Here is a 57,671-nt window from a genome sequence, read left to right as displayed (position 1 = left end):
GGCACAGAAAATGCTTGTAAGAAAACGACTGAATATTGTTTTAGAAAAGCCAATGAAGATGATATCGATTTATTGATGGCAACGGCTTCAGAGGCTTTTGTACAAAGTCGTTTTAGAACACCTTGGTATCAGGAAGGTGATAGCAGTCGTTTTTATGCATTATGGGTTAAAAAAGCGGTGTTAGGCACATTCGATGATATCTGCTTACTGACTTATGATGCTGAAAATAATGTAAGTGGTTTTGTCACTTTACGCCGTCTATCTGAAAATGAAGCAAGAGTGGGATTACTAGCGGTAATGCCCAACAGAATAGGACAAGGCATTGGTAAACAACTGATGTCGGCCGCGAAGTTTTGGTGTCAACAACAAGGTGTTTCGACCTTATATGTTGCAACACAGATCAGCAATATTGCAGCTTCGCGTTTATACACACACAGTGGGGGCTTAATAGAGAGCACCACTTATTGGTTATACAGGGGATAATATGATTCCGTTTAATAAACCACCGGTTGTCGGCACAGAATTAGAATATATGAAACAAGCTATGGAAAGTGGCAAGCTCTGTGGTGATGGCAATTTCACAAAGAAATGTGAAAAGTGGTTAGAAGAACAATTTCATTGTCATAAAACGCTGTTAACACCATCTTGTACAGCATCGCTTGAAATGGCTGCTATCTTATTAGATATCAAGCCTGGCGATGAAGTCATTATGCCAAGTTTTACCTTTGTTTCGACCTCTAATGCGTTTGTATTACGTGGCGCAACGATTGTTTTCGTTGATATTCGTCCAGATACTATGAATATTGATGAAACAAAAATTGAAGCGGCAATTACAGAGAAAACCCGCGCTATTATTCCCGTTCATTACGCAGGTGTTGCGTGTGAAATGGATACGATTATGGCGATTGCGAAAAAATATAATCTGTTTGTTATTGAAGATGCTGCACAAGGTGTCATGTCAACTTACAAGGGCAAGGCTCTTGGCACAATTGGTCATATTGGTTGCTATAGCTTCCATGAAACTAAAAACTACTCATCAGGCGGTGAGGGTGGCGCAACGCTGATTAACGATCCTGATTTAATCAATCGCGCAGAAGTTATCCGTGAAAAAGGTACCAATCGTAGCCAATTTTTCCGTGGTCAGGTAGATAAATATACTTGGCGTGATATTGGTTCTAGCTACTTAATGTCAGATTTACAAGCGGCTTATTTATGGGCTCAACTTGAAGAAGCTGAAAAAATTAATGAACGTCGTTTAGCATTTTGGCAGATTTACTATGATGCATTGACGCCATTAGCGAAAAAAGGCCTATTAGCGCTTCCAATCGTTCCTGAAGGTTTAGAGCACAATGCGCACATGTTCTATATCAAACTGAAAGATATCGAGCAACGTACCGCATTTAATGACTACATGAAAGAACACGGCGTTTTAACCGTGTTCCATTATGTGTCATTACATACCAGCCCAGCAGGTATGAAGTTTGGCCGCTTTGATGGTGAAGATATTTTCACAACGCGAGAAAGTGAGCGTTTAGTCCGTTTACCTATGTTCTACAACATGACAGAAGAAGAACAGCAGACTGTTATTGGCCATATCCGCGACTTCTTTGCTTAATTATGTCGTTAGCCAAAGCATCAATTTGGACAGCTGGATCAACCCTGATAAAAATCGGGGCTGGTCTGCTTGTCGTCAAGTTACTTGCAGTCTCTTTTGGGCCAACAGGGGTCGGGTTAGCAAGTAATTTTCGTCAATTAATCACCGTACTAGGTGTCTTATCTGGTGCGGGTATTTTTAATGGTGTGACGAAATTAATCGCACAATATCAGGATGATGACATTCAACGCAAAAAAGTGTTGGGTACTTCATCATCCATGATTTTGCTGTTTTCCACACTACTAGCTATTTTATTTCTTCTTTTTTCTGCTCCCATTAGTCAAGTGTTATTTGGTGATGATTATCATCAATATCAGGATATTGTAAGAGCCGTTGCTTTTATTCAAATGGGGATAGCATATAGCAACTATTTTCTTGCCATCTTAAAAGGTTACCGTGATGCGGCAGGTAATGCCTTATCAGTGATTGCTGGTAGTATTATTGGTGTTATTGCTTATTATTTGTGCTATTTGTTTGCGGGTTATCACGGTGCATTAATTGGGCTTGCATTAGTACCAGCACTTATTTTATTTCCTGCTACATTTTTAGTAGTAAAGCGTAAGCGCTTCGCTTTAAGCGAGCTTAAACCTCATTGGGATAAGGCGATAGCAAGTCATCTTGGTAAGTTTACCATTATGGCGATACTAACATCGATTACATTACCCGTTGCTTATATCATGATGCGTAACTTACTTGCTGAACACTATAGCTGGGAAGACGTAGGAATTTGGCAGGGGGTGACCAGTATTTCAGATGCTTATTTGCAATTTATTACCGCATCTTTTTCTGTTTATTTATTGCCAACACTCTCTCGATTAACGCAAAAAAGTGATATTACCAAAGAGATCGTTAAATCACTGAAGTTTGTATTACCTGCAGTAGCTACAGCGAGTTTTATGGTGTGGTTATTACGTGATTTTGCGATTTGGTTACTGTTTTCAGATAAATTTGTCGCTATGCGTGATTTATTTGCATGGCAACTCGTTGGCGATATTTTAAAAGTAGGCGCTTATGTCTTTGGTTATCTGGTCATCGCAAAAGCGGCACTACGTTTTTATATCCTTACAGAAGTAAGCCAGTTTGCCCTATTGACGCTATTTTCGCGTTGGCTTATTCCTGAGCATGGCGCATTAGGTGCCGCTCAAGCCTATATGGCAACGTATATTATTTACTTCCTTCTCTGTAGTTCTGTTTTCGTGATTTATTGCAGGCGCAAATGACAACTTTGATTTACGTACTAGGTTCAGACATTGTGCATCATAACAATACAATGTTACGGTTTTTTAACGACCACCTCGTGACTGAGGCGGGGTTAACGTATAAACCTCGTTTTATCGTTGCCAGTAAAAATACTTCACTGCAAGAAAGCTACCCAGCTTTAGATATTGAGTGTTTAGCTGATAAAAAGCAGGTTGCACAGAGAGTGGTCACATTGGCCAAAGCCGATACCCATCAACGATTCCTTTTTTTAGGTCAGTTTAATGCGCCTATTTGGTTGGCATTATTAACTGGCAAGATCAAACGTCATCAATTTTGGTGGCATATTTGGGGTGCTGATTTATATCAGGATTCTAAACAGCTAAAATTTAAACTCTTCTATCTTCTTCGTAAACTCGCCCAAAAACGTGTGGGCCGAGTATTTGGTACACGAGGTGATCTGAATTACTTCGCACAATTTAACGTTAATATTCCAGCCAGTTTGCTCTATTTCCCAACAAGAATGGATCCTGCGCTTACGGTGACAGAAAAAGCGCCTATTGATGAGAAACAGCTCACCATTATTGTGGGTAATTCAGGGGATAGATCGAATCGCCATATTGAAGCTTTACAGGCAATTGCCGAGCAATATGGAACGCGAGCAAAAGTGATTATTCCAATGGGATATCCTGAAAATAATCACGTTTATATTAATGAAGTAGCCCAAGCAGCTAGCCAATTGCTTCCCTATAATCAGGTTGAAATATTACGTGACAAATTGGCATTTGATGATTATCTCGCGTTATTAAAAACATGCGATTTAGGCTATTTTATTTTCCACCGTCAACAAGGTATTGGCACGCTTTGTCTGCTTATTCAATTTGCGATCCCTTTTGTTATTAGTCGTCAAAATCCATTTTGGCAGGACTTAACTGAGCAAAGTGTTCCTGTTTTTTTCTCTGGGGACAAATTAGATATTGCGCTGATTGAAGAGGCTAAACGTCAATTGCTGATGCTTGATCGCCAAAATATTGCCTTCTTTGCGCCTAATTTCACGGATGGTTGGAAAGAGTTAATTGAGATGAGCACAGGAGAGCCGCAATGACATTGGCGGAACTGGGTGGCTTAACACTTGTTTATTTTATCTCTTTGAGTTTTATTTTATTGCTGACTTATCAAGAGTTTCGTCGAGTTCGCTTTAATTTTAATGTTTTTTTCTCAATGCTCTATCTGCTGACCTTTTATTTTGGTTTCCCACTGACTTGTATGTTGGTATTCCAATTTGATGTCGCAGTTGTACCCGTTGATTCATTATTATACGCGCTATTAGCCTCTACAAGCTTCTATGCCATTTATTATGTAACCTATAAGGTAAGGCTGAGAAAATCGGTTGACGGCCCTTCTAGGTCGCTATTTACGATGAATAGAGTAGAAACCAACCTTACTTGGATTTTATTGGCATTAATAGCGTTTGTAACTGTGGGAATTTTCTTTCTACAAAATGGCTTTTTACTCTTTAAGCTCAAAACGTATAGCCAAATTTTTTCAAGTCAAGTATCAGGTGTTGCGCTTAAGCGCTTTTTCTATTTTTTTATCCCCGCAATGCTGGTGGTTTATTTCTTAAAACCCACTCAACAACGGTGGATTTTCTTCCTCTGTGCAACGGTGGGTTTTGGGATCTTAACCTACATTATCGTGGGCGGAACCCGCGCTAATATCATCATCGCTTTTGCGCTGTTTTTGTTTATCGGTATTGTTCGAGGCTGGATTACCTTATGGATGCTGGTTGCCGCTGGGGTTATGAGTATTATTGGAATGTTCTGGTTGGCGTTAAAACGCTATGGCCTTGATGTGAGTGGTGCAGAGGCATTCTATACTTTCTTATACCTCACTCGTGATACGTTCTCTCCTTGGGAAAATCTAGCTTTATTACTTAATAATTATGACAAGATTGAGTTCCAAGGACTTGCACCGATTATTCGTGATTTTTATGTCTTTATTCCTTCTTGGGTATGGCCAGAACGCCCAGATGTAGTGCTGAATTCAGCAAACTATTTTACATGGGAAGTACTTAATTACCATGCGGGTCTTGCTATTTCACCGACCTTAATTGGCTCTCTGGTTGTTATGGGGGGCATTGCCTTCATCCCATTGGGTGCGATTGTTGTAGGACTGATTATTAAGTGGTTTGATTGGCTATATCAGCAAGGGCTCAATGAAAGCAACCGTTATAAATCGGCTATTCTGCAAGCTTTCTGCTTTGGGGCTATTTTTAATATGATTGTTTTGGCACGAGAAGGTGTTGATTCTTTTGTTTCTCGCGTTGTGTTTTTCTGTTTAATTTTTGGTTTATGTTTGGTGGTTGCCAAACTGCTTTATTGGTTATTTGAAAGCGCGGGGTTAGTGCGTAATTACGTGACTCGTCAAATACAAAGTGAACCTCGTTGTTTAGAGAAAAAGGAAAAGTAATGGGATCCAATTCAATTCCGAAGTATTCAATCCGCGGACATAATATCTGGGGATTTCGCGATATGGCTCATTTTCTGGATTATCTCTATGAAGGAGCACAAATAAAAAGTGGCTCTCTGATTGCCATTAATGCAGAAAAAATTCTCACAGCAGAAACAGACTCAGCACTTAATGAGCTACTCAATGAAGCTGATTATCTTTATGCGGATGGTATTAGTGTAGTGCGAGGTATTCGTCGTAAATATCCTGATGCAAATGTTTCTCGTATCGCAGGTGCGGATTTATGGGAAGCGTTAATGGAAAGAGCGGGCAAAGAGGGAACACCTGTTTTTCTTGTTGGTGGTAAACCTGAAATTCTTTCTCAAACCGAAGATAAGCTTAAAGCGCAATGGAACGTAAATATTGTGGGTAGCCAGAATGGTTACTTCACACCACAAGATAGAGAGGCGTTATTTGAGCGTATAAAGGCCTCAGGTGCGAAGATAGTAACTATTGCGATGGGATCACCTAAGCAAGAGTTATTTATTCGTGCATGTCGTGAAATTTACCCTGATGCTTTATACATGGGTGTTGGCGGAACTTATGACGTGTTTACAGGCCATGTTAAAAGAGCACCAAAAGCATGGCAAAACCTTGGATTAGAGTGGTTATATCGTTTGTTATCACAACCAAGCCGAATTAAGCGTCAATTTAAGCTGTTAAAATTCGTTGGGTACTACTATTTCAATAAATTGTAACAGGGATTGCGTCTTTTTTGTTAGGTATGACTGAGTAAATGATTTATTCACGCTTCTATCTAGCATCTTGATTGTTTAATTATTATACTAACGGGGCGTTTAGTGTGTAAAAACGCTCCATTTATCGACGAAATGCACAAACTATCGTCAAACAAACTTTTTTTTTCAAAAAGCACTAGACAGACAGAGCGTAAATCCGTACTATCCTCTCCCGCAACGGCGTGAAGCGCCCGTAGCTCAGCTGGATAGAGCGCTGCCCTCCGGAGGCAGAGGTCTCAGGTTCGAATCCTGTCGGGCGCGCCATTAAAGCGTGCTAAGAGTTACGGTGAAGAACGTTGTTGTAAGAAGTAATAAGATAGCTGTTATGGTGGCTATAGCTCAGTTGGTAGAGCCCTGGATTGTGATTCCAGTTGTCGTGGGTTCGAGTCCCATTAGCCACCCCATCTTATCTTAGTTATTGTTTATGCGAGGGTGGCGGAATTGGTAGACGCGCTAGCTTCAGGTGTTAGTGTCCTAACGGACGTGGGGGTTCAAGTCCCCCCCTTCGCACCAATAAACAAGATAAGAACAGTGATACAGACGGCGAGTAGCGCAGCCTGGTAGCGCAACTGGTTTGGGACCAGTGGGTCGGAGGTTCGAATCCTCTCTCGCCGACCAATAAGAAAAAGCCTCGATTATATCGAGGCTTTTTCGTATCTACGATTTGCCTTTTTAAAAGCCGTGACACCATTTCTACTTCTACTTCTACTTCTACTTCTACTTCTACTTCTACTTCTACTTCTACTTCTACTTCTACTTCTACTTCTATAATTCGTTACTCTTTTCATCTTTTTTATTTATTGTTATGTGTTCCAGATAAGAAAGCCCAAATGACGTTTTTAACAAAAATGCCACCCTTGTCACTTAAGGATTATTAAGAATTTAATTTATTGCTGAATTTTAATCTTTATAAAAAGATAGGTAAAATACGTAAAATAATTGGTTATAATCATATGAAATATAAGTCTTTTATTTTATCTGTCGGTAAATGCCAACACTTGTCATTTTTAATGTCTCCAATAGGAGACATCTAACCTATTGATTCTATGTGATTAAATAGTTGGTGTGTTTTTCTTGTCGTGAAAAAGAGACGTATATCAGACCCTATATTTTCTTTTCTATTTAGCAATAGCATGATGAAAGCACAGGACATAGCTTTTTTATCATTGAAAATGAGTGAAGCCGGAAAGGAAAACTAAAATTCAATAAGTTACCTTATGCTTTTTTAGAGAGAGAATATTTTTAATAAAAAATGAAAAATTGGCACGCTTAATGCAATATTTATCTTGTAGATGCTCATTCCACTCCTTATGACAGTGTATGGCTTCATAAACCTAGGAATGATGCAGAGCCGATTATTCGGTGCCTACGTCCACGTTAACGATGAACATCATTCATCATCAACAGGACGAAACGTTGAGTGAGGCACCATCCGTCTGTAGACCTGATTGTATATTTATGCGCCTGTATAGTTTTATACAGGCGTTTTTTTATATAGCAATCACACATCCATTTTGTATTCATCGCATTATCACGCTATTATCCAGCGCAAGGGTAGATTGGAGATAGCATCATTATGATAAATAAACAAAAAGCATATCTTGCACAAGAAAAACTCTTTCTTATAGAGAAGTTTGGCCCATTATTATTCTTTTTGATCCCTCTTATCATGCTCATTATTGGTGGCAAATCATGGGCTAAATATATGGCTTTTCTTTGTCAGGGGATCGCTCTGATTTATATTGTTGTGTTTTATCATGCGAGAAAACATTACCTGTCATTTAAGCAAGAAAATGGGAAGGGAATACCCACTCGTTTTTATCGAATTGCTTGGGTGTATGTATTTTTGACTTTATGTGTAGAAGTGGTGTTACTATTTCAACATGGCTTTTAAATCAAATAAAAAACCCTCAAAAAAGAGGGTTTTTTAATCAGTCGATCAAACAATTTATGATCACGTTCTTATCGAATGAGTTTATTTACTTTTTTTCGGCTCTTCAAAAATGACTGAATCTTTTTTCAGTGTCATTAATAAAGCATCTTTACGCACTTTCGCCGACTCTTCAGATTTTTTCTGTTTATCTAATGCATCAGCAAGCCACGCAAAGTCATGGACATCAGGACGTTGCTTTAACGCATTACGGAAGGCCTCTTCAGCTTGAGCCCATTGTCCTTGTTGCATTGCAATCTGACCTAATGTGCTATTGAGTAATGGCGTTGGCCCATGTTGTTTAATTAATGAATTGAGTACTTTCAAAATAACATTGGCATCTGTATTTTTTAAACGAGGTAATAGTAAGATCAATCGTTCATCATACTGACGTTTAACTCCGTCTAAGATGATCGTTTGAGCAGTCTCTGGATCGTTGCACTCAATAAGGTGTTCAGCTAAAACGACACGTAATGCATTATCGTGATGTACTTTACGCGGTTGCGCTTTCCACCAATTCTTCAGCCCATCACAGCCATTTTCGGACATTTTCTGTCCCATAATACCGATATAGGCTTTTTGGCGTAATTGCTCAAGTTCATCATCCGTATGTAATGCAATTTTTTGCATAGAAGGAATGATATCAAGCAATGCTTGCCAAGCCGCTGTTCGTGTATAAGCGACTTCTGCAAGACGTAACACCTCTGGATGGCGTGGTGCTTGATTTAATAATTCATCAACCCCAGTACGTGCTGCATGATTTTCGTTTTGTGCTAATAAAATACGCACTCGTGTGATATCAACAGGAAGCTGATTGGTATCGGCAAGTTCTGCAGCACGTTCAAGATGTTGCTGAACTCGGAATTCATCACCACGTTGTTGTGCGGCTTCAGCGGCTAACAGGTAGTTTACAACGGGCTGTTCTGCATAATCTGCATTACGGCTCATCAGTTTTTCAACTTCTTTAAAATCACCTTCCGCTAATTTCATTAATGCCATGCTGGTTTGTTTACGTGCACGATTACGTTTACGGAAAGAAAACCAACTATATGCTTTTGAGCCTGTACCAATAAAACGGCGATAACTCCAACCAATGAGTAACAGTGCTAATTGCAGTAAAACAAACATAATGACAAGGCTGGTTACACTGGTTTCAATATCCCAATCATCAGTTTGTATAAGCACATAACCTTGGTGGCCTGCCAAGAGTGGGCCAAAAATGATGCCGGCAATAAGCACCACAAAAAGGAGCAGTATTTTTAACATAAGCTTATTCTCCTTGTTGTGTTACTGGCGTATCAGCCGTTGCGCTATCAGCCGCAGCATCTTGCTCGTTCTCTGATGCATTATGCTCAGCCTCTACGGGTTGGGCATCTTGAGCTTCAACAGCTTGCGCTTCAGCCACTTGTGGCTCTGCATACTCATTTTGTGCCAGTAAATTGCGAATTTGCTTTTCTACACGTTTCTCTAGCAGTGTCGGGCTTTTCAATTCTGATGGCATTGCAAGCGTAATAGGTTGTTTCTCTAATTCAGATACCATATCTAAAAATGAGGTTGTACTTGGATCAGAGGTATCAAAATAAGCTCGTACCCAAGTGGATACCGCTTCCAGAGATTGCTGATAAGTTTCAGTTTGGTGACGAGGCACGGCTTGAGAAGCAATTAATAAACGTGAACGGATATTCTCACGTAAATAGACATCTTGATTAGGTGCTAATAAAGGAACTGCTGCGGTATCACGGCGACGAATGGTAATAAAATCATCCATAAAGCTTTTCCAGCTCTTACTTAGATTTTGTTTCCAATCAGAAAGTGAACCTGAAATGGTTTCGTCGTTTTTATCCATTGGTGAGCCGTTACGCTCCAAGCCCGCTAAACGAAGATTATCAATCTGATTCGCTAACTGGTTTAATTGTAAGATGATCCCATCATTATCTATTTTGGTGAGCGCGGCTAAACTGCTGATATCTTCATTAATAGCACGGCGGATCTCAAGTAAACTTGGATCGTTCATTTCCGCTAAGCTACTGTCGGCACCTTTTAGTAGACTTACAGCGGTTACGACATCTTGATCATTCCATAACTTACGACCAGCCATTTTCACCATAAAATCGGCTTGAGCTAATAACCAGCTTTTGACGTCCGCACTGGAAATAGCGGCAAATCGTGTTTGTAGATCTTGAATTTGACGCTCTGTTGTTTGGCGCTCATTTTGTAATTTATCGATAGTCTGTTTTTGTGAGTTAAACATGCTATCAATATTGTCAAAGCGTTGTTGATAAGTGTTTTGGAGTTGTTGTAATTGGGCAAGCTCAGATTTGAGTGATTGATTTTCTACACTCAGCTTTGATGCTTGTTGATTGGTGTAATAGTAAAGGCTACCACCGATTGCCAAAATAACCAGGATAGCAACAGCACTTCCAATTAGACCTGAGCGCTTGTTATTAACAGGTTTGACTTCCTGATAGCGGACATTCTCATCAGCTTTAGCTGCACCTTTTGGCAAGTCATTATCATTCGTATTTTTCTGTTCCGTCATATCGGCGTCTCATTTAGGTTCTATATTAATGCATGAAATAAAGCATCATTATTGGCACTTTCAGCAACGGTGACTGTTTCCCACCCTAATGTTTTTGCTATTGTTGCTAATCGTTCACTGACCACAAGTAAATGGCAGTTTAACAGCCATGCTTTTTTAGATTCAGCGACCAGATCAAAGAGTTGTTGTAACATTTCACCGCTAGTGACAACAAGCGTATCAACCTGTGCTTTTTCCCATTGAAGCGCAAAGTCTTCAGGGGAATAATTAATAAATAGGCGTTGGTAACATTCACATTCATCTACGATCGCACCTCGTTGACTCAATGTTGTTGCGAGTAAGTCACGACCACCGTTACCTCTAAGCAGTAATATTCGTTTGTTTTTCACCTGATTAAGTGCAGGAAGTTGGAGAAGATCTTCACTGGTTTCTCCTTGCTCAGGGTAGCAAATTGGAAGACTGCTTAAATGTTGGAAATCTTTCGCTGTGCTTTGGCCTATTCCATAATAGGATAGCGTATCTGGCCATGATTGTTGTAATTGATTTAGCTGCCAGTTTGCGTATGACACCGCATTTTTGGAAAGTAAAAATATACAATCACCCGCCCTTAATCCTTTTAGTTTAGCATCTAATAAAGGGAGTTCACGACCCGCGGTGATCTCGATTAAAGGCGCTTGAAAGGCTGTTTTCCCCGCATCAATTAAGCGCTGAGTTAATGCCTCTCCTGCTGGATTGGGGCGAGTGACTAAAATACTCATGCAGGCGTGTTGCCTTGATACACTGCGGTTAAAATAGCTCGAGCACCTTTATCTAAAAGCTCTTCAGCCAATGAGATACCCGCCGTTTCAGCCTCTTCTGGAGTAACTAAACGCTCGCCACGTAAAATTGTTTCGCCATCAGGAGAACCGACTAAAGCACGTAACCAAATTTTATCATCTTGCCAAATGGCATAGCTTCCAATGGGAACTTGGCAACCGCCTTCAAGACGTGTATTCATTGCACGCTCCGCTTTAACGCAAACAGCGGTGCGTGTGTGATTGAGAGCACTTAATAGCTGGCGAGTTTCATTGTCATTTAAGCGGCACTCAATTCCAACAGCTCCTTGTCCAACCGCGGGTAAGGATTGCTCTGCGGATAATGGTGTGCGAATACGTTCGTTAAGATCTAGGCGCTTTAAGCCAGCAACAGCAAGAATAATGGCATCGTAATCGCCATTATCTAATTTTCCTAAGCGAGTACCTACATTGCCCCGCAAATCACGAATAATTAGATCCGGGCGCTGTGCTTTTAATTGGCATTGGCGGCGTAAACTGGATGTACCTACAATGCTGCCTGCTGGCAGTTCTTCTAAAGAATCATAATGATTAGAGACAAAAGCATCACGGGGATCTTCGCGTTCACAAATAGTAACTAATCCTAAACCTTCTGGGAAATCAATTGGAACATCTTTCATAGAGTGAACGGCAATATCTGCCCGTGATTCAAGTAGAGCAAGTTCTAATTCTTTTACGAATAGCCCTTTGCCACCTACTTTAGCTAAAGGTGTATCTAGAATGATGTCACCTTTAGTGACCATCGGTACTAATTCGACGACTAAACCTGGATGAGTAAGTTGTAGTTGTTCTTTCACATAAAGTGCCTGCCACATAGCAAGAGGGCTTTGGCGGGTAGCAATACGGATGGTACTTTTTGACATAATAGTATTATCTCTTCCGAGCGATTAGCGATATTTTTGTTTAGAAATAAGGCATTGTTTTAACACTTTAAGCCCCAATTTTCCAGTTAAGGTGCTTTGTGTCATGATCATAACGAAAGAAATGAGGTCATCATCGAAAAAGAAAAAAAGAAAAAGGAAATAGAAAATAAGTAAATTATTAATGAACACTATTGAGTTTAGTTATTTTTAGAAATTTATTCTTCTTATAGCTATATAAAAAGTGTGGTTATTTACAAAAAAGAAACATCAAGCTAATTTATTTAACATTCAGCAAATGGAAGATGATGTAAATATCATATTTAATCTGAACATATTGATAAAACAACCATTATTTTAAATTCGCTTATCTTCCTTATTATTTTTTAATATATAAAAATACGATAAATTTTAACAAAATTATTATTAAATAAAAGAAGGAGAAATAATTAAAATAAAGGAAAGAATTTAATCTTAAATTAAATAAATAATTAATAAAAATTAAATATTATTTTAAATATTATTATCTAAATATTAAAAATAGAATTCTTATTTTAATTGGAAATATAGAAAATAATCAAAAAATAGGAATAATCCATTACTATCAATAAGTTATTTCTATTTTTTGTTTTTTTATCTATTTTTTATGTTTTGTCAAAATTTATTTTTAGTTTCATCCTCAAGTAAACAGGGGTTTTTGTGGGGTAAAGGGAGGATTGAGAGATTTTTTTTATCATTTTTTTTATAAGTGAAATAGCTTATCTTTATGATTATAAAGGTGTTTACTCAATAGCTTTACACGATTAAGCGCTTAAATATCACTTTTAGATCTTGGTGCTATATTTTGAGTTCCTCTTTACGCCTTGCGCTCAAGGTGTTAAATTGATCACGTTTCCGAGATTTTGTTAGTAAAGTTTTATCTATTAATATACCTAACTCAACCTTGGTCACTTATAAATTCAGATTCTACTATCTTCTTAGTATTGTTCAGGCGAAACTCTTGTATCTTTATATTGAAACACTGAAGCAACGGCTGGATGCGATTAATCAACTCAGACTGGAACGAGCATTTGCATCGATGTGTGATGTTTTTAAACAGGTCTATGGTTTAATTCCTGTTTTATTACATTACCACCATCCTGAGTTGCCCGGCTACATACAAGGAAATGTTCCTCACGGTACATGTTTCTTTGAACCTGATGACATGCAACGTCAATGGGCGAATAAGCTGGTTAACGCATTATGTGATAATCCGATGGATGGATACGCCAATGGAGAGTTGCCAATTACTGGCATCTATTCAATGGGGAGTACTTCTTCTATTGGTCAAAGTCACTGCTCCGATATTGATATTTGGGTCTGCCATCAATCATGGCTGGATCAAGGTGAACGTGCACTTTTACAACGCAAATGCCAATTGATTGAACAATGGGCTGGCGAACTTGGTATTGATGTTACGTTTTTTTTAATTGATGAAAATAGATTTCGTCATCATGCAAGCGGTAGCTTAGGTGGAGAAGATTGTGGCTCTACCCAACATATTCTTTTACTTGATGAGTTTTATCGTACAGCGGTACGTCTAGCAGGTAAGCGCTTGCTATGGGCGATGGTGCCTATTGAAGAAGAGAATCATTATGACGAATATGTTAACTCCCTTTATGCCCAAGGTGTATTAACGCCAAATGAATGGCTAGATCTAGGGGGTTTAGGTGAACTTTCTGCTGAAGAGTATTTTGGCGCAAGTTTATGGCAACTCTATAAAAGTGTCGATTCACCTTATAAAGCGGTACTAAAAAGTATTTTATTAGAAGCCTATTCAGCGGACTATCCTAATGGGAAATTGCTGGCATTAGAAATGAAACAACATCTACATCGTGGCGAAATCGTCAACTACGGTTTAGATGCTTATTGTATGATGCTTGAGCGTGTCACTCGCTATTTGGTTTCTATCAATGATTTAACTCGCCTTGATCTTATCCGTCGCTGCTTCTACCTGAAAGTGTGTGAAAAATTATCTAACGAAAAAACACAAAATGAGCCAGAAGGTTGGAGACGACAAGTCTTATCGCAATTGGTCACTCAATGGCAATGGGATAATGAACGCTTAACCATACTTGATACGCGTGATAGTTGGAAAATCGAGCGAGTGCGCGATGCACACAATGAATTATTAGATACGATGATGCAAAGCTATCGAAATCTTATTCGTTTTGCGCGTCGTAATAATTTAAGTGTTAGTGCAAGCCCGCAAGATATTGGTGTCTTAACTCGCAAACTTTACGCTGCATTTGAGGCATTACCCGGTAAAGTTACACTGGTTAATCCACAGATATCACCTGATTTGTCAGAGTCACATTTAACCTTTATTTATGTACCACAAGGCCGAGCAAATCGTAGCGGATGGTATTTATATAATCGTGCCCCTGATTTTGAAAATATCGTTGGACATCAACCATTAGAATATAACCGCTATTTAAATAAATTAGTGGCATGGTCTTACTTTAATGGGTTGTTAACTAAAGAGTCTCGAGTTTATATTCATCAAGGGGAATCCTCTTGTGATGAAATAAAACTGCATGAATTAGTTAGGGATATGTCGAGCCATTTCCCAATTCGTTTACCTGCACCAACACCGAAAGCACTGTATAGCCCTTGTGAAATTCGACACCTCGCGATTATTGTTAATTTGGAAACTGACCCAACAGAGAGTTTTTCTGATCAAGTGGTTCACTTTGATTTTAGAAAACTCGATGTCTTTAGTTTCGGTGAAAAAGAGCAGTGTCTTATTGGTAGTATTGATTTGTTGTATCGTAACTCTTGGAATGAGGTCAGAACCCTTCATTTCAGTGGTACACAATCTATGTTGGAATCGCTAAAAACGATTTTAGGTAAAATGCACCAAGATGCGGCTCCACCTGCTTCTGTTGAAGTATTTTGTTATAGCCAACATTTGCGGGGTTTAATTCGTACTCGTGTTCAGCAGTTAGTCTCGGAATGTATTGAATTGCGGTTATCAACAAATCGTTTGGAGCCAGGACGTTTTAAAGCTTTACGTATTGCTGGGCAAACGTGGGGATTGTTCTTTGAACGCCTCAATGTGTCGGTACAAAAATTAGAAAATGCGATCGAGTTTTATGGTGCAATTTCATATAACAAACTTCATGGATTGCCGGTTAAATTAGATAAAGATGCTCGCTATTTACCTGCGGTGATTGATGGTTTTGCTTGCGAAGGGATTATTCAATTTTTCTTTGAAACCACAGAAGATAATAATGTCTTTAATATCTATATCTTAGATGAAGCAAATCGCGTTGAAATTTATTCCCATTGTGAGGGAAGTAAAGAAGAGTTAGTAAAAGATGTTAGCCGTTTCTACTCTTCATCTCATGACCGATTCACATATGGCTCAAGCTTTATTAATTTTAACTTGCCACAGTTTTATCAAATTGTGAAAGTGGAAGGATTAACACAAGTGTTACCTTTTGCTGGTGGATCTTTTGGTAAATTATCCGATCTGGGAAGCAAAGAAGCCCAACCTGAGATGAATGTTGTTCCCCACGGATTTACAGATTATAAAGCGGTGCAACATTCTTAATTGAGTACAAGCCAGTTAATACAAATGGGAGCCTTGATAGCTCCCATTATTGTAGTTAACTGTTGTGGCTAACTGCGTTTTTTAGAAAGAAAACGCTTCCCCACTTTGTTCTGTTATCGCTTGTGCTAGCATGGTTAAAAATTCACCGCCACTTCTATCACAAATCCATTGTTCATCTTTCCAATCAAAGTGATAGCCACCAGAGCGTGTCGCCAACCAAACTTGATGAAACGCTTCCTGACGATTAATAATAATTTTGCTATTATTTTCAAAGGTTAATGTCATTACACCGCCATTGATTTCACAATCAATATCTGCGTCACCTTCATAATTATCAATAGTTTGTTCTATTTCTGACAAGAGTTCGTCAGCTAATTGGTGAAATTCACTGTCGTTCATCTTCATTTCCTATTTGCTTTTCGAGATCTAACTGCGATTATAGAGGATATTAACCAAATAAATGACAGGCAGATTTCGAATGAAAACGTATTTACGTTGCACTCTTGCTATAATAACACTGATTTCTCTTTCTGGTTGTGGCTTGAAAGGCCCTCTTTATTTCCCTCCTGAAGATACTCAGGCAAAAATGACACAGTCATCCCAGCCAACCCAGCAAGTTGAGAGCGCCTCAACTCAGACCAATTAGTCAATCTTAGAAACGGTAACTTCGTTTCAGGCAGGGGCAAGATGCAATTTTCAAAAATGCATGGTCTTGGCAATGACTTTATGGTGGTCGATGCTGTGACTCAAAATGTTTATTTTTCACCAGAATTAATATGTCGATTAGCGAATCGCCATACTGGTGTTGGGTTTGATCAATTGTTGGTGGTTGAAGCACCTTATGATCCCGAACTCGATTTCCATTATCGTATTTTTAATGCAGATGGAAGCGAGGTTGCACAGTGTGGTAATGGTGCTCGTTGCTTTGCTCGATTTGTGAGATTAAAAGGTCTTACAAACAAAAGAGAGATAAAAGTCAGTACACAGTCTGGCAGAATGACTTTGAATGTTATGGACAATGATGATGTGTGCGTCAATATGGGCGAACCTGAGTTCGAACCTCAAAAAGTCCCTTTCCGTGCACAAAAGGCAGAAAAGACCTATATTATCAGGGCAATGGAACGCACTGTATTGTGCGGTGTGGTTTCAATGGGAAATCCTCATTGTGTTATTCAGGTTGAAGACATTAAAACAGCAGAAGTTGAGTTGTTAGGGCCTGTGTTAGAGCAACACGAACGTTTCCCTGAACGTGCTAATATTGGTTTTATGCAAATCGTAGACAGAAGTAACCTTCATTTACGGGTGTTTGAACGTGGTGCTGGCGAAACGAAAGCCTGTGGTAGTGGGGCTTGTGCAGCAGTCGCAATTGGTATTTCACAAGGGTTATTAGATAAACGAGTGAAAGTGACTTTACCGGGTGGATCGTTGCTTATTGAATGGAAAGGAGAGGGGCACTCTCTTTATATGACTGGGCCTGCGACGCATATTTATGATGGGATCATTCAGCTATAATATTATTTTTTGAGAGGCTATCTGTATGACGGATAAAAATGAGCAGTTTTGTTGTCCTGAAACAAACGAACTTAATGATCAACAAGTGATCCGTTACCTCAGGGAGCATCCTGGCTTTTTTATCCGTAATGCAAGTTATATTGAGCAAATGCAAGTTCCTCATCCCGTCAGAGGAACCGTTTCTTTAGTCGAATGGATAATGTCGCGCCAGCGTAACCGTATCCATTATCTTGAAGAAGATATGCGTTTGTTGATAGAGCAAGCCTCTGAAAATGAAGCACTGTTTAGCCAACTCTTGTTATTAATTTCTGAACTATCTAACAGTGCTTCTCTTCACGAAATGCTAGAACGTTTAAACCTTTGGGCTAAGGGATTAGGGCTTTATTCAGTTCAATTACGCCTATTTACCGATCGCTGGCAATTACAGCCACCTTTAGATGCACAAGATCTACCATTATCTCGCCAAGCATTTGAACATTTTCGCATTCAGCGTATGGGCGATGATAATCACTATTTAGGTACATTAAACGGGCAAGAGATCATGTTATTGATGCCTAATGTACGACGCTCAGGTTCTGTTGCGCTCTCATTGCTAGGGCATTATGGTGATTTGGGGGTGATTATTTTTAATAGCCGAGATAATCAACACTTTCAGGAAGGGATGGGAACAGTGATGCTTGATAAGCTCGCCCATATTTTACCGGAATTGTTACTTCGTTGGGTTGCAAGGCAATGAACCAGCCAATAGACATTCCAGAAACACTCTCTGTCTCTATCGAACAATTCCTGCGTTATATTCAAGTTGAACGCCGATTAAGTCCTGTCACCGTAGAAAATTATCATCGTCAACTAACTGCATTAGCGCAAATGATGATGGCGATGAAAATCACACAATGGATATCACTTGAAAGCCAACATGTACGAATGTTACTAGCGAAAAGTCATCGTAGTGGGTTACAACCGACTAGCCTTGCTTTGCGCTTTTCGGCGTTACGTAGCTTTCTTGATTGGCAAGTGGCACAGGGAATGTTAGAGGTTAATCCAGCAAAAGGTATTCGCACACCTAAATCTGGTCGTCATCTTCCTAAAAATATGGATGTCGATGAAGTTAGCCAATTGATGAATATCGACTTAAAAGATCCCCTTTCTGTTAGAGATAGAACCATGCTGGAAGTGATGTATGGTGCAGGATTGCGTCTATCAGAATTGACTAACTTAAACATGAGCGATATCGACATGAATGAAGGTGAAGTTCGTGTTTTAGGTAAAGGAAGTAAAGAACGAAAAGTACCGTTAGGAAGAAAAGCGATAGAGTGGTTACAGAATTGGTTTCCGATGCGAGAGCTCTATACTCCTGAGGATAAAGCTGTCTTTATCTCAACCCAAAGCGGTAAGCGTTTATCTGTGCGCAGTGTACAAAAACGGTTTGAACTTTGGGGTATTAAACAAGGACTAAGTAGTCATGTAAATCCTCATAAATTACGTCACTCGTTTGCTACGCATTTATTGGAATCGAGTGGTGATTTACGTGCTGTACAAGAGTTATTAGGGCACGCTAATTTATCGACCACGCAAGTCTATACCCACTTAGATTTTCAGCATTTAGCTAAAGTCTATGATGCTGCTCACCCGAGAGCTAAGAGAGAAAAATCATAATGCGCTTTTACAGAACTCTGACGCCAATTGCTGCGATGACTTTTGATTTAGACGACACACTGTATGACAATGTGCCAGTAATGGACAGAACTGAAAAAGAGACGATGGATTTTATTCGTCAATATGATCTGCGTTTTAATCATTTCACAGAAAAAGATGTGAATGCCTATAAAAAGCCACTTATAGAAAACAATCCTGATATTTTTCATGATATTACGCAGTGGCGTTGGCTTGCAGCGAGAAATATGCTGTTAGATTACAACTACAGTGAAGCCAAAGCACAACAAGGTGCTGATGAAATTATGGCGCACTTTGCTTATTGGCGTAGTCGTATTAATGTACCTAAAAATACCCACCAAGTTCTTACAGAGTTGGCGCAGAGAATCCCATTAATTGCGATTACAAATGGTAATGCAAACCCATTAAGTTGTGGTCTAGGGCAGTATTTTTTACATATTTTAAAAGCCGGCCCTGATGGTCGCTCTAAGCCTTATCCTGATATGTTTGATAAAGCCGCTTCACTGTTAAATATTCCACATGAGAAAATCCTACATGTGGGTGATCACCTTATAACAGATGTCGAGGGCGCCGTTAATAGTGGATTACAAGCGTGCTGGATTAACCTTGATAACCGTAGTTTGTTTGAAGAAGGTGAGACCAGAGTAATGCCACATATTGAAATTACAGATTTAAGCAAACTGATAGAACTCGTTTAATGTGATATTCGGTAAGAATGGTACAGATACATGCGGCTAAAAAAGGCTTTATTTTGCATAGCGCGTGAATTCCTGTTAGTTTGTTGCTTACTCTCTATTTCTGTATATATCCACAGTATTTTCTTCACTAAATGATTGGTAATTATGGACGTCTCATATCTGCTAGAAGGCCTTAATGATAAACAGCGCGAAGCAGTAGCCGCATCTCGTATTAATATGTTGGTGTTAGCTGGTGCAGGTAGTGGTAAAACACGGGTATTGGTACATCGTATCGCTTGGTTATTATCTGTTGAACAAGCTTCTCCTTTTTCGATTATGGCTGTGACGTTTACCAATAAAGCCGCCGCAGAGATGCGCCATCGTATTGAAGACTTAATTGGTACAAGTCAAGGCGGTATGTGGATTGGCACTTTCCATAGCCTTGCTCATCGCTTATTACGCGCACACTATCTTGATGCAAATTTGCCACAAGACTTCCAAATTATTGACAGTGATGATCAATATCGCCTTATTCGCCGTATTGTTAAATCAATGAATCTTGATGATAAACAATGGCCTGCACGTCAAGGTATGTGGTATATCAACGGTAAAAAAGATGAAGGTTTGCGACCACAACATATTCAAACTTATGGTAATCCTGTTGAAACAACGTGGTTGAAAGTATATCAGGCATATCAAGAAGCTTGTGATCGTGCAGGGCTGGTGGACTTTGCTGAGCTTTTATTACGCGCTCATGAACTTTGGCTTAATAAACCTCAAATTTTAGAGCATTACCAAAATCGCTTTACCAATATCTTGGTTGATGAATTCCAAGATACTAACCGTATTCAATATGCATGGATAAGAATGCTGGCAGGTCAAACGGGTAAAGTGATGATTGTTGGCGATGACGATCAATCTATTTATGGCTGGCGTGGTGCGCAAGTTGAAAATATTCAAAACTTCTTAAATGAGTTTCCTGGCGCAGAGACTATCCGGTTAGAGCAAAATTATCGTTCTACAAGCAACATTTTAAAAGCCGCGAATGCGCTAATTGCCAATAACAGTGACAGATTAGGTAAAAACTTGTGGACTGAAGGTGCAGAAGGCGAGCCTATTTCGCTGTATTGCGCTTTTAATGATTTAGATGAAGCGCGTTATGTTGTCGGCCGAATTAAGCGCTGGCAAGAAGAAGGCGGTGCGTTAACAGACTGTGCCATTCTTTATCGTAGCAATGCTCAATCTCGTATAATGGAAGAGGCGTTATTACAAGCCGCTATGCCATATCGTATCTATGGTGGTCAGCGTTTCTTCGAGCGTCAAGAAATTAAAGATGCACTCTCTTATATGCGATTAACAGCTAATCGCCATGATGATGCTTCTTTTGAACGTGTTGTGAATACACCAACACGGGGTATTGGTGATAGAACATTAGATATTGTTCGCCAAGTTGCGAGAGATAACCAAATTACCTTATGGGAAAGCGCATTACAGGTTATCGAACATAAAATGTTGGCAGGACGTGCAACCGCTGCAATTCAACGATTCTTAGAACTGATTGAAACACTCGCCTCTGAAACAGCAGATATGCCATTACATGTGCAAACAGACCGAATTATTCGTGATTCAGGTTTAAAAGCGATGTATGAGCAAGAAAAAGGTGAAAAAGCACAAGCTCGTATTGAAAACTTAGAAGAGTTAGTCACCGCGACACGCCAATTTAGCTATCAAGATGAAGACGAAGATTTAATGCCCCTGCAAGCGTTTCTTTCGCACGCCGCATTAGAATCAGGGGAAAGCCAAGCCGATGCATATCAAGATGCCGTACAGTTAATGACACTTCACTCCGCTAAAGGGCTTGAATTTTCACAAGTCTTTATTGTGGGTGTCGAAGAAGGAATGTTCCCAAGTCAAATGTCGCTAGATGAAGGTGGACGTTTGGAAGAAGAGCGTCGCTTGGCTTATGTCGGTGTCACGCGAGCAATGAAAAAGTTAACACTCACTTACGCTGAAAATCGCCGTCTATATGGAAAAGAAGTCAGTCATCGGCCTTCTCGTTTTATTGGTGAGTTACCTAAAGAGTGTGTCGAAGAAGTCCGTTTACGTGCGACAGTTTCACGTCCTGTTAATCATAGCCGTTTAGGCACTCCAATTATCAGCAATGACAGTGGCTATTCACTTGGACAACGTGTGAAGCACCCTAAATTTGGTGATGGCACCATTATCAATATTGAAGGTAGCGGTGAACATTGCCGATTACAAATCGCTTTTAATGGTGAAGGGATTAAATGGCTGGTGGCCGCATTTGCTCGATTGGAATAAGCTTCGATTTGAAGTGAGTTAGCATTATCCCAATATAAAAAAACACCCTTACTTATTTGGTAGATAAGTTGGGGTGTTTTTTTAAGGGAAGTTCGAGTTGGTTACTTAATAATCTCATTATCTATTCTTGCTTAATGGGATTAATTGATGAAGCTCTCTAGTGTCTTCTTTCATACCTACTCTTTTGTCGCACCTTGCTCGCGAACTTTACCTGTCTCTTTTTCTAGTAATGAATTGTTGATCGAAAATACTGAGGAAGTCCTTTGTGATACTTATCATCCCAGTAAACCCATCAATGAATTTGAAGAAGATTTGTACTGTAAGTTATTGAGACATCAGCGTGATTTTGTTCCTCGTGTCAATCTCTATTTCAGTGTCGTTATTAATCATATTCAATTGATTAATAACGTAATATCAACGTTATTTAGACGTTCATATCGCTATGTAGAGGAGATGTCAAAGAGTGCGCATTCATTACAGAAGAATAAGAAGAAAAAACTCTCTTCCGCTTTTACACAAATCAGTAATTTAGCGGAAGAGCGAGTTTTAGAAGGCTAACTACGTCTTAAATGGCGTTGTGTATAGAGTGCATCAAGTGTAAAGAGGATCAGCGCAACCCAAATAAAGCCAAAGGTGACTAATCGTTCTGCATCAATTTGTTCGCCATATACCATTGTCGCGAGAATAAACATCAAGGTTGGGCCAATGTATTGGAAAAAGCCCAAGGTTGATAAACGCAGATGGTGCGCTGCTTCTGTAAAGAGCAATAACGGTACAGTAGTAATAATACCGGCGGCAATTAACAAGGTATTTAATGACCAGCTATTTTCAAGCATATTGCTAGTCGGTGAATGTGTGAAAAATAAGATATAAACTAATGCGACAGGGAATAGCCATAATGTTTCTACCAGCATGCCTGTTTGTGCATCAACACCCAATTTTTTACGCAGTAAGCCATAAAGACCAAAAGTCACGGCGAGGCTTAATCCAATCACAGGTACTGAACCAAAGTGCCAGAGTTGAATAAATACACCAGTAAATGCTAAACCTACTGCTACCCATTGCATACGACGGAAACGCTCGCTTAAGAAAAGCATGCCAAACAGTACGTTAACCAGTGGGTTAATAAAGTAACCAAGACTGGCTTCTAGCATATAGCCGTGGTTAACCGCCCATATATAGGTAAGCCAGTTAGTTGCGATAATGACGGCAGTCAGTGCTAAAAGAAGAATCTTTTTAGGTTGGCGTATTAATTGGCGTAAATAAGGCCAATGACGGCTAATCGTCATTAAAATCAACATAAAAAAGAACGACCATAAAATACGGTGTGTTAAGATCTCTTCTGCAGGCACTTCTTGAATGCTTTTAAAATAGACAGGGGCAATACCCCAGATCAAATAGGCGCCTAAGGCACATAAAACGCCTTTCATCGTGTTTTTCTGGCTCATGCTATCTCTGGAATTGATGGAAAGGAAATGTGTGACGGGGTTATCATACCCAATGACATTATCTACTGTGTCATTAGGCATGTATTTTTACAAGTAATTAATACTAATCCAAGCATCATCGTGCGCAATGATTTTTAACAAAGGCTTAACCAACAATATAGGTTGCTGTTCCACTGGCAATATGAACTTGTTTTTCATTATGTAATTCAACACGAGCAACAGACACTTTATTGCCACTGCGTAAAATATGACTACTTGCTGTAAAACATTCTCCACGTCCTGGTCTTAAATAATCAACACGTAAGTCGATTGTGCCCATATTAGCGAGTTTTTGTTCGAGTTGCTCTTGGGATATTGGTGCCAAACGTGTTAATGCGTTACCGACACAAACTAGTCCTGCACTGACATCAAGTACAGAAGCAATGAGCCCACCATGTAAGATACGTTGAGCAATATTGCCAACAAGTTTATCTTGATACCGAAATTGAATTTCAGCGTAGTCTTGTTCAAAGCGAACTAGTTCTAAGCCGATTAATTGATTAAAGGGCATCTTATAAACAAAAACATGACCAATTAGTGTTTGAGCCTCTTCTAATGTTAACTGTTTTTCCATTTTTAGAACCCCTGATATCACGTCATTAAGTTAATGTTATGTTAATGATACATGACAAAATCGTAATTGCACATTCGTGCTATAAATATAATGGTGTAAAAATATACGAGATTTAATGGCGATTACGTGTAAAATATGGGCACTAAAGTGTAATAAAGCACATATATAAGAACTAATTCTAAAGTAAGCACTAACTTCTATATTATTCAATAATGAAACAGGATAATTAACTATGCGTTACATCCGTTCTTTACTTGCGGTGACTTTATTCTATCCAGCATGGGGATTTGCATCCGAAATACAAGCATCATCATCTCCTGCACCGCTTGTTCAGGGCAGTATCATTTCTGGTTTATTACAAGAATACGATTCACCTTTTGTTCTTTATCCTTATGAATCCAATTATATTATTTACACTGATACCTCTGATATGAATAAAGAGGCTATTCAAAGTTATGATTGGAGCAATAAGGCTAAAAAAGATGAGGTGAAATTTCAGCTTAGTTTGGCCTTCCCTTTATGGCGAGGTATTGCGGGTGAAAACTCTGTTTTAGCGGCATCTTATACTCAACGTTCTTGGTGGCAACTCAGTAATAAAAAAGAATCAGCCCCTTTTCGTGAGACAAACTATGAACCGCAACTTTTTCTAGGTTGGGCAACAGACTATAAATTTGCAGGTTGGACACTTCGTGAAATAGAAACAGGTTTTAACCACGAATCGAATGGACGTTCTGATCCTACATCTCGTAGTTGGAACCGTGCTTATGCACGTTTTATGGTACAAAAAGGTAATTTACAACTTGATCTAAAGCCTTGGTATCGCTTTAGTGAAAGTGCTCAACGTGATGATAATCCAGAGATTAATCGTTATATGGGTTATTACCGATTAAAAGCAGGCTATCGATTAGGCGAAAGTGTGATCACTGCGACTGGACGTTATAACTGGAACAGTGGTTATGGGGCGGCTGAATTGGGTTGGAGCTACCCAATTACTAAGCATGTACGCTTTTATACCCAAGTATTTAGTGGTTATGGCGAATCAATGATTGATTATAACTTTCGTCAAACACGAATCGGTGTTGGCGTGATGCTTAATGATATGCTGTAATTTTCCCCGTTCTGGGTTAGCATAGCGCTATAAATGATGATGGCACCTTCACATTGGTGCCTTTTCTTTTACTCCTCATCATAGTTTTTATCAGCAGCTTTTCAGAGGAACGGTGTGTCCACAGCAGAAGTTCTTAATTCAATGCCATCAGCACAGGCTATTTTGCGAGAAACCTTTGGTTATCAGCAATTTCGTCCTGGTCAGCAAGAAATCATCCATACCATTACAACTGGGAGAGATTGCCTAGTTGTGATGCCGACAGGGGGTGGTAAATCCCTTTGTTATCAAATTCCCGCATTATTACTCGATGGGTTGACTGTGGTTGTTTCGCCACTTATCTCACTGATGAAAGATCAGGTTGATCAACTTTGCCTTCATGGTATTGAAGCTACTTATTTAAATTCAACCCAAACGCGTGAAGAGCAGTTTGATGTTCAAATACGTTGTCAAAAGGGTGAAATAAAACTGCTGTATATTGCCCCTGAGCGTTTGATGATGGAGAGTTTTCTTCATCAATTAGTGCAATGGAAACCCGTATTACTCGCTGTTGATGAAGCACACTGTATTTCACAATGGGGACATGATTTTCGTCCTGAATATCGCGGCATAGGGTTATTAAGGCAATATCTTCCTGATGTTCCCATTATTGCGTTGACGGCAACGGCAGATAATACAACACGTTACGATATTATTAATCAGCTAGTGTTGCGTGATCCGTTAATCCATATCAGTAGTTTCGATAGGCCGAATATCCGCTACACTTTAGTAGAGAAATACAAACCACTTGATCAGCTTTGGTTATTTATTCGTGGCCAGAAAGGAAAGTCAGGCATTATTTACTGTAATAGTCGCAATAAAGTTGAAGAAACAGCAGAACGCCTGAGTAAACGAGGATTAAGCATCGCGGGTTATCATGCCGGAATGGAAATTGCACAACGTGCGAAAGTACAAGAAGCTTTTCAGCGTGATGACTTACAAATTGTGGTAGCTACTGTCGCGTTTGGTATGGGGATAAACAAGCCCAATGTCCGATTTGTAGTTCACTTTGATATTCCGCGAAATATTGAATCTTATTATCAAGAAACAGGGCGTGCAGGGCGAGATGGGTTACCTGCAGAAGCCGTATTATTTTACGATCCTGCCGATATGGTGTGGTTGCGTCGTTGTTTAGATGAAAAGCCAGAAAGTGATCAAAAAGCCATTGAAATGCATAAGCTTAATGCAATGGGAGCATTTGCTGAAGCTCAAACATGCCGACGCTTAGTGTTACTAAATTACTTCGATGAACATCGACAAAATGCTTGTGGTAACTGTGATATTTGCCTTGACCCTCCTAAGCAATATGATGGTTTAGTGGATGCGCAAAAGGCATTGTCTTGTATTTATCGTACTGGTCAGCACTTTGGTATTGGTTATATTGTTGAAATTTTAAGAGGCGCGAATAATCAGCGTATTCGAGATTCAGGACACGATACATTACCTGTTTATGGTATTGGTAAAGCGCAAAGTCATGAGCATTGGGTGAGTGTTATTCGTCAGCTTATTCACCTAGGTATGGTGACACAAAATATTGTTCATCGCTCAGCATTACAACTGACAGAGATGGCAAGGCCAATCTTACGTGGTGAAGTACCATTACAATTAGCTGTACCAAGATTATTAAGCCCAACAAAAAGCCGTAATCAACAAACAAAAAATGCCCATAGACAGTACGATAGAAAATTATTTGCGAAACTACGTAAATTACGTAAATCTATTGCTGATGAAGAAAACATTCCGCCATTTGTCGTCTTTAATGATGTCACATTGATTGAAATGGCAGAGCAGTGCCCCGTTTATCCAGATGAACTGTTATTAATAAACGGTGTTGGACAACGAAAATTAGAACGATTTGGACCCGCTTTTATGACACTCATTCGTGACCATATTGAAGGCTTTGAATAACGCCAATAAGGAGAGCCAATGACAACCACTCTGTTAAAATATTCGTGGTTATCGCGTGAAAAGCAGTTTTCTGCATTTACGAACGGCGTCTTATTGGATTTTTGGGGGCAACGCGAAGAAGGTGAATTTGTTGGTGTTGATGGTGCAAAAATTCGCTATGTTCATTGGCGCTCACCATCGCATAATAAAGCACTGGTTATTGCTTCAGGCCGTAGCGAAAGCTATGTAAAGTACCCTGAAGTTGCATTCGATTTCTTTCACTCAGGCTATGATATTTTTCTTCTTGACCATCGAGGACAAGGGCTTTCTGACAGACTATTAGAAGATACGCAAAAAGGGCATGTAGAGAAATTCAGTGATTATATCGATGATTTCTCGACATTCGTTGATACGATAGTGTTGCCTTTTCAATACCCACATTATTTTGCGTTAGCTCATTCAATGGGCGGTGCTATCTTAGCGGGATATCTTCTAAAGCAAACTCATGTTTTTAAAGCAGCAGCATTAAGTGCGCCGATGTTTGGTATTAAATTACCCATACCTCGCTGGGTAGCTAATTTTTTAGTTAACCGAGCAGAACAAAGTCAATCTGAAAGAAATAACTACGCGGTATCAACAGGTAAATGGTTTCCACTGCCATTTATCCTTAATGTATTAACACATAGCCATGAGCGATATCGTCGGTATTTACGTTATTATGCTGATTTTCCAGAACTACGATTAGGCGGGCCTACTTATCATTGGATGGGAGAAAGTCTAAAAATGGGAGATTGGTTAATTGAACATGCGGGAGAGATTAATACCCCTCTATTAGTGCTCGAAGCAGAGCTTGATAAAGTGGTAGATAATCAAGAGCTAAGGGCTTTCTGTGAACGTTATAGTCAGTCCAGAACAAGAGAAGAAAAGCAAAAACTGCCACTGGTGATTGAGGGTGCGCATCATGAAATCTTGTTCGAAATAGATAAGCTACGCTCACAAGCATTAAATGAAATCTGTGAGTTTTATGATAAGCATTTATTTTAATCAGGAATGTGTATGTATTCGATAGTCGCTTCAGATCTTGATGGCACACTGTTATCACCTAATCATGTATTAACTCCCTATACGCAAGAAACCCTGCACCTACTTATTAATAAAGGTGTGCATTTTGTATTTGCAACAGGTCGTCATCATGTTGATGTCGCACAGATCCGCGATGGATTAGGCATTAACGCTTATATGATAACCTCTAATGGTGCGCGAGTGCATAACACGCATGGTGACCTTATTTTTAGCCAAGATCTTGAACCTGAAATTGCTTATGACTTGGCTCTTATGGTTTTTGATCACCCTGAAATTGAAACTAATATTTATGCTGGTGATTATTGGTATGTTAATAAAGAGATGCCAGGGGCTTGTGAGTTTTTTCGAGAGTCAGACTTTGGCTATGAGCTATATTGCAAAACAGGATTTCCAACTACTAATGTGTGTAAGGTCTTCTTCACCTCTGATGATCATGAACTATTACTGAAGCTAGAGAATGAAATTAATCAGCGCTGGGGTGATAAGGTCAATGTAAGTTTCTCACTGCGTAATTGCTTAGAGGTGATGGCAGGGGGTGTATCTAAAGGTGAGGCCCTAGAGAAAGTGGCTGAACTGATGCAACACTCTGCAAAAGATGCTATCGCATTTGGCGATGGTATGAATGATAAAGAGATGCTACAAATGGCGGGTAAAGGTTGCATTATGGAAAATGCCCATCAAGCATTAAAAGATCTTCTCCCCAATATGGAAGTGATTGGAGCTAATGCCGATGAAGCTGTGCCCCATTATTTACGTAAATTATATCAAGTGTGATCCTATCTAAAGAAAAAAGGCGAACAAAATGTTGTTCGCCTTTTTTTATCTTTTTAAATCAGCCTAAATTTCGTTAGTGATATTGCATTGTAAATTGCAATGTACCGTTTGCTTTTCCCGCACTTGTCGTATCGGATGTTTGAATATAACCCGCTTCCAAAGGAATAGAATAACTTCCGGAACTGCTGTTTTTTTCACTTACTGTAATTAATTGTCCCAGCTTTATTGGCTGGTTTTGATACTTAATCTGTATACCATAACCTTTGGCTGTATTACTGTCTGTTGGGTTACTTAAGCCAATGGTGCCTGCGGTTTGTTGGCTATCGGCAACACCATCGAAGCGAATTTTTATCGGTGAAACAGGATCACAACTCAAATCAATATTGAAATTTTTAATACTCTCAGGACTTACAGATCCAACACCATTAAAACTGGATTTAGGGACAGCTTCAAGCGGTACATTAATATTGTTATTTATGACATCACAACCACTAGAAATAATGGTCAATGGTGAAAGATTAATTCGTGGTTCTGTTTTTCCTGTATAGTCACTGGTGATAAAACCATTGTTATAGACGATTAACATCGCAGCCCATATACCTGGAATGGTTTGTGATTTCACATTATCACGTAGCTTATACAGCTTCATTTCTAATGTAACGGAGTAATTACCACTGGTGGCGTTGGATGAACAAATAAGCCTGTTGCTATAGTTACCATCAATATTTTGCTGACCATCGACATAAGCAGACCCACTACAACTTCCGCTAATCGTGCCATGTAACGTATAGCCAATACCACTGTTGTTAAGTTCTTTGACATAAGCCCCATTCACTCTAGGACTGGAAGCATTAAACGAACCAGGTAAATAAATCCCTGGTCTAACTTCGCCTCCAGAAAGGTTCCACCATGTCCATGCATTCATTGTTCCTAACGGGATTGTGGCGACTTCTGTTAAAATTGGTGCTGAACGCGATACGTAAATAGGTGCTGAATAAGTTACTGTCTTAGTAGTGAGCTCTGCCCTAAATTCAGCCATAGTGGTTGATGTATACAAAAAAGCAGACAGACAACCTAGTGTTATATATTTATTCATTGTTATCACCTATCTGCAATCAAGTTGTAAAAACTGGATCTTTTCTAACGAGAGATCCGCATTTAAAAATGTTTTGCATTGTTCAACGGCGCTGTTACCCCATTTAGCACGTAACTGGCTCTGCTCAGGTACACCATTTAAGAAAACTTCACCATCATTGGCAACAATCCCACTTGAAAGCACTTGTCCATGTTGATAAATCTCAACTTGAGTACCAAATGGCAATGGTGTTCCATTGTAGTGTAAGTTTGCAAGCACACGAGCCCCTTTTCTTGCTTTGAAATCAGCTAAAACAATTGCTCCTTTGGTCGGTATAACCGTCGTTGATGTTAATTCAACATCGTTATTACCCGTTAAAGAGGCAGGATCGACGGTGACTTTATTGCGTTCATAACGTGAAACATTAGGAATAACCGCATAGCCTTGGTTATTGGTATAAAGGCTCTGCGCACTACTGACTTTTAAGTTACCAACATCTTCCGCTTTAATTAAAATTGCAGAATCATAGATTGTACGAGATGGTGTTATACCACCTTGATGAATTAAGAGCGCACCATTTACTCCCCAATTCATTGATTGATAACGTTTATCATAACTGTAACCTGCATTTACTTCGCCACCGGATGCACTGTAATTACCATTGACTGACCCACTATATTCTTGGCGAGTATGATTATAATTTTGTGATACATCATATTGCAGATTGTTGTCTTCTAGCTGTGTTCCACTGACACTCACTGAGCTAATCGAATCACCTTGTCGGCTGGTGTTGTAGCGATAACTTAACCAATTATTATTTTGAGTAAAATTAAACGGTAGACTTAAATTAATGGATAAAATCTGATCGGTTAGCCCACTTTCCTGGCGCTTGTTATACGCATAAGAGACGCTATAACTTAAAGCACGGTAGTTAGAGTTAAAACTGAGATTGACATTACGATCGACTCTGTCTTGATACCAATAATATTGTTGATAACCATTTAATGAGAGATAACCCATATCACCTAAAGATTGTGATACAGATAACTGAAACTGTTTTTTCTTACGGTAAAGATGAGAAAAACGCTCATTAGCAGCCGAGAAATCATAATAATTTTTTGTTGAATAGCGATAAGACGCCAGTGAAAAACCTGTTTGGGTGTCAGGTAAATATTTAGAATATTGAATACGATAAGATTGTCCTTGAGCTTCATCATCATTTATTAAGGTTGTTTTCGCGTGAGTAATATCGGCAGAAACGGCACCTAAATAGCCAAGATTAACCCCAGTACCTAATGCATAAGCTTGGTAATCTGCAGAGATTAATGTGCCACCATAAATGGATAAATTATAAGGGAGCCCATAAATAGCAGAGGTTTGAAAAAAATTAGGCTTTCTCGCAGCTGTATCAGCATGATACTTACCGATATCTACACTGTATTTTAAGCTACCTGCACGTTGCATCATGGGAACAGCTGAAAAGGGTTGTGAAAAAGTACGAGTTGTTCCATCCGCTTCTTCAATCGTGACTTGTAAATCACCACTGTAAGAGGTGGGATATAAATCTGAAATAGCAAATTCACCCGGTGGAACGGATGTTTGGTAAATCACACTGTTATTTTGACGAACAGTAACCACGGCATTGCTTTGAGCAATTCCTCTCACAACGGGGGCAAATCCTCGTTGGCTTTGTGGCAACATACTTTCATCAGAAGCAAGTTTAATACCACGATATGGAATACTCTCTAATACATCATTATCAGAGGCAGTTTCGCCGAGGGTTAAACGGCTTTTTAAACTACGAATATCTCTCTCAATATAAGTTTGCAAACTCTTCCACTGCGAAGAGTTATCACTGTTTTTATTATAGTTACTGTGATTACGCAAACGCCAAGCACCGACATTAACACCACTGCGTAACCCTAAAAAAAGAGAGTCGCTATTATGTTGATCATGATACCAATACTTATTTTGTCGATAGGTGTAATTCACAAAAGCCGCATTAATGCCATCATTCCATTGTGTGGGGGGGATATAGCCTTGCCCATAATTATATAAAGCAATTTGTGGTATAGAAAATGACAGGCGTGCTCGTGAAAAATCATACTGATATGTTGCATTTGGAATAACTCGAGCAATATCAGTGATCGTTTCATTTTTAATTTGTTGATTAGATGGTGGTATTACAGACTCTTTGACGCCCCAATTTAATAAGTCTTGTTTAGTTATCTCTGGTGTAAGTGTCTTTTTTTCTTCGTTAAAAATAAAACGTACTTGGCGGTTATCAATTAATTTATTATTGAGATAAATATCAACAGAATAGACGCCAGGAAGTTGACCTCCGGCATAAGAAAAATAATCAAGGCTATTAATATCCGCAACTTGATTTTCTATTCCTAAATTGAGTGCATCAGGGTTAAATTGCTCTTCAGCCGTTACCTGATAAGGATATAAAATAGTGGCGATCGCCATGGTCAGCAAACCGTGGCGATTGAGATTATTGGTAGAAAATACGAATAATCGTTTTGTTGATAACGCTATTATGGATAAAGTCATCGCCATACGCTCTTAGTTTAATACTTTATCTACAGTTGCACCGTAGTCATTAATAAACTGTACTGTAACTTTCTGAGAAGTAGTTGTTTCTTTTAGTAATACAACTTCTTGATGTGGCTGAATTAAAGGATCGTAAGGGTGGCGTTTATCATCAATAAAAATATGTTTAATGGTTAAGTGATAAGGTGTGTTGTTCTTAAGCACTAAGCCTTGATTTTGTTTTGATAGTTCGACGTTATTAAAATTAAGTGGCTCGATATCATGAGCTCGTAAAAAGAGCTTAAATTGAGAATTAATCACCAACTGAAGTTGATTTTCAGGACTTTTTTCAACGGGAGGAATAGATTTTATATTAAGCCAATAGACAACTTCGGTATTTGAGTTTAAGGGGGCTCCTGTATAAGAAATACGTGCCGTACCAGTGCTATCTGGCTCAATACGAAAAAGAGGGGGAGTTGCAATAAAAGGTGTTTTGTCATTACCTTGAAAAGCTGAAACCCAACTTTGGATCAAATAAGGTTTTTCTTTATCGGTATTTAGAACTGGGATGCTGATTTCACGAGCATTATCGTTATAAACAAACCGTGTTCCACCCACACTTATCCCTGCTGCATGGCATACCGTTATGAGAGAAAAGTAAAAAAATAATGTGAGAAAAATATTCTTTTTCATATTGGTGCTATAAAGTTAAGAAGAAATAAGAGGGTAATAAGTATTACCCTCATTTTTTATTATTTATATTGGATGCTATAGACGGCTGAGCCGTTAGCTGGGCCTGGTGTTGCTTGTGCTGTTGCTTTATAACGAGCAACATAATCTAAGTTAATTTCAGTACCATTAATTTCGATCTCTTTAGAGTCGTCATAGAGATTAATTTGAGATACGGCATCTTTCTCAAATAATGCAATACCGACATTTGTTGCACCACCAGAAACCTGGTCAATAGCTAGAATATCGCTATCAATTGCATCACGAGTACCGCCAAAGCGTACGGCAACAGTGGTATCAATAGGGCAATCAATTAGTTTAATTGTGAAATCTTTAAGGCCCGCGATTTCACCTTTAGTGGTTAAGCTTTTTGAAGATACTTTTCCTAAATCTACAGTCAGATTTTTAGAAGAGCTATCTACGGTGCAAGCTTGGTCTGTTATTTCTCCAGTAAAATTAATCGTGCCCGATGCAAAAGCTGCAGGTGCAGAAAGTAGAGAGAAACTCATCCCTAATAAATAGAGTGATTTATTTAATTTGCTCATGATCAGTCCTGTATAAAAAGTAATTAATTTTACTTTTTAATTTATTTATAAGTATAGATTTAAGTATAGATTTATTCGCATAGGAGATATGCCAATAAAATATAGCATTACAAAAAATTTAAGTTAATGAAGATTTACATGAGTTTTTTTGTCTTAATATCAAAATGTTTAATGTTTGTTTTTTTAATTAAGAATAATGTTTAATTAGTCATTAATTAAATCACGAGGTGAACTGTTTATTGCTAATAATAGTTTCTCTATATCCTCTATAGGGAATGAATTTTTATTCAAATAAAGATAAAAATTATATTCTTTATCATTGTTGTGCGTATTTAATTGTTTAATCGAATTTTTATTCAATTCTTCCTGAATGACAGCTAAGGGGAGTCGAGAATAGCCAAGACCATGTTTAACAAGGCTTATTGCGGTTTCCACTGAGCCAACATGAATTACTTGGTTATTATGATCGATGTCAGTATTATTGCGAAATAATGAAATATATGTATGTTTTTGTAACTCCTTACATAAATCACTATTTGGGATCTGTTGTAATGCACTTTCAGGGTGTGTCACTAACACCGTTTTAATACTTTCTAAATCAATAGGTTGTAATGATTTTATATTGTGGTGTGTTATTACTAAATCCTGATTTTTTTGAGATAATACGTCCGACTGGCTGAGTGAAACTTTATGAATATTAATATCATAATGTTTATTCTCTTTAATAAATTGCGAGACTTTATCTAAAAACAAGTCTGAAATATATAAAGGATCAATAATTATATTTATTTTTAACTTATTGTTAAGTATTAATTTTTTTGCTTCTTTCTCCAGTGAAATGGCTTTTTCAGTTAATTCTCTCGATAAATCGAGTAAGAGCTTACCTTCATGCGTAAGTACTGCTCGTCTTTTCTCTAAAGAGAGAATTTCAATGCCCAATGTTTGTTCTAATTTATTAATTGTATAGCTAATTGATGATTGTGTTCTATGTAAGGCATCTGCTGCCTGAGCAAAACCACCATAATCAACGACGGCTTGTAAGGTAATCCACTGATCGAGAGTCGTTCGGGATTTTTCCATAATGGAACCTTCTTATTATTGTTTATTTAATACTCATTCAAAATGAAGCTAGCAATATATCTTAGCATTGTTAATAGGTAGTAATACTCATTTTTTAAGCAAGTTTAAAAAATATTAACATTATAATCTGTAATGCTATTAATTAATAAGTAGTTCAGTCATTAGGGAAAATATTTATTAATTCTTATTTTTGTTATTCTCTGGATTTTATTTTATACGATTGTGATAAATCTTTTTTACTCTTTCTTATTGATTTAATTTATATAACATAAAAAATGTTGGTTATTATAATAAGTGAGAATTTTATATTTTTATTTTTTTTATTTCTTTTTTTGTTTTTATTGAATTATAAGATTTAAGTGATATTTTTCTAAAGTTAATATTTTTATAATTATCTTGTTTTTATCTTTATCATTTTTTTTCTATTTATCTTTAATTTATTCTTATTCTTTTTTTAGTATAAAGTTAAAAAAATAAAATATTCCGTATTTAGCTTAGATAATTATACTAAAATAAAGAAAACAGTTTTTGATGGTAAATACTACCTAGTAATCTAAATTAGACTGTGTGTAGTGTTAAATTTTGAGATGAGATTGAATCCTGCTATGTAAAACTATTGATGTTTAAAATTAGAATATTAAGTCCAGTGCTCTATAAATGACTTAGCATATTTTAATTTAAGGAAGAAGTAAGTGCTATTATAGACATCAAATTAAAATTTAAACACCAATAGAACAGTCATCATCACTCATATAGAGAGTGAAGTTAAGTATAAAAACGTAAAAATATGATCTAATTAAATAATTGTAGGTCGATTTTGGTTAAGCATCCGCTACTCGTAATAGTGAAGCAAAGTAATAAAGGTAAGACAAAATAGATTGTATCTTAAGGTGAATGAAACGCTTTATCCAAAATGGTATTTTTTTCTTTTGTTAAATAGGCGTTTTGTTAGAAAAATATACTGCTTTAAAATTATTTATCCGAAAAATGGCAATCTTTTTATGATGCTCATTTTATTATCTTTATATTGTTGTCGAGTGATAGATAGTTTCTATGTGTTATTATTTATCAGTTTTATTAATCAAAAAATCAAAAAATAATCTTCCTTTTTTCTAGAAATAAAAAATTAGGACGAAAATATGGATATATTTTATACAATCAACAAGCTATAAGAGAAAGAGATACATAGTGTAGGGAGGGGTAAAAATGTGAAAAAAGAATCAAGCCATTATCTTTCATTTTTTTCGAAAAAATAATGACTTTTCATCAAATTAATTGAAATGGTATTTATAATCCGCCCACTTCTCTTGGTGTTGCTCGCATTGAACTACGAATTGTATTACCCATCATATCTACTCTTGCTTGGAATGGTGGGAACGGTAATGGGATTCCGTGCTCTGCAAAGGCTAAGAGAATATTTTGGTGGATCTCGTGTCTTGCTGGCATTCTATGTCCCATCTCTGCGGCATAAACACGTAATTCGAAAATCTGAATACCTTGCTGTAAATCGACCAGATAAACTTCAGGTGCTGGGTTTTCTAAAATCATCGTAGAGCGTTTTGAGGCTTCTAATAACACATTTGTCACTTGCTCGCTGTTACAGTCTGCTGGTGCAGGGATTGTCATTACGATACGGGTGACGGAATCTGATAGTGACCAGTTAATAAATTGCTCTGTAATAAAGGCTTTATTCGGTACGATAATTTCTTTTCTATCCCAGTCAGTCAACGTAGTTGCCCGTGTGTTGATCTTAGAAATATTTCCGGTCAAATTACGAATGGTAACGGTATCGCCAATACGGATTGGTTTTTCAAATAAGATCATTAAACCAGAAATGATGTTGGCAAAAATTTCTTGTAAACCAAAACCTAACCCAACCCCCATAGCTGCTACTAGCCATTGTAATTTTGACCATTCAATCCCTAATAAAGAGAAGCCCACAATACTACCAATTAAAGTTATGGTGTATTTGGTCATGGTAGTAATGGCGTAACCTGTACCCGGTGTTAAATCAAGATGCTGTAAAATAGCTAACTCAAGTAAAGCAGGAAGGTTTCGAACTAATTGGGTTGTGATGATAATGACGAGGATCGCCACTAAAATAGAGCCCATCGTGATAGGTTGTACCGTGTTAACGCCGTTCACCGAAGAGGTAACATCCCAAAGGCGAATATTATCGACGAAAGAGAACGCCGTGTTTAACTCAGACCACAATAAGATCATCGAAACTAATGCAATCATCGTTAGAATAGAGCGAACTAAACCAATAGATTGCGCACTGATAGCATCAAGGTCTATTTCTTGTGCTTCAATTTCAAGTCCTACAGTACTTTCACCACTGCTCCCAACAATCGTATTTTCATCTTCACCTTTTGCACGCTGAGCGAGAATTTCTGCACGTTTTTGTTTAGCACGTTCAAAGGCTAATTTCCGGCGCTGAATAAGCATCCATCGCTGAATAATGTGATAAATAATCAGTAGGGCAAACCAAATGGCGACAGACATTTCTAAACGACCAAGTAAGACAATCGAGGTCGAAAGGTAACCTAATACTGCGGCTAAACCTGCAACAACCGGAGCAATCAGCAAGAACCACCATAAAATGGTGTTGATCAGGTTATCGCCAGATCCATGTTTATCAAGATAAAGTGGAACGTGGGCTTTTTTAAGGCTAGACGTAATAAAGCTTAGGGCGATACAGAGCAATAAGAAGCAGAAGCGACCAACTGTCGGTGCAAATTCTCTATCGCTATAATATTCGAAAGTGACTAATGACATCATTAGTGGAACGATGACAAAGATAGAAAGCTGGTAAAAGCGCATCGCTTTTTTAACACGGCTTTCTTTCCATTTAAATTGAGCAATAAATAGACCGTTATGACGTGCAAAGGTTGCACTGATCATAAATAACCACAGCACTGGAGCCGCAGCTGTTACCCCATATCCAATCGCTCCTGCCATTGGATAACGCCATTCAACACTTTGTAAGCCATAACCTACAGCAGACCATAACAGAGGTAATGGTAACGCAATTAAAATAGACCAAAAGACAGTGCGTATCGTCAGTGAAAAGTGATCTTGTGTGACTTTACCAATACGGTTACTGACTCTTTCAAGAAATGCGTTGTAATGTTTTCGAGTACGCAGACTAAAGCCCACAATCGATAAAGTGACAAATAAGAATAGGAACGTATCCTGATTTTTAAGCATGCTGACTGCTGCATGACCTAATTGTGAAAAGGTATCTAGCGAAAGCAGTCGAGTGATATCTTTGACTAATAAAACCGGATAATTAAATTTGATAGGGCTGATATCAGCAACCCAGAACATATAACGGTTTGTTGCATCTTTTGTTTCTTTTAAAGCATCCGCTAATTGTGTTGTTGCAACTTTTAGTTTTGTTAATTCAAGAATTTGAGAATCATAACCGGATAGCAACGAATTCAATAATTCATGACGTGCTTGGATAAGAGAATCAAAAATATATTGCTGAGCTTCAGGCAATTTAGAGCCATCGGCAGTTTCTGGTGGCTGGATCTTACTTAGGTTTTCCAGCATATCCTCATAACCTAAACGCTCAACACGTAACTGAATAATATCTCTATCAAGCTCTTGTGAACGAGGCATTTCCGGTAAGCGAGAAAGCTGTGTTCTTAATGCTTCACCTAATGCAGTAGAACCACTTAGCCACTGTGCTTGTTCTCGTATAGTAGTGAGGGTTTGACGAACTTGTTGTGTCTGTTGTGTAGTAATGCGCTGTTTTTCTGATAGCTCGCTCATTTCTTGAGTTTGTTTATTCAGGATCTGAGAGAGTTCGCGGTTAGTTTGGATCTGTTTTGTCAGAAACTCGGGTAATTCGCCACCTTGTTCGGCCAACATTTCTGTTTTTTCTAACGCAAGATCAGCGACTTCTTGGCGCTTTATGTTTAATAAGCTACGTAATTGTTGTAGTTGTACATCAAGACGCTGATAGCGTTTTTTAAACAATTCTAAGCGAAGGCGAGCGATTTCTTGGCGGTTATTAGCGGAAAGCTGTGCCATTTCAAGCTCATTAACCATCGCTTTACGTGCGGTGACTTCTGCTTGTGTGAGCTTATTTTGTGCTTCTGTTAACGGTGTTGTTGATGCACTGATAGAGGCAAGTCTTGCTGTTGCATCACTGAGTAAACGGCGTGCTTCAGAAAGCTGTTGGGGTAATAAATTTAAAGACTCGCTAATTTCACGGCTTTTATCTTGCTCTTGTTGTTGAAGCCTTGCTTGTTCCATTAATTGGCTGCTGATTTGAATAATTTTCTGTTCTAAATCAGGGATGCTAATTTTTTCAGGAATAGTAGGAACAGCGTGGCTTTCTTCAAGAAGCTTGGTTCTTAACTCTTGCGTAATTTGAGGGTAATCATCAATGGTTTTTTGATAGTTATCTGCGTTTATTTGCGCTTTTTCACCATCATTAATCCAGTTGATAGTACCTTGTAGCGCCTGAACTGCCTCAATATCTTGAGGATTGGTGCTTCCTTCAAGTTGTTTAATGTCTTGACGTAATTTCTCCACATCCGCTGATATTGCGGATGTGTTTAACGAAAGCATCAAAAAGAGCGAGAAGAAAAGGCTAATTATCAGGCGCACAAAGTTACTCCGAATTACGTGTTATTCACTGATGGCATTATTGTCATTACCAGCGACATTGATGATGGAACCCAGTTGTTCCCCCATTAATGTAACGGAGCCATTCATAAGATCTTTATTCAATTGAACAGCATTTTCTGGGAAAAGGTTGATGACTGTTGAGCCTAACTTAAATCGGCCCATTTCTTCACCTTTTTTCAAGAATATTGCTCCTGCTTTATCCGCTTGAGGATATGTCCAACGTTTGATAATACCTTCACGAGGTGGTGTTACCATGCCACACCAAACCGTTTCAATACTACCGACAATTGTTGCACCAACCAGAATTTGTATCATTGGGCCAAATTGAGTTTCAAAGAGGCAGATAATACGTTCATTACGTGCAAATAGATTAGGAACATTGGCCGCCGTTAATGGATTAACAGAGAAGAGATCGCCCGGAACATAAATCATCTCTTTTAATAAACCATCGCAAGGCATATGAACACGGTGGTAATCACGAGGAGAAAGATATGTCGTAATAAACTGACCATTACGGAACTGATCTGCCAACATAAAATTACCAGCAAGTAATGCTTCAAGGGTGTAGTGATGCCCTTTGGCTTGCAAGATTTGATCATCTTGAATTAGACCAAGTTGGCTTACTGCACCATCAGCTGGTAATGCTAGTTTGTCATCACCTTCAACGATAGGGCGAACACCGTCTTTTAAAGCACGAATAAAAAAGTCATTGAATGTAGAATAAGCTTGGAACTGGCTATCTTTTGCTTCATTCATATCAACTTTATACGCTTTCGCAAAAGCCTTGATAACAAACTGGGTGATGGCACCTGCTTTTTTATTTGCGAACCAACCTGCTAACTGTGTTAGCCATAATTTAGGCAATAAATACTGTAGTTTAATTTTTAGCTTGTCCAAAATGGCAACCTCTGGGATTAAACGATAAAAATAGACAAAAGGGGTCTATTGTACCCACCCTTAATAGGGTTGTCAGTGAATCAATTATTAAGAGTCTAAATTAATGTTCTTACGAACTTTCACCTGACTCATACTTTCTAAAATTCGATGGTAGTTTTCAAATCGCGTTTCTGCGATTTCGTTGTTTCTTACCGCTTCACTAATTAAGCAACCCGGATCATCTAAGTGCTTACAATCACGGAATTTACAACCACCAAGGTATGGTCTGAATTCAACAAAACCTTTTGTTACTTGCTCTGGCGTTAAGTGCCATAAACCAAACTCACGTACCCCTGGAGAGTCAATCACATCTCCGCCTTGTGGGAAATGGTAAAGCCGTGATGCGGTTGTGGTATGTTGGCCTAAACCTGAATTGTCAGAGACTTGATTAACAACAATGCTTTCTTCCATTGGGGGTAACAGCGTGTTAAGTAAGCTTGATTTACCGACACCGGATTGACCTGCAAAAATAGAGATACGACCGATTAGCTCTTGAGTTAGTGCTTCTAACCCTTCTTTGGTATAGCTAGAGACTTCAAGGACACGATAACCAATATCTTTATAAGTCTGCATCCACTCACTAACTGTCTTACGGCTTTCTCCATCTAACATATCGATTTTATTGAGCACAATTAGAGGCTCAACATTTAAGGTTTCACATGCTACAAGGTAACGATCGATAATATTTAAAGAAAGTTCAGGCAAAATGGCCGAAACGATAATAATTTGATCAATATTAGCGGCAATAGGCTTAATACCATCATAATAGTCAGGACGAGTAAGCACGGAAGTTCGTTCGTGCACAGCTTCTACAATACCATTTACGCGGACATTTTCCTGTGTTTGTAGCGCAGGACGCCAAACAACTTTATCACCTGTGACCAGTGATGAAATTGTGCGTCGAATATTGCATCGTGTAATTGTGCCGTCAGCAGCTTCAATATCTGCATGTTGACCAAAACGGCTGATCACTAAACCTTCGGTCGCTTCGCCTAATTGCGTATCGTCTAATTCAACGTGGTTTTTTTTCTCTTTGCTCTGCAAACGCTTTTTATGATTTTCTTGTACTCGGCGTTGCTGGCCTTTAGATAATTTACGTTTTGTCACCGATCCTCACTTGTATTATTCGGTTAGATGTTCTTCTGTCGTGCTTATTGAGTAAACGCGCTATGATAAACGCTAAAATATCATGTCTCACACTTAGAAACAGCTAGGATATATTATGTCAAAAAGCGAGAATAATCTGATCTGGATAGATCTGGAAATGACCGGTCTTGATCCTGAATGTGACCGTATCATCGAAATTGCCACTATCGTGACAGATCCTCAACTTAATATTTTAGCCGAAGGCCCTGTAATTGCAGTACATCAATCAGATGAACAATTAAGTTTAATGGATGAATGGAATACACGCACCCACACAGGTAGCGGCTTAGTTGAGCGCGTAAAAGCCAGTTCATATGATGATAATTCAGCACAAAAAGAGACAATTGAATTCCTAGAAAAATGGGTACCAAAAGGAGTATCACCTATTTGTGGTAATAGTGTGGGGCAAGATAGACGTTTTCTATACCGTTATATGCCAGAGCTAGAGCAATATTTTCACTACCGCTATCTCGATGTGAGCACATTAAAAGAATTAGCTCGCCGTTGGAAACCTGAAATTTTAGAAGGTTTTGAGAAAAAAAATACGCATCAGGCATTGGATGATATTCGTGAATCTATTGCAGAGCTTGCTTATTATCGTAAAACCTTTATTAAAGAGTAAAAAGCGTGCATTAATGATTGATATTGCATCATTATGATGATTTTATCGACATGTAATCAAAAAAACGTATTTTTTTGTTGATAAGGGCTTGCGGTTAAGCATTTTTCTCGTATAATGCGCTTCCCGTACCGATGAAGAATTTTGTTTGTACGGGTGTAAGAAAGACGCGGGAATAGCTCAGTTGGTAGAGCACAACCTTGCCAAGGTTGGGGTCGCGAGTTCGAGTCTCGTTTCCCGCTCCAATCTTTCTTAGACAATTATTAGTAGTATTATACGACGCGGGAATAGCTCAGTTGGTAGAGCACAACCTTGCCAAGGTTGGGGTCGCGAGTTCGAGTCTCGTTTCCCGCTCCAAATCTTTCACTTATAATTGTCAAAACTTACCAAATGCGGGAATAGCTCAGTTGGTAGAGCACAACCTTGCCAAGGTTGGGGTCGCGAGTTCGAGTCTCGTTTCCCGCTCCAAGTTTTTTCTCTTCTATTTCATCAAATCTCATTTTTTAATCCCCATAAAGAAAATTTTAAGTTTTTTCTCTCGCTTTTTTAAATATCGACTACACTGTTTTAGGGTGCAGGTTAAGGAATTTTACTTAATACGCGCAAAGAGAGTGTGTAGGATTTCTGATCAAAAAAGAAAATGTCATTACTGCATGTAAGATCAAGCTATTTTTTTGTGATCTATCTTTGATCTTTGCTTGCATTTCTATTTTGACAGCACTAGAATGTGCGCCTTTCCTCATTTAGAGGGAAACGAGAGGTACGATCATTTTTTAGGATTTAGGCCTTTATTCTGTTAAACATGCATTGAATAGTATTTTAGAAAAAGAAAAGAGTTTTTCAGGCTTTTCTTTAAAAAAACGTGATATATATTCTACTATTCTTTAAATCTTCCCAAATCGATTTATCCACAGTGAGATGCTAATAACCATCGCATCTAAGCACTATTTATTTTTTTACTGCACAGAGTTATCCACAAGCACGCATCATTAAGTGATAAGAATATTATGCTCTTCAATAAATTGATTGGATTTTATATCTAATTGATAATTAAGTTTATTTTAATTTTTTTAATTTTGAGTCTTAGTTCGCTTGAATTTTTTGTTCATGTTGATAGGCAAGGGATTTTTATTTTATTCACAGAGGAAATTAATGGTTACTCGTAATGCGTTTATTCTGTTAAAAATTAAGCGTCACGAGGTAAGCCCTTGGTTATCGCCCTTACTAAGCGTTTTTGTTGTGAAGTCTGTATTTTTACTTCTTTTTCATTTCTCTTCGCTGTCTGTTGTGCAATCGCCCAGTTTAAATGTTCATCTAAAACATCACTCAATCCAAAGCGTTCTTGCAAAGCAAGTATAATTTTATCTTGATAAGGTGCATTTCCTAACGCCACGCTAATATTTCTAAGCCAACGTAAATAGCCAATACGACGGATCGGTGACCCCTCAGTAATACGCAGAAATTTATCTTCATTCCATTGAAAAAGATCGAGTAATTCTGGGGTATGAAGTGCTCTTCTAGGAGAGAAATCTTCTTCGTCAGTCAGTGATGAAAAACGATTCCAAGGGCAGATAAGCTGGCAATCATCACAGCCATAAATACGATTACCCATCAGAGGACGAAATTCTTCAGGAATAGCACCATCGAGTTCGATAGTGAGATAAGAAATACAGCGACGAGCATCAATAGTATAAGGTTCAACAATGGCACCTGTTGGACAGGTTGTCATACAGGCGACACATTTACCGCATTGCTCTTCAACTGGGCTATCGGTAGGCAAGGGTAAATCAATCAGTAATTCACCAAGGAAAAACCAAGAGCCTGCTTGATTGTTAATAACAAGTGAGTGTTTACCAACCCAACCAAGTCCTGCTTTAACGGCTAATGGTCTCTCCATAATAGGTGCTGAATCAACGAAAGGACGAAAGTTGACTACCCCTTGATATTCGAATTGCTGACAATATTGTGAAATTCTTTCGCCGAGTTTTTTAAGACGTTGTCTTAATACTTTGTGATAATCCCGACCAAGTGCATAACGGCTGATATAACCTTGTTCTGGATTATTTAAGGTTCGTGCAAAAGCTGCATCCGTAGGAAGATAATTCATTCTCACACTGATAACGCGTAATGTACCCGGAACCAGTTCATGAGGCCTGGCTCGTGTCATTCCATATTTTTCCATCCACGCCATTTCACCGTGATATTGCTTATCTAACCACGCTTGCAGGCGAGGTTCTTCAAGTGATAAGTCAGTATCACATATCCCTGTTTGTTGAAAACCTAGCTCAGAACCCCATAATTTAATGTTTTGAGCGAGAAGATTAAGATCGAGTGATGACATGAATAAACCGAATCAATAGGTAAGAGGTGAGTCCTAAGAGCGCGCAGTGTATCATAGTGAGGCAGTAGGAAAAATCCTCGCAATAAATAGATTTATGGTATGGTTATTTGATAGTGATTTCGATAACTATTTGCCTTAAGAAAATATATAAAGCTTAGTATTTGATGTTCTCCAACGATCTCTCTTTATTAAGCCGTTATAACTTAACAATAGATTATATTAAATATGAAAGAATGGGTTGTTACATTAGAAGATGAAGCGGCGACAGTTGAACTCGGGCGTGCTGTTGCAATGGCGACTAATCATAGCGGATTGATCATTTATTTATATGGCGATCTTGGTGCTGGAAAAACAACCTTTAGCCGAGGCTTTTTACAAGCGCTTGGTCATCAAGGGCATGTTAAAAGCCCAACATATACATTAGTTGAGCCCTATATGCTTTCGCCAAATCCTGTATATCATTTTGATCTTTATCGTTTAGCTTCTGCTGAAGAGTTGGAATTTATGGGAATACGCGACTATTTTGAACAAGACGCGTTATGCCTTATTGAGTGGCCATCGCAAGGCGAAGGCTTTTTACCTAACGCTGATTTAGAACTTCATTTAAATTACGAAGATGAAGGTCGAAAAGCGCGTTTTGTTGCCCTTTCACAAAGAGGGAATACTGTTTTATCCCGTATTCAGTCTGCATAAAGGAATATTGATTATGTCGAGTCTCATCACCATTGTGAGTCAAAGTCAGCGCTATGTTGTTGCCTTTCTGTTGGTTGTTTTGTCTTTATTTTTTGTGCAAATAGCACAAGCCGCTACTGTGACAGAAGTAAAATCAGAAAACGGTATTTCAGCAACAACTCTCACATTCTCTTTTCGTGATGGGAAGCCTAGTTATCGATATTATTCATTAAAAAGTCCTGACCGTTTGGTGATGGATTTTAAACAGAGCACAAAAATTACAGGATTACCTGCAACATTAGGTAACGGCCTATTAGTTCATAAAATTCGTACAACGCAATCAAAAGATAGCCAATACCAAAGTATAGTACTGGAGCTTGCTCAGCCTGTTGTCGTAACTGAGAGTTTAATGAAAGTAAGTGGTGGCTATAAGTTAGTGCTTACTATCAAAGCTATAAATAGTCGACAAAATAGCAATGCTCAATCGACAGTAAGTGTTGTTACGTTATCACCGATAGCAACCACAACTACATCAACTGTAAATACAAATAGGGAAATGGCGCCTTTAATGACCAAGCCGATAGCAGAAGTTACACCTGTTGTTCCTATTGTAAAGCCACGTAATACACCATCAAAACCACAAGCAGGCTCTCGCCAAATTATTATTGCGATAGACGCGGGTCATGGTGGGCAAGATCCGGGAGCGATTGGTCAGAAAGGTAATCGTGAAAAAGACGTAACGCTAAGTGTGGCAAGGAAGTTGGAAGCGCGCTTACGCAATGATCCTATGTTTAAACCTGTTCTAACACGTAGTGGCGATTATTTTATCTCAGTTGCCGGGCGCTCTGAAGTTGCCCGTAAGCAAAGTGCGAATATGTTAGTGTCTATTCATGCAGACTCAGCGCCAAATCGCAGCGCAAGAGGCGCTTCTGTGTGGGTGCTTTCTAATCGTCGTGCAAACAGTGAATTAGGTAAGTGGCTTGAACAAAGCGAAAAACAGTCTGAATTACTCGGTGGTGCTGGTGATGCATTGGATGGTGCTGATCCTTATTTAAGTCAAACAGTACTTGATTTGCAGTTTGGTAATTCGCAGCGAGTAGGTTATGACGTTGCTGTTGCTGTATTGTCTGAACTAAGAAAAGTGGGTTCACTACATAAGAAAACACCAGAACATGCGAGCTTAGGTGTGTTACGTTCACCTGATATCCCTTCAATTTTAGTTGAAACAGGCTTTATCAGCCACGCGTCAGAAGAGCAATTACTGATTTCTGATGCTTATCAAGAGAAACTCGCGGCATCTATTCATGCGGGTTTAAGAAATTATTTTCTGGCTCATCCTTTACAAAACGCGCCTAATTGATTGAGTAAAATGGAATAAAGGTAATGGCGATAAATTTATTACCTCCTCAGCTTGCAAACCAAATTGCCGCAGGGGAAGTTGTTGAAAGACCAGCCTCTGTCGTTAAAGAGTTGCTGGAAAATAGTTTAGACGCAGGCGCGACCTCAATTGATATTGATATCGATAAAGGTGGTGCCAAGCTTATTCGTATTCGTGATAATGGATGTGGTATCAATCGTGATGATTTGAAGTTAGCACTTGCTCGCCATGCAACCAGCAAAATATCAAGTCTTGACGATCTCGAAGCCATAATGAGTATGGGTTTTCGTGGGGAAGCATTAGCGAGTATTAGCTCAGTTTCCCGTTTAACACTGACATCACGTACTCAAGATCAAGAAGAAGCATGGCAAGCTTACGCTGAAGGCAGAGATATGGCGGTGACTGTTAAACCTGCCGCTCATCCTGTCGGAAGTACAGTTGAAGTGCTTGATCTCTTTTATAACACGCCAGCAAGACGTAAATTCTTACGTACTGAAAAAACAGAGTTTGCACATATTGATGAAGTGGTACGCCGCATTGCATTATCGCGTTTTGATATCTCTATAAATCTTACCCATAACGGTAAGCGTGTTCGGCAATACCGTGCAGTGAAAGATGAAAGTCAGCAAAATCGCCGTTTGAGTGCGATTTGTGGTAATAATTTTGTCAACCAATCAATGCATTTATCGTGGGAACATGGTGATTTAGCAATAAAAGGTTGGGTAGAACACCCTTTATCACCAGTGCAAAGTAGTGAAATTCAGTATTGCTATGTGAATGGACGAATGATGCGTGATAGGTTGATTAATCATGCGATTCGCCAAGCTTACGAAGGATATTTGCAAGGAGAGCAGCAACCTTCTTACATCTTGTACTTAAGTGTTGATCCTCATCAAGTCGATGTAAACGTACATCCTGCGAAACACGAAGTTCGTTTTCATGAATCTCGTTTGGTTCATGATTTTATTTATCAAGGTGTGTTGAGTGTTTTACGACAAGCAACGCAAGAGCCTTTATCACTGACTTCAGATGACGAAGAAGAACACGAAATTGCGTTAAATTTTCCTGAAAACCGTCAAGTTGCAGGTGAAAACGTATTTTCTCAGCCTTATCAATCACCAGAGGCTCAAACTCCACCAAATACATCATCACACCACTCCAGTGAACGAGAGCACAACAATAGTTCTCATCAAAAGCAAGCCTCTCAATCTGGAGGGCATCGTCAGTTTGGTGATAGCTACCAACGGACACAAGGTGCGCTTTATCAAAAAATGATGCAAGAAAGTGTATCCACATCAAAAGATAAAGAAAAAATACCACTATTTCCTGACCGTGCCCCATTGAATTTAGGTGAAATCGTTCATACAACTAATAATATTGAAGAAAATGTTATTTCGGTGATGCCTCGTTCCGTCAATGCGAAAGATGGACAAACTGATTATACTTTTGGGCGAGTATTGGCAATTTATCAGCACAAATATGCGTTAATAGAATCTTCACAAGGTCTTGGGCTGTTATCATTGGAAGAAGCTGATTTTCTGTTAAAATGTGCGCAATTACTGCCTAAAGATGAAACATTGAAGCCACAACCTCTGTTAGTGCCTTTAAAATTGGTATTGAGCAAAGAAGAAATTAGTGTCTTCAATCAGTTTCAATCGCTAATTAGTCATTTCGGGATCGTTATCGAAATTTCTCACGGTAAAGCAACAATACATGCAGTGTCGTTACCTTTGCGCCAGCAAAATTTACCTGTGTTGCTGACCGCATTATTAGCCTATTTGTCAGCAGAACAATCTTGTACCGAGCAACAACTTGGACAATGGTTTGCAAAACAATTAGGAGCAGAGCAGGCGCAATGGTCGCAAGCTCAAGCAGTAGGATTATTGGCTGATATTGAAAGACTCTGCCCTCAATATGTCAGACAGCCAGCAAAAAACTTATTACAATTAATTGATTTACAACCAGTGGTAGTGGCATTAAATAATGAGCGATGTGAACACGCAAATAAAACCTAAAGCAATTTTCCTAATGGGACCTACAGCGTCAGGTAAAACAGCATTAGCAATTGCACTGAGACAGAAACTGCCTGTAGATATTATTAGCGTGGATTCAGCTCTTATCTATCGTGGTATGGATATCGGCACAGCGAAGCCGGATGCGAATGAGCAATCGCTTGCTCCACATCGATTAATTGATATTCTAGATCCCGCATTTCCCTATTCCGCTGCGGATTTTCGACGTGATGCATTAAATGCAATGGAAGAAATTACTGCGGCTGGGCGAATTCCACTATTAGTGGGTGGGACTATGCTATATTTTAAAGCGTTACTTGAAGGTCTATCGCCTTTACCCAGTGCCAATTCGGATGTTCGTGCTGAAATAGAAAAAAAAGCAGCAGAGCAAGGGTGGGAGGCAATACATAAAGAGTTAGCATTGGTTGATCCCGTAGCAGCACAACGGATCCACCCTAATGATCCTCAACGACTTTCTCGCGCGCTAGAAGTTTACCTGATTTCAGGTAAGACAATGACGGAATTGACAAAAATATCAGGCGAGTCTTTGCCCTATGATGTTTATCAGTTTGCGATTGCTCCGAAAGATAGAAATGTTCTTCACCAACGCATTGAAGCCCGTTTTAAACAGATGTTAACGTGTGGATTTGAAGATGAAGTAAAATCATTATATGAACGGGGCGATCTGCATGAAGATCTACCTTCTGTACGTTGTGTCGGTTATCGCCAGATGTGGTCATATTTATCAGGCGAAATAGATTATGATGAGATGGTTTATCGAGGGATCTGTGCTACCCGGCAATTAGCGAAGCGACAAATCACCTGGTTAAGAGGTTGGAATGACATTCACTGGCTTGATAGTGAAGATCCAAAACAATCTCTTGACACTGTTTTGCAGGTAGTTAGTGCATAGATGGTAGGTTTGTGTAAAATTGATAGTTGCCAAAGCGCAATTTTTGAGTAGTTCATTTTTCGAACCAATTGGGTTCTAATATAAAACAACAAAATAAGGAAAACATAGAATGGCTAAGGGGCAATCTTTGCAAGATCCTTTCCTGAACGCATTACGTCGTGAAAGGGTTCCCGTTTCTATCTATTTGGTAAACGGCATTAAATTGCAGGGTCAGATCGAATCTTTTGACCAATTTGTTATTTTGCTGAAAAACACAGTAAGTCAGATGGTATACAAACATGCTATCTCTACCGTGGTACCTTCGCGTCCTGTTTCTCATCATAGCAACACAGGCACGAACCAAACTGGTACAGGCTACAATGGTGGCGCTGCTCAGCAGGATGATGTTGCAGAATAATAATCCAATATTATTCTTGATATAAGAAAAACATAGGTAGGGAGACTTTACCTATGTTTTTTCCTGTTTTTATAAAGTCCAAGAGGTTTCGCCTTTGTTTGATCGTTATGAAGGTGGCGAATTAGCCGTTTTAGTGCACGTCTTCTTTTCTCAAGAAAAGGACGTTGATGATTTACAAGAATTTGAATCTTTGGTGACATCTGCGGGTGTTAAACCAGTTCAGATTATTACAGGAAATCGCAAAGCGCCTCATCCTAAATATTATGTGGGTGAAGGTAAGGCAGAAGAAATTGCCGAAGCTGTAAAAGCAAGTGGTGCAGATGTTGTTTTATTTAATCATGCACTAACACCTGCACAAGAACGAAATCTGGAAAGACTTTGTGAATGCCGTGTGGTTGATCGCACGGGAGTTATCCTTGATATTTTTGCTCAAAGAGCAAGAACCCATGAAGGAAAGCTACAGGTAGAACTCGCCCAGTTACGTCACTTATCAACTCGTTTAGTCAGAGGGTGGACTCACCTTGAAAGACAAAAAGGGGGGATTGGGTTACGAGGACCAGGTGAAACGCAGCTAGAAACAGACCGCCGCTTACTCCGAGGTAAAATTAGTCAAATTCTAATGCGATTGGGTAGGGTTGAGCGTCAGCGCGAACAAGGACGGCAAGCGCGGAGTAAAGCTGATATTCCAACATTATCCCTTGTTGGTTACACAAATGCAGGGAAATCGAGTTTATTTAATCATATTACCTGTTCTGATGTGTATGCAGCAGATCAGCTCTTTGCAACGCTAGATCCGACATTAAGACGTATTCAGGTCGATGATGTGGGAACCGTTGTCTTAGCCGATACAGTTGGATTTATTCGACATTTACCTCATGATCTTGTTGCTGCTTTTAAAGCCACTTTGCAAGAAACACGAGAAGCTACCTTACTTCTTCATGTGATTGATGCAGCAGATAGTCGTTTTGAGGAAAATATTCATGCAGTTGAAAGTGTATTAGAAGAGATTGATGCTCAAGAGATACCAACACTGCATGTTATGAACAAAATTGATCTTCTTGAAGACTTCACTCCAAGAATTGATCGAAATGAAGAAAACTTACCCGTTAGGGTTTGGGTTTCTGCACAAACAGGCGAAGGTATTCCTCTGTTGTATCAGGCGTTGACAGAACGTCTTTCAGGTGAGATCGCACACTTTGAATTACGTTTACCGCCAGAAAATACAGGGCGCTTACGTAGTCGTTTTTATCAATTACAATCAATAGAACGTGAATGGATTGAAAAAGACGGTAAAGTTGGGCTAATCATACGTATGCCTATGGTAGACTGGCGCCGCCTTTGCAAGCAGGAACCAAATTTATTGGATTACGTGGTCTGATATTCGGCCATAATAATGAACATTAACTGAGAGCTGGCGACGAAATCGGCTCTTAAGCCTGATAAATCTAATCATAATAATGGAGCTAGAACATGGCGTGGAATCAGCCCGGTAACAACGGACAAGACCGCGACCCGTGGGGTAACCGAAACAGCGGCAATAATAATGGCGATGGCAACGGTAACTCCAACGGCAATCAAGGAGGTCGGAATCGTGGAGCATCAGATCTCGATGATATGTTCCGTAAACTGAGTGAAAAGCTTGGTGGTTTCGGCGGTAAAAAAGGTGGAAATTCCTCTTCTGGGCAAAATGGCGGTCCTCGTAGCAATGCTGGAAATCTTTTGATTTCTCTTGCATTAGGTGCGGTTGTCGTGGTTTGGGCTGCAAGTGGTTTTTATACCATCAAAGAGGCAGAACAAGGCGTTGTGACTCGTTTTGGTAAATTTTACCAAATCGTTGAACCTGGTCTGAACTGGAAACCGACTTTCATTGATGAAGTTCAGCCTGTTAACGTAAAAACTATCCGTGATTTAACCACGGGTGGCATGATGTTAACGTCAGATGAAAACATGGTTCAAGTCGAGATAAACGTGCAGTATGTTGTCTCTGATCCAGAAACATTCCTATTTAACCTGACAACACCAATTAACAGCTTAGGTCAGGCAACTGACAGCGCAGTACGTGGCGTTATTGGTCGTTCAGAAATGGAAAAAATTCTGACCTCTAACCGTTCAGAAATTCGTGACCAAACACGTCAAGAATTAGAAGAGACTATCCGTCCTTATAACATGGGTATCTCGATTGTGGACGTCAACTTCCAAGTGGCTCGCCCACCAGAAGCGGTAAAAGCGGCATTCGATGACGTAATTGCTGCGCGTGAAGAAGAACAAAAAACAATCCGTCAAGCTGAAGCTTATAAAAACGAAGTGTTACCGTTAGCAAAAGGTAACGCACAACGTATGATTGAAGAAGCAACCGCTTATAAAACCAGTGTGGTGATGAAAGCAGAAGGTGAGGTAGCTAGCTTTGCTAAAATCTTACCTGAATATCGTGCTGCTCCTGAAATTACTCGTGAGCGTCTTTACATTGAAACGATGGAAAAAGTGTTATCAAAAACACGTAAAGTCATCGCTAATGATAAAGGTAATAGCATGTTAGTGCTGCCTTTAGAGCAAATGTTACGTCAGCAATCTCAATCTGCACCATCAAATACATTTGAGGCTCCTGCTCGTATCAACACACCCGCTCCAACTGTAAATCCAGCACCGGCACAAAAACCAGCAACAACGACTTATGGTAATGGTGGATATGGTAGTAATAATGGCGGTTATGGTCAGCCTTACGGCAATAATCAAGGAGGACAATAATCATGCGTAAAGTTATCGCTGTTGTTGCAGTTATTATTTTAGCGTTGTTGTACTCTTCTGTGTTTGTCGTTCAACAATACGAGCGTGGCATTATTTTACGCTTTGCGAAAGTTGTACGTGATGCTGAAAATAAACCCGTTGTTTATGAACCTGGTCTTCACTTTAAAATTCCATTTATTGAGAATGTGAAAAAACTGGATGCGCGTATTCAAACTATGAATATCCAGCAAGACCGTTTCTTATCAGGTGAGAATAAAGACTTATTAGTCGATTCTTATCTGAAATGGCGTATCAGTGATTTCAGCACCTACTATCTGGCAACAGGTGGTGGTAACACAATGCAAGCTGAAACTTTACTGCGTCGTAAATTCAGTGACCGTTTACGTTCTGAGATTGGTCGTATGAGCGTAAACCAAATTATTACGGATTCTCGTGGTCGTTTAACCATTGATGTTCGTAATGCACTGAATGAAGGTACTCCTTCTCGTGATTCAAGCGCTGCTGATGATGCAATTGCGATTGCAGCTAAAAAAGTGGCTGAAGAAACTAAAGGCCAAGCTCCTGCTATCAACATGAACAGTATGGCGGCTTTAGGTATTGAAGTAATTGACGTTCGAATCAAACAAATCAACTTACCTATGGAAGTTTCTGAAGCAATTTACCAGCGTATGCGTGCAGAGCGTGAAGCTGTTGCTCGTCGTCACCGTTCACAAGGTCAAGAGCAAGCGGTGAAAATTCGTGCAGCTGCTGATAAGACTGTAACAGAGACACTGGCTGAGTCTGAGCGTGAATCATTACGTCTTCGCGGTGAAGGTGATGCACAAGCAACTAAACTGTTTGCTGATGCATTTAACCAAGATCCAGACTTCTATGCCTTCATCCGTAGCTTACGAGCTTATGAGAAGAGCTTTAACCAAGACGGCAATGACGTCATGGTGTTAAGCCCAGATAGCGACTTCTTACGCTATATGAAAGCACCAACAAAAGCGCGAGCGATTGAAGAGTAATTTCTAAACGTATTAAACCGTTTGAGTAAATAATAAAATCCTCCACCTTAAAAAGTGGGGGATTTTTTTGATATCAATAAGATAAAGCTAGTAATCAAGCTAAGAAATAAATAATTGTGCATAAAAAGATGAAAATTTACGCTTAATGGTTTCCAAAATGGTTTTAGCTGGGATAGTATAAAGTGAAAATTGCATTTCAAGATAAACCTTCGGCAATTCCGAAGCGTCTTCTTCGCCGTTTTCACTTTTATGTCACTCTGCTTCCTGTTTTTGCGATCAAAACTGTTGATAAAAGTCACAACATGTTTGTGATGCGGATTTTTCGGGCAAAAATATTGACAATGGCAAGATAATCTATTGCTTAAAAGCGGGGATGACATAATTAGATAAAATCTACTGTAACTCTTGAATTGAGATGGTAGAATCCTTTTTTAAGCAACCGAGTGTATTTTGAAATGAGTAATAACGTTGTCGTATTGGGCACCCAGTGGGGTGACGAAGGCAAAGGCAAGATAGTCGATTTGCTGACAGAACGCGCTAAATATGTTGTTCGCTACCAAGGTGGCCATAACGCGGGTCACACTCTAGTCATCGACGGTGAAAAAACCGTTCTTCATTTAATCCCATCAGGCATTCTCCGTGAAAATGTTGTTAGCATCATAGCAAACGGTGTCGTTTTATCACCGGAAGCGTTGATGAAGGAAATGACTCAACTTGAAGATCGCGGTATTCCTGTTCGTTCTCGTTTATTTCTGTCTGAAGCTTGCCCATTAATCCTTCCTTATCACATCGCATTAGACAATGCGCGTGAGAAAGCTCGTGGCGAAAAAGCTATCGGTACAACAGGCCGTGGTATCGGTCCTGCTTACGAAGATAAAGTTGCTCGTCGCGGTTTACGTGTTGGCGATCTGTTTGATAAAAAAGCGTTTGCACAAAAACTCAAAGAAATCATCGAATACCATAACTTCCAACTGGTGAACTACTACAAAGTTGAACCTGTTGATTACCAAAAAACCTTAGACGATATCATGGCAATCGCTGATATTCTGACTGGTATGGTTGTTGATGTTTCTGACTTACTGTACAAAGCAACACAAAACGGTGAGTTAGTGATGTTTGAAGGTGCACAAGGTACTTTATTAGACATCGATCACGGTACTTATCCGTATGTAACCTCTTCAAACACAACCGCTGGTGGTGTGGCAACAGGTTCAGGTTTAGGCCCTCGCTATGTTGGTTATGTATTAGGGATCATCAAAGCTTACTCTACTCGCGTAGGTGCAGGTCCATTCCCAACTGAATTGTTTGATGAAGTGGGTGACTTCTTACGTGAGAAAGGCCAAGAATTTGGTGCAACTACAGGCCGTAGTCGTCGTACTGGCTGGTTAGATATCATCGCTATTCGTCGCGCTGTTCAAATCAACTCACTGTCTGGTTTCTGCATGACTAAACTGGATGTGTTAGATGGTCTGAAAGAAGTGAAACTATGTGTAGGCTATCGTTTACCAAACGGTGAAGTGATTGATACAACACCTTTAGCTGCTGATGATTGGGAAGGTATCGAGCCTATCTATGAATCAATGCCAGGTTGGAACGAAACGACGTTTGGTGTGAAAGATCACGCGCAACTGCCACAAGCAGCACTGAACTATATTAAGCGCGTAGAAGAGTTAACAGGTGTTCCTGTTGATATTGTTTCTACTGGCCCAGACCGTTCAGAAACCATCATTCTCCGTCATCCATTTGATGCATAATTCGCATTAAATTGGTTTGATGTGAAAATCGTCCCTGAAAATGACAGGGGCGATTTTTTCGTATCTGTTTGTTGGTTAAGTTGAGATAGAAATACGCATTACACACATAAGATAAGACAGCTTTACACTCGGTTTTGCTTCTGTTTTATCAGTAACGCGTAAAAAACAATAAGACAATGTTATTGTTGTAGAGTCAGAAATAGAAAAGCGATCTGTTGAAAATCGACAGTATCGCTTTTTCTTTGCCTGCGATGTCGCTATTATTTTGCTAATAGTCAAGTGAGAGATGGAAATAACCCACTTTTGAGCATATCTTTGCTAAATGTCCAAAAATTAAACATAATATTGCTTAATAAAATGATATTCTCATTAATAATTACTTATCCCTTAACGAATTTAATAGGGAAAACCACTTTTCAGAGGTCCTTGTGCAATTAACCAGTTTTACAGATTATGGATTGCGGGCATTGATATATATGGCTTCATTGCCAGAAGGCAAAATGACAAGTATCACTGAAGTGACACAAGTCTATGGCGTCTCACGTAACCATATGGTGAAAATTATTAATCAACTTAGCCATTTAGGTTTTGTTGAGGCTATTCGTGGTAAAAATGGAGGGATCCGTTTAGGCAAGCCTGCAACAGATATCATTGTGGGTGAGGTTGTTCGTGCTTTAGAGCCACTTTCATTAGTAAACTGTAGTGCTGAGTTTTGCCACATTACCCCAGCTTGTCGACTGAAACTGGTGTTGAATCAGGCAATTGAGCAGTTTTTGAAAGAGTTAGACCGTCACACACTCGCAGAGCTAGTTGAAAATAATAGCTCCTTATATAAATTGTTATTAGAAGATGTTTGAGTCTACTATTTCATCAAATCTGATAGCTTGGAGGTCATAATGTCAAAAGATCCTTTTCAGGATAGAGAAGCAGAAAAATACGCCTCTCCAATTGCTAGTCGTGAATATATTTTAGAAGAAATGAAAAAACGCACGGCACCAATGAGCCGTGAAGATTTAGCGCAGGCGTTAAAAATTTCAGGTGAAGAAGACTTAGAAGCGTTACGTCGCCGTTTAAGAGCGATGGAGCGTGATGGTCAATTAGTTTTTACCCGTCGCCAGTGCTACGCATTACCTGAACGCCTTGATTTATGGAAAGGCAAGGTAATCGGTCACCGTGATGGTTATGGCTTTTTACGCGCAGAAGGCCAAAAAGATGACCTCTATCTTTCACAAGATGAAATGAAAAAAACCATGCATGGCGATGTTATCCTTGCCCAACCTTTAGGTATGGATAGAAAAGGTCGTCGTGAAGGTCGTGTTGTTCGTGTTATTGAACCGAGAAATAACCAAATTGTAGGTCGCTATTTTATTGAGTCAGGTATGGGATTTGTTGTACCTGATGATAGCCGTTTAAGCTTTGATATTCTTATTCCTAAAGAGGATATCATGGGCGCGCGTATGGGAAATGTGGTGGTGGTTGAGATCACAACAAGACCAACTCGACGCACGCAAGCAGTAGGTCGAATTGTTGAGATCTTAGGTGAAACCATGGGAACAGGTATTGCGGTAGAAATCGCATTACGTACTCATGAGATCCCGTATACATGGCCTGCAAAAGTGACAAAAGAAGTTGCGGATTTAAAAGAAGATGTGCCTGAATCCGCTAAAGAAGGGCGAGTTGATTTACGTAATTTACCTTTAATTACTATTGACGGTGAAGATGCGCGAGACTTTGATGACGCCGTTTATTGTCAACGTAAAAAAGGTGGCGGTTGGCGTTTATGGGTTGCGATTGCAGATGTTAGTTATTATGTACGCCCACAAACAGCACTAGATACAGAAGCACGTAGCCGAGGAAACTCTGTTTATTTCCCTTCTCAAGTTGTGCCGATGTTGCCAGAAGTTCTGTCTAATGGATTGTGCTCATTAAATCCACAAGTTGACCGTTTATGTATGGTTTGTGAGATGACCGTTTCTGAGCAAGGGCGTCTTTCTTCTTACAGATTCTATGAAGCAGTGATGAGTTCTCATGCTCGAATGACCTACACCAAAGTGTGGAAAATCATTCAAGGTGATGAAGAATTGCGTGAGCACTATAAGCCTATCGTTAAAGATATTGAGCATCTGTATGAGTTATACCAAGCATTAGATAAAGCG

General features: G+C 39.1%; 47 protein-coding genes and 7 tRNA genes (2 of these 54 only partly in view). 38 read left to right on the top strand and 16 right to left on the bottom strand.

Annotation, left to right across the window (positions count from 1 at the left end; translation table 11 throughout):
- The 11 genes from rffC to GWJ01_RS02275 form a co-directional block, all read left to right on the top strand.
- On the top strand, nucleotides 1-483 hold the 3' portion of the coding sequence (rffC, locus tag GWJ01_RS02325; protein WP_161710641.1) for a dTDP-4-amino-4,6-dideoxy-D-galactose acyltransferase. The gene continues 231 nt to the left of window position 1, outside the view; only the last 483 of its 714 coding nucleotides appear in the window; its start codon lies off the left edge, out of view; the stop codon is at nucleotides 481-483.
- A gap of 1 nt (nucleotide 484) precedes the next feature.
- Nucleotides 485-1,615 (top strand): dTDP-4-amino-4,6-dideoxygalactose transaminase, encoded by a 1,131-nt coding sequence (rffA, locus tag GWJ01_RS02320; RefSeq protein ID WP_161710640.1) that lies wholly within the window; start codon nucleotides 485-487, stop codon nucleotides 1,613-1,615.
- A 2-nt stretch (nucleotides 1,616-1,617) separates the two neighbouring features.
- The gene (wzxE, locus tag GWJ01_RS02315; RefSeq protein ID WP_161710639.1) at nucleotides 1,618-2,874 is read left to right on the top strand and encodes a lipid III flippase WzxE; all 1,257 of its coding nucleotides are present in this window, start codon (nucleotides 1,618-1,620) and stop codon (nucleotides 2,872-2,874) included.
- Entirely contained in the window at nucleotides 2,871-3,956 is a 1,086-nt protein-coding gene (locus GWJ01_RS02310) for a TDP-N-acetylfucosamine:lipid II N-acetylfucosaminyltransferase (protein WP_109401997.1), read from the top strand. The genes wzxE and GWJ01_RS02310 overlap by 4 nt, the downstream gene beginning before the upstream one ends.
- Nucleotides 3,953-5,320, top strand: a complete 1,368-nt coding sequence (gene wzyE, locus GWJ01_RS02305; RefSeq protein WP_109395458.1) for an ECA oligosaccharide polymerase — start codon at nucleotides 3,953-3,955, stop codon at nucleotides 5,318-5,320. Before GWJ01_RS02310 ends, wzyE begins: the two co-directional genes overlap by 4 nt.
- Nucleotides 5,320-6,057, top strand: coding sequence for a lipopolysaccharide N-acetylmannosaminouronosyltransferase (wecG, locus tag GWJ01_RS02300; protein ID WP_109401996.1), 738 nt, complete (start codon nucleotides 5,320-5,322; stop codon nucleotides 6,055-6,057). Before wzyE ends, wecG begins: the two co-directional genes overlap by 1 nt.
- 226 nt (nucleotides 6,058-6,283) lie before the next feature.
- Nucleotides 6,284-6,360: transfer RNA gene (locus GWJ01_RS02295), tRNA-Arg, on the top strand.
- A gap of 64 nt (nucleotides 6,361-6,424) precedes the next feature.
- A tRNA-His gene (locus GWJ01_RS02290) sits at nucleotides 6,425-6,500 on the top strand.
- A gap of 22 nt (nucleotides 6,501-6,522) precedes the next feature.
- Nucleotides 6,523-6,609: transfer RNA gene (locus tag GWJ01_RS02285), tRNA-Leu, on the top strand.
- Nucleotides 6,610-6,637: 28 nt separating this feature from the next.
- Nucleotides 6,638-6,714, top strand: a tRNA-Pro gene (locus tag GWJ01_RS02280).
- A gap of 958 nt (nucleotides 6,715-7,672) precedes the next feature.
- A complete protein-coding gene (locus tag GWJ01_RS02275; protein WP_109394757.1) occupies nucleotides 7,673-7,990 on the top strand; it encodes a hypothetical protein in 318 nt (105 codons plus the stop codon).
- Between the two features lie 81 nt (nucleotides 7,991-8,071).
- On the opposite strand, the gene hemY is transcribed toward GWJ01_RS02275, so the two are convergent.
- The 4 genes from hemY to hemC are packed head-to-tail and all read right to left on the bottom strand — an operon-like array spanning nucleotide 8,072 to nucleotide 12,261.
- Nucleotides 8,072-9,292, bottom strand: a complete 1,221-nt coding sequence (hemY, locus tag GWJ01_RS02270; protein WP_075674236.1) for a protoheme IX biogenesis protein HemY — start codon at nucleotides 9,290-9,292, stop codon at nucleotides 8,072-8,074.
- 4 nt (nucleotides 9,293-9,296) lie between these two features.
- Nucleotides 9,297-10,565 (bottom strand): uroporphyrinogen-III C-methyltransferase, encoded by a 1,269-nt coding sequence (hemX, locus tag GWJ01_RS02265; protein ID WP_109401995.1) that lies wholly within the window; start codon nucleotides 10,563-10,565, stop codon nucleotides 9,297-9,299.
- 20 nt (nucleotides 10,566-10,585) lie between these two features.
- Nucleotides 10,586-11,323, bottom strand: a complete 738-nt coding sequence (gene hemD / locus GWJ01_RS02260) for a uroporphyrinogen-III synthase (RefSeq protein ID WP_109394753.1) — start codon at nucleotides 11,321-11,323, stop codon at nucleotides 10,586-10,588.
- Entirely contained in the window at nucleotides 11,320-12,261 is a 942-nt protein-coding gene (hemC, locus tag GWJ01_RS02255; protein ID WP_109394752.1) for a hydroxymethylbilane synthase, read from the bottom strand. Before hemC ends, hemD begins: the two co-directional genes overlap by 4 nt.
- 997 nt (nucleotides 12,262-13,258) lie before the next feature.
- Between hemC and GWJ01_RS02250 the strand changes: the two genes are divergently transcribed.
- Nucleotides 13,259-15,853 (top strand): class I adenylate cyclase, encoded by a 2,595-nt coding sequence (locus GWJ01_RS02250; RefSeq protein WP_161710638.1) that lies wholly within the window; start codon nucleotides 13,259-13,261, stop codon nucleotides 15,851-15,853.
- Between the two features lie 81 nt (nucleotides 15,854-15,934).
- Here GWJ01_RS02250 and cyaY read toward each other — a convergent pair whose 3' ends face one another.
- Nucleotides 15,935-16,252 carry an iron donor protein CyaY gene (cyaY, locus tag GWJ01_RS02245; protein WP_088494024.1) on the bottom strand — a complete coding sequence of 106 codons (318 nt, stop codon included), beginning with the start codon at nucleotides 16,250-16,252 and terminating at the stop codon, nucleotides 15,935-15,937.
- Between the two features lie 79 nt (nucleotides 16,253-16,331).
- On the opposite strand from cyaY, the gene lptM reads away from it, so the two are divergent.
- The 7 genes from lptM to GWJ01_RS02210 all read left to right on the top strand — a co-directional run bounded on the left by lptM (nucleotide 16,332) and on the right by GWJ01_RS02210 (nucleotide 22,596).
- Nucleotides 16,332-16,499 carry an LPS translocon maturation chaperone LptM gene (gene lptM / locus GWJ01_RS02240; RefSeq protein ID WP_071788576.1) on the top strand — a complete coding sequence of 56 codons (168 nt, stop codon included), beginning with the start codon at nucleotides 16,332-16,334 and terminating at the stop codon, nucleotides 16,497-16,499.
- A gap of 41 nt (nucleotides 16,500-16,540) precedes the next feature.
- A complete protein-coding gene (gene dapF / locus GWJ01_RS02235) occupies nucleotides 16,541-17,365 on the top strand; it encodes a diaminopimelate epimerase (protein ID WP_109394748.1) in 825 nt (274 codons plus the stop codon).
- A gap of 25 nt (nucleotides 17,366-17,390) precedes the next feature.
- On the top strand, nucleotides 17,391-18,101 hold the full coding sequence (locus GWJ01_RS02230; RefSeq protein WP_075674324.1) for a DUF484 domain-containing protein: 711 nt from the start codon (nucleotides 17,391-17,393) through the stop codon (nucleotides 18,099-18,101).
- Entirely contained in the window at nucleotides 18,098-19,021 is a 924-nt protein-coding gene (xerC, locus tag GWJ01_RS02225) for a tyrosine recombinase XerC (RefSeq protein ID WP_109401993.1), read from the top strand. Before GWJ01_RS02230 ends, xerC begins: the two co-directional genes overlap by 4 nt.
- Nucleotides 19,021-19,737, top strand: coding sequence for a 5-amino-6-(5-phospho-D-ribitylamino)uracil phosphatase YigB (gene yigB, locus GWJ01_RS02220; protein WP_109394744.1), 717 nt, complete (start codon nucleotides 19,021-19,023; stop codon nucleotides 19,735-19,737). Before xerC ends, yigB begins: the two co-directional genes overlap by 1 nt.
- Before the next feature lie 144 nt (nucleotides 19,738-19,881).
- Complete coding sequence (gene uvrD, locus GWJ01_RS02215; RefSeq protein ID WP_109394742.1) at nucleotides 19,882-22,038, top strand: DNA helicase II; 2,157 nt, start codon at nucleotides 19,882-19,884, stop codon at nucleotides 22,036-22,038.
- Nucleotides 22,039-22,185: 147 nt separating this feature from the next.
- Nucleotides 22,186-22,596: a hypothetical protein gene (locus GWJ01_RS02210; protein ID WP_109401992.1), complete on the top strand. Its 411-nt coding sequence runs from the start codon at nucleotides 22,186-22,188 to the stop codon at nucleotides 22,594-22,596.
- Here the strand turns inward: GWJ01_RS02210 and rarD are convergent.
- Nucleotides 22,593-23,486, bottom strand: coding sequence for an EamA family transporter RarD (gene rarD, locus GWJ01_RS02205; protein ID WP_098941385.1), 894 nt, complete (start codon nucleotides 23,484-23,486; stop codon nucleotides 22,593-22,595). The genes GWJ01_RS02210 and rarD overlap by 4 nt on opposite strands.
- A 145-nt stretch (nucleotides 23,487-23,631) precedes the next feature.
- Nucleotides 23,632-24,099 carry a thioesterase family protein gene (locus tag GWJ01_RS02200; protein ID WP_075672777.1) on the bottom strand — a complete coding sequence of 156 codons (468 nt, stop codon included), beginning with the start codon at nucleotides 24,097-24,099 and terminating at the stop codon, nucleotides 23,632-23,634.
- A gap of 232 nt (nucleotides 24,100-24,331) precedes the next feature.
- Here GWJ01_RS02200 and pldA point away from each other — a divergent pair, with 232 nt between their 5' ends.
- The 4 genes from pldA to yigL all read left to right on the top strand — a co-directional run bounded on the left by pldA (nucleotide 24,332) and on the right by yigL (nucleotide 28,987).
- Nucleotides 24,332-25,207, top strand: coding sequence for a phospholipase A (gene pldA, locus GWJ01_RS02195; RefSeq protein WP_109394738.1), 876 nt, complete (start codon nucleotides 24,332-24,334; stop codon nucleotides 25,205-25,207).
- Nucleotides 25,208-25,321: 114 nt separating this feature from the next.
- Nucleotides 25,322-27,151 (top strand): ATP-dependent DNA helicase RecQ, encoded by a 1,830-nt coding sequence (recQ, locus tag GWJ01_RS02190; RefSeq protein WP_109394736.1) that lies wholly within the window; start codon nucleotides 25,322-25,324, stop codon nucleotides 27,149-27,151.
- 18 nt (nucleotides 27,152-27,169) lie between these two features.
- Nucleotides 27,170-28,174, top strand: a complete 1,005-nt coding sequence (gene pldB, locus GWJ01_RS02185; RefSeq protein WP_109401991.1) for a lysophospholipase L2 — start codon at nucleotides 27,170-27,172, stop codon at nucleotides 28,172-28,174.
- Between the two features lie 12 nt (nucleotides 28,175-28,186).
- A complete protein-coding gene (gene yigL, locus GWJ01_RS02180) occupies nucleotides 28,187-28,987 on the top strand; it encodes a sugar/pyridoxal phosphate phosphatase YigL (protein WP_109401990.1) in 801 nt (266 codons plus the stop codon).
- Nucleotides 28,988-29,060: 73 nt separating this feature from the next.
- Here the strand turns inward: yigL and GWJ01_RS02175 are convergent, their stop codons facing one another.
- The 8 genes from GWJ01_RS02175 to rsgA all read right to left on the bottom strand — a co-directional run bounded on the left by GWJ01_RS02175 (nucleotide 29,061) and on the right by rsgA (nucleotide 41,638).
- Nucleotides 29,061-30,083 carry a fimbrial protein gene (locus tag GWJ01_RS02175; protein WP_161710637.1) on the bottom strand — a complete coding sequence of 341 codons (1,023 nt, stop codon included), beginning with the start codon at nucleotides 30,081-30,083 and terminating at the stop codon, nucleotides 29,061-29,063.
- A 9-nt stretch (nucleotides 30,084-30,092) separates the two neighbouring features.
- Complete coding sequence (locus tag GWJ01_RS02170; RefSeq protein WP_109402009.1) at nucleotides 30,093-32,618, bottom strand: fimbria/pilus outer membrane usher protein; 2,526 nt, start codon at nucleotides 32,616-32,618, stop codon at nucleotides 30,093-30,095.
- Between the two features lie 12 nt (nucleotides 32,619-32,630).
- Complete coding sequence (locus GWJ01_RS02165) at nucleotides 32,631-33,290, bottom strand: fimbrial biogenesis chaperone (protein WP_109401988.1); 660 nt, start codon at nucleotides 33,288-33,290, stop codon at nucleotides 32,631-32,633.
- A 59-nt stretch (nucleotides 33,291-33,349) separates the two neighbouring features.
- Nucleotides 33,350-33,871 carry a fimbrial protein gene (locus GWJ01_RS02160; RefSeq protein ID WP_109401987.1) on the bottom strand — a complete coding sequence of 174 codons (522 nt, stop codon included), beginning with the start codon at nucleotides 33,869-33,871 and terminating at the stop codon, nucleotides 33,350-33,352.
- Between the two features lie 204 nt (nucleotides 33,872-34,075).
- A complete protein-coding gene (locus GWJ01_RS02155; protein ID WP_161710636.1) occupies nucleotides 34,076-34,951 on the bottom strand; it encodes a LysR family transcriptional regulator in 876 nt (291 codons plus the stop codon).
- Between the two features lie 1,287 nt (nucleotides 34,952-36,238).
- The gene (mscM, locus tag GWJ01_RS02150; RefSeq protein ID WP_109401985.1) at nucleotides 36,239-39,574 is read right to left on the bottom strand and encodes a miniconductance mechanosensitive channel MscM; all 3,336 of its coding nucleotides are present in this window, start codon (nucleotides 39,572-39,574) and stop codon (nucleotides 36,239-36,241) included.
- 21 nt (nucleotides 39,575-39,595) lie between these two features.
- Nucleotides 39,596-40,492 (bottom strand): archaetidylserine decarboxylase, encoded by an 897-nt coding sequence (gene asd, locus GWJ01_RS02145; protein ID WP_109394728.1) that lies wholly within the window; start codon nucleotides 40,490-40,492, stop codon nucleotides 39,596-39,598.
- A gap of 87 nt (nucleotides 40,493-40,579) precedes the next feature.
- Entirely contained in the window at nucleotides 40,580-41,638 is a 1,059-nt protein-coding gene (gene rsgA, locus GWJ01_RS02140) for a small ribosomal subunit biogenesis GTPase RsgA (protein WP_109394727.1), read from the bottom strand.
- A 115-nt stretch (nucleotides 41,639-41,753) separates the two neighbouring features.
- On the opposite strand from rsgA, the gene orn reads away from it, so the two are divergent.
- The 4 genes from orn (at nucleotide 41,754) to GWJ01_RS02120 (ending at nucleotide 42,764) form a co-directional block, all read left to right on the top strand.
- A complete protein-coding gene (gene orn, locus GWJ01_RS02135; RefSeq protein WP_109401984.1) occupies nucleotides 41,754-42,299 on the top strand; it encodes an oligoribonuclease in 546 nt (181 codons plus the stop codon).
- A gap of 166 nt (nucleotides 42,300-42,465) precedes the next feature.
- Nucleotides 42,466-42,541: transfer RNA gene (locus GWJ01_RS02130), tRNA-Gly, on the top strand.
- A 36-nt stretch (nucleotides 42,542-42,577) separates the two neighbouring features.
- A tRNA-Gly gene (locus GWJ01_RS02125) sits at nucleotides 42,578-42,653 on the top strand.
- Nucleotides 42,654-42,688: 35 nt separating this feature from the next.
- A tRNA-Gly gene (locus GWJ01_RS02120) sits at nucleotides 42,689-42,764 on the top strand.
- Between the two features lie 718 nt (nucleotides 42,765-43,482).
- On the opposite strand, the gene queG is transcribed toward GWJ01_RS02120, so the two are convergent.
- Nucleotides 43,483-44,637 (bottom strand): tRNA epoxyqueuosine(34) reductase QueG, encoded by a 1,155-nt coding sequence (queG, locus tag GWJ01_RS02115; RefSeq protein ID WP_109394723.1) that lies wholly within the window; start codon nucleotides 44,635-44,637, stop codon nucleotides 43,483-43,485.
- A gap of 225 nt (nucleotides 44,638-44,862) precedes the next feature.
- Between queG and tsaE the strand changes: the two genes are divergently transcribed.
- From tsaE to rnr, 11 genes are all read left to right on the top strand, one after another.
- The gene (gene tsaE / locus GWJ01_RS02110; protein ID WP_109394721.1) at nucleotides 44,863-45,330 is read left to right on the top strand and encodes a tRNA (adenosine(37)-N6)-threonylcarbamoyltransferase complex ATPase subunit type 1 TsaE; all 468 of its coding nucleotides are present in this window, start codon (nucleotides 44,863-44,865) and stop codon (nucleotides 45,328-45,330) included.
- A 13-nt stretch (nucleotides 45,331-45,343) separates the two neighbouring features.
- On the top strand, nucleotides 45,344-46,669 hold the full coding sequence (locus tag GWJ01_RS02105; RefSeq protein ID WP_161710635.1) for an N-acetylmuramoyl-L-alanine amidase: 1,326 nt from the start codon (nucleotides 45,344-45,346) through the stop codon (nucleotides 46,667-46,669).
- Between the two features lie 23 nt (nucleotides 46,670-46,692).
- Nucleotides 46,693-48,702, top strand: a complete 2,010-nt coding sequence (mutL, locus tag GWJ01_RS02100) for a DNA mismatch repair endonuclease MutL (protein ID WP_109394717.1) — start codon at nucleotides 46,693-46,695, stop codon at nucleotides 48,700-48,702.
- A complete protein-coding gene (gene miaA / locus GWJ01_RS02095) occupies nucleotides 48,671-49,612 on the top strand; it encodes a tRNA (adenosine(37)-N6)-dimethylallyltransferase MiaA (protein WP_069369879.1) in 942 nt (313 codons plus the stop codon). Before mutL ends, miaA begins: the two co-directional genes overlap by 32 nt.
- Nucleotides 49,613-49,721: 109 nt before the next feature.
- Nucleotides 49,722-50,009, top strand: a complete 288-nt coding sequence (hfq, locus tag GWJ01_RS02090; RefSeq protein ID WP_075672788.1) for an RNA chaperone Hfq — start codon at nucleotides 49,722-49,724, stop codon at nucleotides 50,007-50,009.
- Nucleotides 50,010-50,103: 94 nt separating this feature from the next.
- Nucleotides 50,104-51,387, top strand: coding sequence for a ribosome rescue GTPase HflX (hflX, locus tag GWJ01_RS02085; RefSeq protein ID WP_109394715.1), 1,284 nt, complete (start codon nucleotides 50,104-50,106; stop codon nucleotides 51,385-51,387).
- Between the two features lie 92 nt (nucleotides 51,388-51,479).
- Nucleotides 51,480-52,754 carry an FtsH protease activity modulator HflK gene (gene hflK / locus GWJ01_RS02080; protein WP_109401981.1) on the top strand — a complete coding sequence of 425 codons (1,275 nt, stop codon included), beginning with the start codon at nucleotides 51,480-51,482 and terminating at the stop codon, nucleotides 52,752-52,754.
- Nucleotides 52,755-52,756: 2 nt separating this feature from the next.
- Nucleotides 52,757-53,761 (top strand): protease modulator HflC, encoded by a 1,005-nt coding sequence (gene hflC / locus GWJ01_RS02075; protein ID WP_109394711.1) that lies wholly within the window; start codon nucleotides 52,757-52,759, stop codon nucleotides 53,759-53,761.
- 455 nt (nucleotides 53,762-54,216) lie between these two features.
- Nucleotides 54,217-55,515, top strand: a complete 1,299-nt coding sequence (locus GWJ01_RS02070) for an adenylosuccinate synthase (protein ID WP_161710634.1) — start codon at nucleotides 54,217-54,219, stop codon at nucleotides 55,513-55,515.
- Between the two features lie 428 nt (nucleotides 55,516-55,943).
- Nucleotides 55,944-56,372 carry a nitric oxide-sensing transcriptional repressor NsrR gene (gene nsrR, locus GWJ01_RS02065; RefSeq protein ID WP_036914714.1) on the top strand — a complete coding sequence of 143 codons (429 nt, stop codon included), beginning with the start codon at nucleotides 55,944-55,946 and terminating at the stop codon, nucleotides 56,370-56,372.
- A 39-nt stretch (nucleotides 56,373-56,411) separates the two neighbouring features.
- A protein-coding gene (rnr, locus tag GWJ01_RS02060) for a ribonuclease R (RefSeq protein WP_161710633.1) crosses the window boundary here: on the top strand, nucleotides 56,412-57,671 show its 5' portion. The gene runs 1,233 nt beyond the window's last position; the window shows 1,260 of its 2,493 coding nt (coding positions 1-1,260); the start codon lies at nucleotides 56,412-56,414; its stop codon lies off the right edge, out of view.

Source organism: Proteus sp. G2618, assembly GCF_009915995.1.
Lineage (GTDB): Bacteria > Pseudomonadota > Gammaproteobacteria > Enterobacterales > Enterobacteriaceae > Proteus > Proteus terrae.
The sequence above is the reverse complement of the archived record's forward strand: the minus strand, read 5'-3'. Positions and strand labels throughout refer to the sequence as shown.

Bases quoted from the DNA above. Each gene is read 5' to 3' on its own strand.
- hemC (WP_109394752.1), bottom strand. From the start codon at position 12,261: ATGTCAAAAAGTACCATCCGTATTGCTACCCGCCAAAGCCCTCTTGCT.
- rffA (WP_161710640.1), top strand. From the start codon at position 485: ATGATTCCGTTTAATAAACCACCGGTTGTCGGCACAGAATTAGAATAT.
- uvrD (WP_109394742.1), top strand. From the start codon at position 19,882: ATGGACGTCTCATATCTGCTAGAAGGCCTTAATGATAAACAGCGCGAA.
- orn (WP_109401984.1), top strand. From the start codon at position 41,754: ATGTCAAAAAGCGAGAATAATCTGATCTGGATAGATCTGGAAATGACC.
- GWJ01_RS02070 (WP_161710634.1), top strand. From the start codon at position 54,217: ATGAGTAATAACGTTGTCGTATTGGGCACCCAGTGGGGTGACGAAGGC.
- hflC (WP_109394711.1), top strand. From the start codon at position 52,757: ATGCGTAAAGTTATCGCTGTTGTTGCAGTTATTATTTTAGCGTTGTTG.
- GWJ01_RS02310 (WP_109401997.1), top strand. From the start codon at position 2,871: ATGACAACTTTGATTTACGTACTAGGTTCAGACATTGTGCATCATAAC.
- GWJ01_RS02160 (WP_109401987.1), bottom strand. From the start codon at position 33,871: ATGAGCAAATTAAATAAATCACTCTATTTATTAGGGATGAGTTTCTCT.
- GWJ01_RS02165 (WP_109401988.1), bottom strand. From the start codon at position 33,290: ATGAAAAAGAATATTTTTCTCACATTATTTTTTTACTTTTCTCTCATA.
- miaA (WP_069369879.1), top strand. From the start codon at position 48,671: ATGAGCGATGTGAACACGCAAATAAAACCTAAAGCAATTTTCCTAATG.
- GWJ01_RS02170 (WP_109402009.1), bottom strand. From the start codon at position 32,618: ATGACTTTATCCATAATAGCGTTATCAACAAAACGATTATTCGTATTT.
- pldA (WP_109394738.1), top strand. From the start codon at position 24,332: ATGCGTTACATCCGTTCTTTACTTGCGGTGACTTTATTCTATCCAGCA.
- tsaE (WP_109394721.1), top strand. From the start codon at position 44,863: ATGAAAGAATGGGTTGTTACATTAGAAGATGAAGCGGCGACAGTTGAA.
- wzxE (WP_161710639.1), top strand. From the start codon at position 1,618: ATGTCGTTAGCCAAAGCATCAATTTGGACAGCTGGATCAACCCTGATA.
- hemY (WP_075674236.1), bottom strand. From the start codon at position 9,292: ATGTTAAAAATACTGCTCCTTTTTGTGGTGCTTATTGCCGGCATCATT.
- dapF (WP_109394748.1), top strand. From the start codon at position 16,541: ATGCAATTTTCAAAAATGCATGGTCTTGGCAATGACTTTATGGTGGTC.
- GWJ01_RS02230 (WP_075674324.1), top strand. From the start codon at position 17,391: ATGACGGATAAAAATGAGCAGTTTTGTTGTCCTGAAACAAACGAACTT.
- wecG (WP_109401996.1), top strand. From the start codon at position 5,320: ATGGGATCCAATTCAATTCCGAAGTATTCAATCCGCGGACATAATATC.
- hemX (WP_109401995.1), bottom strand. From the start codon at position 10,565: ATGACGGAACAGAAAAATACGAATGATAATGACTTGCCAAAAGGTGCA.
- wzyE (WP_109395458.1), top strand. From the start codon at position 3,953: ATGACATTGGCGGAACTGGGTGGCTTAACACTTGTTTATTTTATCTCT.
- GWJ01_RS02200 (WP_075672777.1), bottom strand. From the start codon at position 24,099: ATGGAAAAACAGTTAACATTAGAAGAGGCTCAAACACTAATTGGTCAT.
- yigB (WP_109394744.1), top strand. From the start codon at position 19,021: ATGCGCTTTTACAGAACTCTGACGCCAATTGCTGCGATGACTTTTGAT.
- lptM (WP_071788576.1), top strand. From the start codon at position 16,332: ATGAAAACGTATTTACGTTGCACTCTTGCTATAATAACACTGATTTCT.
- rarD (WP_098941385.1), bottom strand. From the start codon at position 23,486: ATGAGCCAGAAAAACACGATGAAAGGCGTTTTATGTGCCTTAGGCGCC.
- yigL (WP_109401990.1), top strand. From the start codon at position 28,187: ATGTATTCGATAGTCGCTTCAGATCTTGATGGCACACTGTTATCACCT.
- queG (WP_109394723.1), bottom strand. From the start codon at position 44,637: ATGTCATCACTCGATCTTAATCTTCTCGCTCAAAACATTAAATTATGG.
- GWJ01_RS02175 (WP_161710637.1), bottom strand. From the start codon at position 30,083: ATGAATAAATATATAACACTAGGTTGTCTGTCTGCTTTTTTGTATACA.
- cyaY (WP_088494024.1), bottom strand. From the start codon at position 16,252: ATGAACGACAGTGAATTTCACCAATTAGCTGACGAACTCTTGTCAGAA.
- xerC (WP_109401993.1), top strand. From the start codon at position 18,098: ATGAACCAGCCAATAGACATTCCAGAAACACTCTCTGTCTCTATCGAA.
- GWJ01_RS02275 (WP_109394757.1), top strand. From the start codon at position 7,673: ATGATAAATAAACAAAAAGCATATCTTGCACAAGAAAAACTCTTTCTT.
- hemD (WP_109394753.1), bottom strand. From the start codon at position 11,323: ATGAGTATTTTAGTCACTCGCCCCAATCCAGCAGGAGAGGCATTAACT.
- mutL (WP_109394717.1), top strand. From the start codon at position 46,693: ATGGCGATAAATTTATTACCTCCTCAGCTTGCAAACCAAATTGCCGCA.
- pldB (WP_109401991.1), top strand. From the start codon at position 27,170: ATGACAACCACTCTGTTAAAATATTCGTGGTTATCGCGTGAAAAGCAG.
- GWJ01_RS02210 (WP_109401992.1), top strand. From the start codon at position 22,186: ATGAAGCTCTCTAGTGTCTTCTTTCATACCTACTCTTTTGTCGCACCT.
- GWJ01_RS02105 (WP_161710635.1), top strand. From the start codon at position 45,344: ATGTCGAGTCTCATCACCATTGTGAGTCAAAGTCAGCGCTATGTTGTT.
- GWJ01_RS02155 (WP_161710636.1), bottom strand. From the start codon at position 34,951: ATGGAAAAATCCCGAACGACTCTCGATCAGTGGATTACCTTACAAGCC.
- hflK (WP_109401981.1), top strand. From the start codon at position 51,480: ATGGCGTGGAATCAGCCCGGTAACAACGGACAAGACCGCGACCCGTGG.
- hfq (WP_075672788.1), top strand. From the start codon at position 49,722: ATGGCTAAGGGGCAATCTTTGCAAGATCCTTTCCTGAACGCATTACGT.